This is a genomic window from Nocardia aegles (genome assembly GCF_052545135.1).
The window spans coordinates 1-57671 of sequence record NZ_JBQWRI010000005.1 but is presented as its reverse complement, the minus strand read 5'-3'; the positions used below and the strand labels follow the sequence as shown (position 1 = coordinate 57671).

At 68.3% G+C, this 57671-nt stretch carries 48 protein-coding genes, 1 tRNA gene and 2 pseudogenes (1 of these 51 running past the window's edge); 26 read left to right on the top strand and 25 right to left on the bottom strand.

Annotated features, from left to right (window positions below):
- Positions 1-1500 carry the 5' portion of a molecular chaperone DnaK gene (gene dnaK, locus ACT89H_RS15940; RefSeq protein ID WP_445109400.1) on the bottom strand. Its footprint begins 348 nt before the window's first position, so 1500 of the gene's 1848 nt are visible here — the first part of the coding sequence; the start codon lies at positions 1498-1500; its stop codon lies off the left edge, out of view.
- Positions 1501-1983: 483 nt separating this feature from the next.
- Between dnaK and ACT89H_RS15935 the strand changes: the two genes are divergently transcribed.
- Entirely contained in the window at positions 1984-2376 is a 393-nt protein-coding gene (locus tag ACT89H_RS15935; protein ID WP_445109399.1) for an MDR/zinc-dependent alcohol dehydrogenase-like family protein, read from the top strand.
- A 57-nt stretch (positions 2377-2433) separates the two neighbouring features.
- Here ACT89H_RS15935 and ACT89H_RS15930 read toward each other — a convergent pair whose 3' ends face one another.
- From ACT89H_RS15930 to ACT89H_RS15915, 4 genes are all read right to left on the bottom strand, one after another.
- Positions 2434-3078: an HhH-GDP family DNA glycosylase gene (locus ACT89H_RS15930; protein WP_445109398.1), complete on the bottom strand. Its 645-nt coding sequence runs from the start codon at positions 3076-3078 to the stop codon at positions 2434-2436.
- Between the two features lie 116 nt (positions 3079-3194).
- Positions 3195-4748 (bottom strand): dynamin family protein, encoded by a 1554-nt coding sequence (locus tag ACT89H_RS15925; protein ID WP_445109397.1) that lies wholly within the window; start codon positions 4746-4748, stop codon positions 3195-3197.
- The gene (locus ACT89H_RS15920; RefSeq protein ID WP_445109396.1) at positions 4745-6607 is read right to left on the bottom strand and encodes a dynamin family protein; all 1863 of its coding nucleotides are present in this window, start codon (positions 6605-6607) and stop codon (positions 4745-4747) included. The genes ACT89H_RS15925 and ACT89H_RS15920 overlap by 4 nt, the downstream gene beginning before the upstream one ends.
- Positions 6608-6645: 38 nt before the next feature.
- Positions 6646-10086 (bottom strand): beta strand repeat-containing protein, encoded by a 3441-nt coding sequence (locus ACT89H_RS15915; protein WP_445109395.1) that lies wholly within the window; start codon positions 10084-10086, stop codon positions 6646-6648.
- Between the two features lie 300 nt (positions 10087-10386).
- Between ACT89H_RS15915 and ACT89H_RS15910 the strand changes: the two genes are divergently transcribed.
- From ACT89H_RS15910 to ACT89H_RS15885, 6 genes are all read left to right on the top strand, one after another.
- Positions 10387-12171 carry an Hsp70 family protein gene (locus ACT89H_RS15910; RefSeq protein ID WP_445109394.1) on the top strand — a complete coding sequence of 595 codons (1785 nt, stop codon included), beginning with the start codon at positions 10387-10389 and terminating at the stop codon, positions 12169-12171.
- A complete protein-coding gene (locus ACT89H_RS15905; protein ID WP_445109393.1) occupies positions 12164-14740 on the top strand; it encodes a LuxR C-terminal-related transcriptional regulator in 2577 nt (858 codons plus the stop codon). The genes ACT89H_RS15910 and ACT89H_RS15905 overlap by 8 nt, the downstream gene beginning before the upstream one ends.
- A 47-nt stretch (positions 14741-14787) precedes the next feature.
- Positions 14788-15894, top strand: a complete 1107-nt coding sequence (locus ACT89H_RS15900) for a hypothetical protein (RefSeq protein WP_445109392.1) — start codon at positions 14788-14790, stop codon at positions 15892-15894.
- Positions 15895-16057: 163 nt separating this feature from the next.
- Positions 16058-17416 carry a S1 family peptidase gene (locus ACT89H_RS15895; RefSeq protein WP_445109391.1) on the top strand — a complete coding sequence of 453 codons (1359 nt, stop codon included), beginning with the start codon at positions 16058-16060 and terminating at the stop codon, positions 17414-17416.
- 111 nt (positions 17417-17527) lie between these two features.
- Positions 17528-18853: a S1 family peptidase gene (locus ACT89H_RS15890; RefSeq protein ID WP_445109390.1), complete on the top strand. Its 1326-nt coding sequence runs from the start codon at positions 17528-17530 to the stop codon at positions 18851-18853.
- A 134-nt stretch (positions 18854-18987) separates the two neighbouring features.
- A complete protein-coding gene (locus tag ACT89H_RS15885; RefSeq protein ID WP_445109389.1) occupies positions 18988-19875 on the top strand; it encodes an NRDE family protein in 888 nt (295 codons plus the stop codon).
- A 68-nt stretch (positions 19876-19943) separates the two neighbouring features.
- Here ACT89H_RS15885 and ACT89H_RS15880 read toward each other — a convergent pair whose 3' ends face one another.
- Complete coding sequence (locus tag ACT89H_RS15880) at positions 19944-20657, bottom strand: DUF8020 domain-containing protein (protein WP_445109388.1); 714 nt, start codon at positions 20655-20657, stop codon at positions 19944-19946.
- Between the two features lie 460 nt (positions 20658-21117).
- On the opposite strand from ACT89H_RS15880, the gene ACT89H_RS15875 reads away from it, so the two are divergent.
- Positions 21118-24270, top strand: coding sequence for a (Fe-S)-binding protein (locus ACT89H_RS15875; RefSeq protein WP_445109387.1), 3153 nt, complete (start codon positions 21118-21120; stop codon positions 24268-24270).
- A 758-nt stretch (positions 24271-25028) separates the two neighbouring features.
- Positions 25029-26071 (top strand): annotated as a pseudogene (darG, locus tag ACT89H_RS15870) (type II toxin-antitoxin system antitoxin DNA ADP-ribosyl glycohydrolase DarG); the annotation flags it as partial.
- Between the two features lie 120 nt (positions 26072-26191).
- Here darG and ACT89H_RS15865 read toward each other — a convergent pair.
- Positions 26192-26728, bottom strand: a complete 537-nt coding sequence (locus ACT89H_RS15865) for a YdcF family protein (RefSeq protein WP_445109386.1) — start codon at positions 26726-26728, stop codon at positions 26192-26194.
- A 148-nt stretch (positions 26729-26876) separates the two neighbouring features.
- Here ACT89H_RS15865 and ACT89H_RS15860 point away from each other — a divergent pair, with 148 nt between their 5' ends.
- Both ACT89H_RS15860 and ACT89H_RS15855 read left to right on the top strand, forming a co-directional pair.
- Positions 26877-28199, top strand: a complete 1323-nt coding sequence (locus tag ACT89H_RS15860) for a UDP-glucose dehydrogenase family protein (RefSeq protein ID WP_445109385.1) — start codon at positions 26877-26879, stop codon at positions 28197-28199.
- 150 nt (positions 28200-28349) lie between these two features.
- On the top strand, positions 28350-29660 hold the full coding sequence (locus ACT89H_RS15855; protein ID WP_445109384.1) for a DUF7159 family protein: 1311 nt from the start codon (positions 28350-28352) through the stop codon (positions 29658-29660).
- Positions 29661-29710: 50 nt separating this feature from the next.
- Here ACT89H_RS15855 and ACT89H_RS15850 read toward each other — a convergent pair whose 3' ends face one another.
- The 3 genes from ACT89H_RS15850 to ACT89H_RS15840 all read right to left on the bottom strand — a co-directional run bounded on the left by ACT89H_RS15850 (position 29711) and on the right by ACT89H_RS15840 (position 34127).
- Positions 29711-30988 (bottom strand): YibE/F family protein, encoded by a 1278-nt coding sequence (locus ACT89H_RS15850; RefSeq protein WP_445109383.1) that lies wholly within the window; start codon positions 30986-30988, stop codon positions 29711-29713.
- Positions 30989-31382: 394 nt separating this feature from the next.
- A complete protein-coding gene (locus tag ACT89H_RS15845) occupies positions 31383-32636 on the bottom strand; it encodes a pyridoxal phosphate-dependent aminotransferase (RefSeq protein WP_445109382.1) in 1254 nt (417 codons plus the stop codon).
- A 99-nt stretch (positions 32637-32735) separates the two neighbouring features.
- The gene (locus ACT89H_RS15840; RefSeq protein ID WP_498049534.1) at positions 32736-34127 is read right to left on the bottom strand and encodes a helix-turn-helix domain-containing protein; all 1392 of its coding nucleotides are present in this window, start codon (positions 34125-34127) and stop codon (positions 32736-32738) included.
- Positions 34128-34303: 176 nt separating this feature from the next.
- On the opposite strand from ACT89H_RS15840, the gene ACT89H_RS15835 reads away from it, so the two are divergent.
- Entirely contained in the window at positions 34304-34753 is a 450-nt protein-coding gene (locus tag ACT89H_RS15835) for a hypothetical protein (RefSeq protein ID WP_445109380.1), read from the top strand.
- A gap of 80 nt (positions 34754-34833) precedes the next feature.
- Here the strand turns inward: ACT89H_RS15835 and dcd are convergent, their stop codons facing one another.
- Positions 34834-35433, bottom strand: coding sequence for a dCTP deaminase (gene dcd / locus ACT89H_RS15830; RefSeq protein WP_445109379.1), 600 nt, complete (start codon positions 35431-35433; stop codon positions 34834-34836).
- A gap of 104 nt (positions 35434-35537) precedes the next feature.
- Between dcd and ACT89H_RS15825 the strand changes: the two genes are divergently transcribed.
- Complete coding sequence (locus tag ACT89H_RS15825; protein WP_445109378.1) at positions 35538-36251, top strand: phosphatase PAP2 family protein; 714 nt, start codon at positions 35538-35540, stop codon at positions 36249-36251.
- A gap of 32 nt (positions 36252-36283) precedes the next feature.
- On the opposite strand, the gene ACT89H_RS15820 is transcribed toward ACT89H_RS15825, so the two are convergent.
- Positions 36284-36439 (bottom strand): hypothetical protein, encoded by a 156-nt coding sequence (locus tag ACT89H_RS15820; RefSeq protein WP_445109377.1) that lies wholly within the window; start codon positions 36437-36439, stop codon positions 36284-36286.
- A gap of 83 nt (positions 36440-36522) precedes the next feature.
- Positions 36523-37035, bottom strand: a complete 513-nt coding sequence (locus tag ACT89H_RS15815; protein ID WP_445109376.1) for a DNA-directed RNA polymerase subunit beta — start codon at positions 37033-37035, stop codon at positions 36523-36525.
- 218 nt (positions 37036-37253) lie between these two features.
- On the opposite strand from ACT89H_RS15815, the gene ACT89H_RS15810 reads away from it, so the two are divergent.
- From ACT89H_RS15810 to ACT89H_RS15800, 3 genes are all read left to right on the top strand, one after another.
- Complete coding sequence (locus ACT89H_RS15810; protein ID WP_445109375.1) at positions 37254-38126, top strand: helix-turn-helix domain-containing protein; 873 nt, start codon at positions 37254-37256, stop codon at positions 38124-38126.
- Positions 38123-38332 (top strand): DUF397 domain-containing protein, encoded by a 210-nt coding sequence (locus ACT89H_RS15805; protein ID WP_445109374.1) that lies wholly within the window; start codon positions 38123-38125, stop codon positions 38330-38332. Before ACT89H_RS15810 ends, ACT89H_RS15805 begins: the two co-directional genes overlap by 4 nt.
- A 100-nt stretch (positions 38333-38432) precedes the next feature.
- Positions 38433-38506, top strand: a tRNA-Gly gene (locus ACT89H_RS15800).
- Positions 38507-38649: 143 nt separating this feature from the next.
- On the opposite strand, the gene ACT89H_RS15795 is transcribed toward ACT89H_RS15800, so the two are convergent.
- Positions 38650-38781 (bottom strand): hypothetical protein, encoded by a 132-nt coding sequence (locus ACT89H_RS15795; RefSeq protein WP_396946474.1) that lies wholly within the window; start codon positions 38779-38781, stop codon positions 38650-38652.
- Positions 38782-39132: 351 nt separating this feature from the next.
- Between ACT89H_RS15795 and ACT89H_RS15790 the strand changes: the two genes are divergently transcribed.
- Together ACT89H_RS15790 and ACT89H_RS15785 are read left to right on the top strand one after the other, a co-directional pair.
- On the top strand, positions 39133-39516 hold the full coding sequence (locus tag ACT89H_RS15790; protein ID WP_445109373.1) for a DoxX family protein: 384 nt from the start codon (positions 39133-39135) through the stop codon (positions 39514-39516).
- Positions 39517-39563: 47 nt separating this feature from the next.
- Positions 39564-40448 carry an RNA polymerase sigma-70 factor gene (locus tag ACT89H_RS15785; protein WP_445109372.1) on the top strand — a complete coding sequence of 295 codons (885 nt, stop codon included), beginning with the start codon at positions 39564-39566 and terminating at the stop codon, positions 40446-40448.
- 227 nt (positions 40449-40675) lie between these two features.
- On the opposite strand, the gene ACT89H_RS15780 is transcribed toward ACT89H_RS15785, so the two are convergent.
- From ACT89H_RS15780 to ACT89H_RS15745, 8 genes and pseudogenes are all read right to left on the bottom strand, one after another.
- On the bottom strand, positions 40676-41785 hold the full coding sequence (locus tag ACT89H_RS15780; RefSeq protein WP_445109371.1) for a methyltransferase: 1110 nt from the start codon (positions 41783-41785) through the stop codon (positions 40676-40678).
- A 247-nt stretch (positions 41786-42032) separates the two neighbouring features.
- Positions 42033-42548, bottom strand: a complete 516-nt coding sequence (locus ACT89H_RS15775) for a flavin reductase family protein (RefSeq protein ID WP_445109370.1) — start codon at positions 42546-42548, stop codon at positions 42033-42035.
- Positions 42541-43056 (bottom strand): NADPH-dependent FMN reductase, encoded by a 516-nt coding sequence (locus ACT89H_RS15770; RefSeq protein WP_445109369.1) that lies wholly within the window; start codon positions 43054-43056, stop codon positions 42541-42543. The genes ACT89H_RS15775 and ACT89H_RS15770 overlap by 8 nt, the downstream gene beginning before the upstream one ends.
- A gap of 11 nt (positions 43057-43067) precedes the next feature.
- Entirely contained in the window at positions 43068-44285 is a 1218-nt protein-coding gene (locus ACT89H_RS15765) for an SfnB family sulfur acquisition oxidoreductase (RefSeq protein WP_445109368.1), read from the bottom strand.
- 41 nt (positions 44286-44326) lie between these two features.
- Positions 44327-44503: pseudogene (locus ACT89H_RS15760) on the bottom strand (dimethylsulfone monooxygenase SfnG); the annotation flags it as partial.
- A 305-nt stretch (positions 44504-44808) separates the two neighbouring features.
- Positions 44809-45150 carry a hypothetical protein gene (locus ACT89H_RS15755; RefSeq protein ID WP_445109367.1) on the bottom strand — a complete coding sequence of 114 codons (342 nt, stop codon included), beginning with the start codon at positions 45148-45150 and terminating at the stop codon, positions 44809-44811.
- Positions 45151-45277: 127 nt separating this feature from the next.
- The gene (locus ACT89H_RS15750; RefSeq protein ID WP_445109366.1) at positions 45278-45574 is read right to left on the bottom strand and encodes a hypothetical protein; all 297 of its coding nucleotides are present in this window, start codon (positions 45572-45574) and stop codon (positions 45278-45280) included.
- Positions 45561-45785, bottom strand: a complete 225-nt coding sequence (locus ACT89H_RS15745; RefSeq protein WP_445109365.1) for a hypothetical protein — start codon at positions 45783-45785, stop codon at positions 45561-45563. The genes ACT89H_RS15750 and ACT89H_RS15745 overlap by 14 nt, the downstream gene beginning before the upstream one ends.
- A 109-nt stretch (positions 45786-45894) precedes the next feature.
- Between ACT89H_RS15745 and ACT89H_RS15740 the strand changes: the two genes are divergently transcribed.
- The 3 genes from ACT89H_RS15740 (at position 45895) to ACT89H_RS15730 (ending at position 49043) form a co-directional block, all read left to right on the top strand.
- Positions 45895-46686, top strand: coding sequence for an alpha/beta fold hydrolase (locus tag ACT89H_RS15740; protein ID WP_445109364.1), 792 nt, complete (start codon positions 45895-45897; stop codon positions 46684-46686).
- A gap of 432 nt (positions 46687-47118) precedes the next feature.
- Positions 47119-48225, top strand: a complete 1107-nt coding sequence (locus ACT89H_RS15735) for a glycoside hydrolase family 183 protein (RefSeq protein WP_445109363.1) — start codon at positions 47119-47121, stop codon at positions 48223-48225.
- Positions 48226-48368: 143 nt separating this feature from the next.
- Positions 48369-49043, top strand: a complete 675-nt coding sequence (locus ACT89H_RS15730) for a class I SAM-dependent methyltransferase (protein ID WP_445109362.1) — start codon at positions 48369-48371, stop codon at positions 49041-49043.
- A 4-nt stretch (positions 49044-49047) separates the two neighbouring features.
- On the opposite strand, the gene ACT89H_RS15725 is transcribed toward ACT89H_RS15730, so the two are convergent.
- Complete coding sequence (locus tag ACT89H_RS15725; RefSeq protein WP_445109361.1) at positions 49048-49638, bottom strand: alpha/beta hydrolase family protein; 591 nt, start codon at positions 49636-49638, stop codon at positions 49048-49050.
- A gap of 200 nt (positions 49639-49838) precedes the next feature.
- On the opposite strand from ACT89H_RS15725, the gene ACT89H_RS15720 reads away from it, so the two are divergent.
- From ACT89H_RS15720 to ACT89H_RS15705, 4 genes are all read left to right on the top strand, one after another.
- A complete protein-coding gene (locus ACT89H_RS15720; protein WP_445109360.1) occupies positions 49839-50231 on the top strand; it encodes an Rv0313 family protein in 393 nt (130 codons plus the stop codon).
- Between the two features lie 331 nt (positions 50232-50562).
- On the top strand, positions 50563-52398 hold the full coding sequence (locus ACT89H_RS15715) for an acyl-CoA dehydrogenase (RefSeq protein ID WP_445109359.1): 1836 nt from the start codon (positions 50563-50565) through the stop codon (positions 52396-52398).
- A 201-nt stretch (positions 52399-52599) separates the two neighbouring features.
- Complete coding sequence (locus ACT89H_RS15710) at positions 52600-53334, top strand: helix-turn-helix domain-containing protein (protein WP_445109358.1); 735 nt, start codon at positions 52600-52602, stop codon at positions 53332-53334.
- 86 nt (positions 53335-53420) lie between these two features.
- A complete protein-coding gene (locus ACT89H_RS15705; protein ID WP_445109357.1) occupies positions 53421-54506 on the top strand; it encodes a glycoside hydrolase family 183 protein in 1086 nt (361 codons plus the stop codon).
- Positions 54507-54538: 32 nt separating this feature from the next.
- Here the strand turns inward: ACT89H_RS15705 and ACT89H_RS15700 are convergent, their stop codons facing one another.
- On the bottom strand, positions 54539-54781 hold the full coding sequence (locus ACT89H_RS15700; RefSeq protein ID WP_445109356.1) for a hypothetical protein: 243 nt from the start codon (positions 54779-54781) through the stop codon (positions 54539-54541).
- Between the two features lie 430 nt (positions 54782-55211).
- Between ACT89H_RS15700 and ACT89H_RS15695 the strand changes: the two genes are divergently transcribed.
- Positions 55212-56207 carry a DUF1444 domain-containing protein gene (locus ACT89H_RS15695; protein ID WP_445109355.1) on the top strand — a complete coding sequence of 332 codons (996 nt, stop codon included), beginning with the start codon at positions 55212-55214 and terminating at the stop codon, positions 56205-56207.
- A 317-nt stretch (positions 56208-56524) separates the two neighbouring features.
- On the opposite strand, the gene galE is transcribed toward ACT89H_RS15695, so the two are convergent.
- Positions 56525-57499, bottom strand: a complete 975-nt coding sequence (gene galE, locus ACT89H_RS15690; protein ID WP_445109354.1) for a UDP-glucose 4-epimerase GalE — start codon at positions 57497-57499, stop codon at positions 56525-56527.
- Positions 57500-57671 lie beyond the last annotated feature (172 nt).

Sequence of the window (57671 nt, the reverse complement as noted above, 5' to 3'; positions counted from 1 at the left end):
GTCCTCGGCCGCGTGCGCCTCGGCGTCCTTGACCATCCGATCGATCTCTTCCTTGGACAGGCCCGAGCCGTCCTGGATCTTGATCGTGTTCTCCTTGCCGGTGCCCTTGTCCTTCGCGGTGACGTGCACGATGCCGTTGGCGTCGATGTCGAAGGTGACCTCGATCTGCGGGACTCCGCGCGGGGCGGGCGGGATGCCGGTCAGCTCGAAGGAACCGAGCAGCTTGTTGTGCGAGGCGATCTCGCGCTCACCCTGGAACACCTGGATCTGCACCGACGGCTGGTTGTCATCGGCCGTGGTGAAGGTCTCCGAGCGCTTGGTCGGGATGGTGGTGTTGCGCTCGATGAGCTTGGTCATCACGCCGCCCTTGGTCTCGATGCCCAGCGACAGCGGGGTGACATCGAGCAGCAGGACGTCCTTGACCTCACCCTTGAGCACACCGGCCTGCAGGGCGGCGCCCACGGCGACGACCTCGTCCGGGTTCACGCCCTTGTTGGGCTCCTTGCCACCGGTCAGCTCGCGCACCAGGTCGGTGACGGCGGGCATCCGGGTGGAACCGCCGACCAGCACGACGTGGTCGATGTCGGACACCTTGATGCCCGCGTCCTTGATCACGGACTGGAACGGCGCGCGGGTGCGATCGAGCAGGTCCGAGGTGATCTTCTGGAACTCGGCGCGGGTGAGCTGCTCGTCGAGGAACAGCGGGTTCTTGTCCGCGTCGACGGTGATGTAGGGCAGGTTGATCGAGGTGCTCTGCGAGGAGCTCAGCTCGATCTTGGCCTTCTCGGCGGCCTCACGCAGCCGCTGCATGGCCATCTTGTCCTTGGTCAGGTCGATGCCCGAGCTGGCCTTGAACTTGTCGACCAGCCACTGCACGACCCGCTCGTCCCAGTCGTCACCACCGAGGTGGTTGTCACCGGAGGTCGCGCGGACCTCGACGACGCCCTCGCCGATTTCCAGCAGCGAGACGTCGAAGGTACCGCCACCGAGGTCGAAGACCAGGATGGTCTGTTCCTTGTCGCCCTTGTCCAGGCCGTAGGCGAGCGCCGCCGCGGTGGGCTCGTTGACGATGCGCAGCACGTTCAGGCCCGCGATCTGGCCTGCTTCCTTCGTGGCCTGCCGCTGGGCGTCCTCGAAGTAGGCGGGCACGGTGATGACCGCGTCGGTGATCTCCTCACCGAGGTAGGACTCCGCGTCGCGCTTCAGCTTCATCAGCACGCGCGCGCTGATCTCCTGCGGGGTGTACTTCTTGGCGTCGATGTCCACCGACCAGTCGGTGCCGATGTGCCGCTTGACGGAGCGAATGGTGCGGTCGACGTTGGTGACTGCCTGGTTCTTGGCCGGCTGGCCGACGAGTACCTCGCCGTTCTTCGCGAACGCGACGATCGACGGGGTGGTGCGCGATCCTTCCGAGTTGGCGACGACGACCGGCTCACCGCCTTCGAGAACGGCGACGACCGAGTTCGTGGTCCCGAGGTCGATTCCGACCGCACGAGCCATGGTGGTTCCTCCTAATTGACGTACCAATGTGTGTCGGTGCCGGGCGAATACCGCCCTTGATGCCCGCTGCGGACGCCGACGAGACCTCGCCCCTAGCACCTCACGGAGCACGGCCCCAGCAACACTGAGCGTGGTCGGCTCAATCCTGCCCCGCAGGAGTCTCGGAGTCAACCGAAACTTGAGCCCACCGCACTCAATATTGTCGAAATACTCAACGGGCGACTCGCACGTTTGATTCCCGGACGGCCGCACTCGACTGTGATCTGTGACACGTTAGGAGGCGGCGGGGGAGCCGGGATGTCGACAGTCCGTGTGACCCTGCGGCAGTAGGGTGACGGCGGGGCGTCCACCGCGCGCCATCGATCCGAGGAGTCGCCGCGAGGGCCGCCGTCGTCACCGCCGCCGAATTCGAGGTCGCGGAATTGCCCACGCCCCGGCCCGGCGCGGGTCAACTGCTGATCGGTATCTGCGGCTCGGACCTGCATGCCCGCGCGCACGCCGCCGACCTGGCCGACCTCGCCGTGGCTGCGGGCTACTGGCTACGGGCAACGGGCTACGGGCAACGGGCACTTCATGCGTTCGGAGGGCCCGGACTGCCATCGAAGGTGGAAACCGGGGACGCCGGTGGTCGCCCTGCTGATCGTCCGGCACGGCGGGCAACCCCTCTTCGTCGGGCTGATGACCGCCGCGCCCGGCGCCTACACCGAACAGGTGGTGGTGCGGGAATCGATGACCATGCCGGTGCCCAACGGGTTGTCCGCCGAACACGCCGCGCTGACCGAGCCGATGGCGGTGGCCTGGCACGCCGTGCGCCGGGGCGCGGCAAGAGGCAGACCGCGTTCGTCATCGGCTGCGGGCCGATCGGTTCGGCGGTGATCAGCATGCTGAAGGCCGCGGGCGTGTCGGGCGCGGCCCCGCTGTGAACGCGCTCGATCAGGGCGCGGCGGCCAAGACCTCGTCGGCGATCTTCTCGTCCAGCGTTACCCGCACCAAGGCCGCGGCGAGCTCGGCGGTGTGGTGATCCGGCGCCAGACTCGCCAGCCGGTCGGGATCCTCCGGCAACTGGACGCGCTTCGCGCCGCGCAGGGCACGTTCGTCGAAGTACGGCCGGACCCAGGTCCAGATGTCTTGGATCTCGCGCAGGAAGATATCGGCTCCGGTCGGACCGATGCCGTCGAACTCTTGCAGCAGTTCCGCGGCGCGCTGCGGGTCGTTGTCCGCCTTCTTCGCCAGTTCCCGCAAGTCGCCGTGGTAGCGGTCGAGGACGCGCGAGGCGTTGTGGCCCAGTCGTGTCGCGGTGCTCTCGTCGTAGCGGCGATAGTGTCCCCGTCCCAGCGCGTCGACCAATTCCTGCCAGCTCGCGTCCGCCACGCGGTGCGGCGTCCGATAACCGCTGCCGATCAGCTCGCGGGTGGCCTCGATGGCGATCTCCGCGGCGATGCGGGTGCTGAGCAGTTGGGAAAGCATGAGCAATTGGAAAAGTGCGGCCGGTTTGTCGTCGAGCGTGATACCTGCTTCCTCGGCATATCCTGTGCCCGCACGGACCAGCAATTCGTGTACGACGTCCTTTTGGCTCATCGTTGACTCCTCTCGCTACCTGGGCGCATACCCGGGCGGACGTCGGCTACACCGCCCGTCCGGGCACAGGTGCGACGTCCTCGCAGGTCACCGCGCCGGCCGAGGCGGCGGTGCGATCATTCCGGCAACACGCTCAAGGTGCCCTCCGCACTGCGAGCGGCGGTCAGACAGGCCGTGGCGGTGAACTGGTCGGCGAGCGGGTGACGTGCCCGCGCGCGCCATTTCCGTACCGCGGCCACCGCTTGGGCGCGCTGCGCCGGCAGCGGCGCGTCGAACGGCAGACCCAGGCGCAGATGGGGTGCGATCCCGGAACCGCCGATGAGGCGGTGCAGTTCGGCGAGATCGTCCGCGGGTAGCGCCAGATCGTCGGTGCGCAGGCGGCCGAGCAGGCGCAATTCGGCGAAACCGTGCACGTCCGCGAGCAAGGTGCGCACCCTGGGCAGCAGGCGATCGGCCTGGGTGCCGCGGAAGGCGGTCAGCACCCGGGCCAGCGCGGTCAGCGCGGAATGCGCTTTGAGCTGGTCGGCGCGTTGACCGAACTGCACATCGAGTACCGAGCGCAGTTCGTCCACGCCGCTGCGGCTGGTCAACTCGGCGGCCAGCGTGGCCGAATCCCGCACACCGAGCCGGATCAGCGTCACCGCCATCCGGATGCCGAACAACCCGAACCGCTCGGCGAGCTGCGCGCGCAGTTCCGGCGGCACCGGAAGCGGCACGTCGGCGCGCGCGAAACGATCCGCCGAGAGCAACGCGGCGCTCAGCTCGTCGACCGGAACCCGCGCCAGCGTCTCGAAAGCCGCGAACTCCTGCTGACGCAGCGTCGCCGCGGCGAACGCGAGCAGCCCGGCGACCGGGATCACCGCCTGGCACAGACCCGTTCGTTCCAATTCCCCGGCGAAACGCGTGGCGACCTCACGCGCCGAATGCAGCGCATCGATCCGGCCTGCCCCGATCTCGTCGGCCCGCGAGACCACGCCGACGATGCCGAGCGGACCCGGCGCCCCCGGCCCACCGTTCGCCACGGCGGTCCCGGCGCCCACGCGCTCGAGAAACTGCACGTCCGTCGCATCCAGCCGGCGCAACAGATAGACGACAGCGTCGGCGCCCGGGATGGCGATGCTCTGCTCGGACCGCTCGTCGTCCGCGCCGGGCGTCAGCAGACGCGCGGTGCGCCGCGATACCTCGCGCGACAGCGACGACGTGCCGGGGGTGTCGATGATGGTGGTGTGCGCCAGCGTCGCGGCAGGCCACTCGACCTCGAGATGGTCGACCTCGCGCGGGGCCGGGGCGTTCCAGTTGAGGCGGTCCAGATCGAAGGTCAGCCCGTGCGTCCCGCTGCCGCGGCGGACCACGACGTGCGCGCGGGCACCGTCGGGCGCGTACGCCGTCACGCTGGGGGTGGAACCGTACCGGTACCAGGTGACCACCCTGGTGCACTCGGTCGCGTCGGTCGGGGCGATGTCCTGTCCGACAAGTGAATTCAGTAGCGTGGATTTGCCCGCCTTGATGGAACCGGCGAGCGCGACCCGCAGCGGCTGATCCAATCGGCGGGCGCAGTCGGCCAGCAGGGCACGCGGCCGCGGCTCCCCCGCGAGCGCCGCCTGCGCAGCCCCGACCAGCCGATGCGCCTCGGCGACGATTCCCGGCACCGCGTCACCATCACGTCTCACGGGGTTACCGTACCGGCGGGTCCCATCGGTAGTGCGGTCTGCATGGCATCGGCGTATCGGCGTAGTTCGGCGACCACGCGCAGTTGCTGTTCCAGTTGCGCGCCGCGTTCGGCGCGGCGGGTGGCGACCATCGACGCCGCCTCCTGCGCGGCCCGCAGCGACTCGTCGATCGAGCGCAGGCTGCGTTCGGCGACGCCAGCGTAATGGTCGCGCAACGCGCGGTGGATGCGGTGCAGCCGATCCTTCGACTCCTTGCCCGCCTGGAACGCCACATCGTCGACGAAACGGCGCACCGCCGCCTTCGCCTCGCTGCGTCGCTTGGCCAGCCTGGCCTGCTTGTCGTCCCGGAAGGCCTTGCCGCCCACGATCAATCCCGCGCCGATCGAGATCGGGTTGAGCATGGCGAGCCCGGCGAAGGTGCTGGCCAGCCCGACCATGAGTACGCCGCCGTAGGAGCCGCGCATGCCGACGAGCAGCTTGCTGCCGAAACCGATGTCGGGTTCCAGATCGGCGAGCGTGCCGGTGATGGCGCGGCCGGTGTCGGCGCCGACACCCGGGCGCACATCCGGCAGGTCGACGGCGCCGAGCTCGGCGAAATGTTCGGCGACGCGCTCGGCGAGCTGGATCGCGCGCGCGTGCGTCCACAGCAGATTGTCACCGAGCGCGGTATCGACGGTGCCGGTGAGGTGTTCGGCGATGCGGTCCCAGTGCCGGCCGGGATCGTGCTCGTCGATCCATTCCTCGGTGGTGCGTGCCAGATTGCGCAGGCGGTCGCGCAGGTCGTGGTCCACGTCCCCGGCCAGGTCGGTGATGCCGTCGGCGAGCGTCTGCTGCCAGGCGGCGGTCCTGCGGTGCAGTTCCTCCGCCGCGGATCGGGCGGATTGCAGCTCGCGCACCGCCGCCGCGCCCTGGGCGGGATCGCGGACCGCGACCAGCTCACTGCCCAGCGCCAGCGCGAGATGCTCTGCCGCGGAGCGGATGTCGCCGGCCACGGCGGTGCGGGTGGCCAGCTGATCGCGGGCCACCACCTGATCGCGCAGGAAGGTGTACAGCACACCGAAGCCGGATTCCACACCCAACTGTGGGTCCTGCAACCGCATCGCGTGGCTGCGCAGCAGCGACGACACCGGGATCATCGGCACATCGAGGCCGGCGCGGGCGAGATGGCCCAGATCGGCCTCGTGCACCTGACGCCAGTGCGGGTACAGGTCGGTCTTGGTGAGCAGCACCGCCACCGTCGGGCACAGTTCCCGCACCTGCCGCAGGAACGCCAGCTCGGGTTCGGTGAGTTCGGTCGACGCGTCCGACAGCACCAGCACCGCGTCCGCGGCGGGCACCAGTCCGAGCACGCCCGCCGCATGGGCGTTACCGTGGCCGCCGACGCCGGGGGTGTCGATCAGCGCGATGCCGTCGGCCAGCAGTGCGTTGGGGATCTGAACCTCGAGCCGCACGATCCGCCGTCCCTGCGCGAGCGGGGCGCGCTGGTCGATCGCACCGATCTCCGCGATCGACACCGCCACCCTGGTCTCCGCGCCGCTGGAATCGCCGTGCGCCGCGAGGACCAGCTCCGCGCGCGGCTCGGGACCGTGCGCGAGCAGCATCGGCACCGCGGTGGTGGCATCGTCGCCGACCGGGCAGATGTCCAGGTTCAGCAGCGCGTTGACGAAACGGCTCTTGCCCTGGTCCAGCTGTCCGGCGACGACGATGCGCCGCCGCGGGTCGCGGACCCGGTCGGCCGCCACCTCCAAGCGGCCGACCAGATCGTTGCGTCCCGCGGCACGGGCCGCCGCGATGGTTTCACCGAGTACCGACAGCAGCGGTACCGCCGGTGGAGTGGCGTTCGGCACGGGTGTCCCCATCGCGGTATGGACCTACTTTCGGTATTACCGGGCAACTGTCAGTGCAGGAATGTATCGCCACCCAGCTCGGCACCCGCCGACCCGCTCGAGTCCACGCCCGCGTGGGTCTCGCCGAACAGGCCCGCGTCGGTGTGGGCGCCGGCGGTGCTGTCCAGGCCCGAACCGAAAGCGCTCGACACGTCCAGCGAGGACCAAGTGTGCGCGGTAGTGCCGACACTGCCGCCCAGACCGGCGCCGGTGTCCACCGCACTGTGCGCCGCGCCGCCGGCCGAGCCGGCACCCGCGGCCGCGCCGCCGAGACCCGAAGACAGGCCGGAGGTCGCGTGCGAACCGACGCCGAGACCGCCGTCCACACCCGAACCGACGTGCGCCCCCGCACTCGACGCACCCTCCAAACCACTCGACAAACCCGCACCCACGTTGCCCGCGGCACCCAGACCAGTGGACAAGCCCGTCTCCAGACCCGAACTCGCCGCACCCTCGATTCCGGTGGACAAGCTCGAACCGAGGTGCGCTCCCGCACTGGACGCGCCTTCGAGACCACTCGACAAGCCCGCGCCCACGTTGCCCGCAGCGCCGAGACCGGTGGACAGGCCGGACGCGAGTCCGGAACCCGCCTGAGCTCCCGCATCGAGTCCGGCCGACAAGCTCGATCCCAGCCCGGCTCCCGCCTGAGTTCCGGTACCGATCGCGCCGGTCAGCCCGGTTTCGAGGCCGCTGCCGGCGTGCACCGCGCCGTCCACGCCACTGGACAGGCCGCCGCCGAGGCCGGTGGACAAGCCCGTCTCCAGGCCGCTCGCACCGTGGACCCCGGCGTCGAGAGCCCCACCCAGCCCGGTGTGCAGGCCCGTGCCAACCTGGTCGCCGGTGTGCAGCGAGCTGTCCAGTCCGCCACCGAGCTCCGCCCCGGTGTTCACGACCGCGCCCAGACCCGTCGCGAGCCCGGTCTCCAGACCCGCCGCCGCCTGCGTCCCGAGATTTCCGGCACCGCCGATCGCGGCGGAGAAGTTGCTTCCGAGTCCCGCGGCCAGGTTGCCGGAACCCTGTGCGGCGGTGTCGATTCCGCCGCCGAGCCCGGTCGTCGCCTGCCCGCTGGCGTCGAGTGCGCCACCGAGCCCCGACTCCAGACCGGACCCGATCTGCGCACCCGCGTCGGCCGCTCCGTGCAATCCGGTGGACGCCGCGGCGCCGAAACCAGCGCCCGCCTGCGCACCGTTGCCGAGGGCCGCGCCCAGACCGGTAGTCACGCCACCGGCTCCGTTCAGCGCGCCCTCCACACCCGCACTCGCACCGGCACCGGCACCGGCGCCGGCACCGAGATCAGCCGCCGCACCGGCAGCGCCCGCGAGATCCGCGCCCAGGCCGGTCGTCGCATCGGTCGCACCCGCGAGGCCCGTGCCGAGACCAGCCTGCGCATCGGTGCCGAGGCTTGTCGCCGCACCCGCGGCACCATCCAGACCCGCCCCGATACCGGAGGTCAAGTCCGTCGCGGCGCCGACGGAGCCATTCACAGCGCCACCCAGGTCGGTGCCCAAGCCGGTCGTCGCGTCAACGGCGCCACCGAGGCCCGCACCCAGGCCCGCGCCGACATCGGCCGCACCACCCAAGCCCACACCAAGGCCGGTCGCCGCATCGACGGCCCCTTCGAGGTTCGTACCCACACCGGTACCGAGATTCGCCACCCCACCGATCGCACTATCGACCCCCGCGGTCAGATCGGTCGCCGCACCCGCGGCTCCGCCGAGACCCGCACCCAGGCTCGTACCGACATCGGCCGCACCACCCAAGCCCACACCAAGGCCGGTCGTCGCATCGACGGCGCCCTCCAGACCCGCGCCGACACCGGCGCCCACCTGCGCACCAGCCCCCAGCGCCGAATCCAGACCACCCACCGCACCGACGGCTCCACCAATCCCCGCGCCAAGACCCGCCGCGACATCAGCGGCACCACCCAGGCCCACACCAAGGCCGGTCGTCGCGTCAACAGCGCCCGCCAGACCCGCGCCGACACCGGCGCCCACCTGCGCACCAGCCCCCAGCACCGAATCCAGACCACCCACCGCATCAACGGCTCCACCAATCCCCGCGCCAAGACCCGCCGCGACATCAGCGGCACCACCCAAGCCCGCACCGAGACCGGACGCCGCGTCAACGGCGCCCTCCAGACCCGTACCCACACCCGCACCGATCCCTGTGGTCACATCGCCCGCCGCACCCGCGGCTCCCCCGAGACCCGCACCGACACCGGACGTCGCGTCGACGGCGCCCGCCAGGCCCGCACCGAGCCCTTCGGCGGCATCGACCGCACCGCCGACGCCCGCACCGAGACCGGTCGTCGCATCGACCGCGCCCTCGAGACCAGCACCAAGCCCGGTGGTCACATCGGTCGCCGCGCCCAGACCACCTTCCAGTCCCGCGTTCAACCCCGCGGAGATGTCCGTGGCACCCTGCACAGCTCCCTCCAGACCTGCGCCTACACCCGTCGTGATGTCCGCCGCGCCACCGATGGCGCCTTGCAGGCCTGCGCCGAGCCCGGTCGTCAAACCGGTCGTCGCGTCGACCACACCACCCAGGCCCGCACCGAGATCGGCGCCGGCCTGCGCACCGGCGCCCACAGCAGCGTCCAGGCCCGTGGTCAGACCGGCCGCGGCGTCTACCGCGCCCTGGAGTCCCGCGCCGACCCCGGCGCCCAGACCCGCCGCCGCGTCCACCGCGCCTTCCAGCCCAGCACCCAGACCCGCCGCCCCGTTCACCGCGCCCTCCAGCCCAGCACCCAAACCCGCCGCCCCGTTCACCGCGCCCTCCAGCCCAGCACCCAAACCCGCCGCCGCGTCCGCCGCGCCTTCCAAGCCCGCGCCCGCGCCGACTGCCGCGTCGAGGCCGGTCTCGAGACCCGCGGCGATATTCCCCGCGCCTTGGGCGTCGGTGTCCAGGCCCGCGCCGATGCCGCTGATCACCTGAGCGCCCGCGCCGAGCAGGCCGCCCACGGCTGCGGACAGGCCGGCGCCCGCGTTCACCACGGTGTCGAGGCCCGCGGCCAGTCCCGCGCCCAGACCTGCGCCGAGCTCCAGCCCGGTGTCGATCGCGCTGTTCAGCCCGGCGCCCACGTCGACGCCGGTACCGGCACCGAGGTCGAGGTCGAGCCCCCCACCCGCGCCGGCACCCAGGTCCACGCCGAGATCCGTGCCGAGGTCGACTCCGGCATCCGCTACCGCCGCCGCGCCCACGGTGCTCGCCGCGCCGATCGCGGCGGCCGTGCCGGTCTGCGCGCCCGCGGCCACGATGGACTGCAACTGGGAACCGCCGGTGACCAGCGCCGACTCCGCGACCATCGGGGCGCAGAGGGCGATGTCCTCCGGCGTCACCGCGCTCAGGCCCGCGGCGGCCAGCGCCTGGGTCGGGTTGGCGCAGTACGCGACCGCGGCCTCTTGGTTCCGCAGCAGACCGAGGATGAACTCCAGAATCGCGTTGGGTGTCATGAAGAATCTTCTCCTGAGTCCCGGCGGACCTCGCTGATCCGCAGTCGTTGGAATGCAAATCACGCTAGGAGCGCATCGCGTTACGCCGAAACGGGGCGAACCCCTACTACCGACCGGGGCCGCCCGATAGGGGTAAGAGCGAAATTAGGGGAATTTCCCTAAACGTCCCCCCTGACGAAGTAACGGCGTATGGCCGGCAACCGACAGAACGGTTGCGTCGGCAACTACATCGCTCAGCGCACCATCTCGGACATACAGCAGCGACACCGGAACAGACACCTTCTCGAACGGGGTTCTCGAATGACACAGCGCCTGGCGCTCGGCATCACTGTCGGAGCGTCGAATTCGGTCGCCGTGGCGGCAACGGAGGATGGCGCCGACGGCCTCGGCCCGTCCGGCGGCGGCTACCTACGCTCGCATCCGAGCGTGCTGCGACTGTCGCCGGACGTGGCGCCCACGCTGGGCGCGGGCGTTCGCGCCACCGGCCGCCATTCCGGCGACGTCCTGCTGGAGGGCTTCCTGGCCAGGGTCGGCGACCCGGTCGGCATCCTCGCCGAGGACGGCTCGTCCTATTCCGCACCGGATCTGGTGGCGACCTCGATCGGCTGCCTGGTCGACGAGATCGCCGCTGAGACGGGGCGAACCGGCGTTCAGGCGATGGTCGCCTGCCACCCGGCCTGGTGGTCGCGGCATACCGTCGACATCCAGCGCGACGCTCTCGAACGGGCCGGCCTCGGCGAGGTGACGCTGGTACCCGAGCCGACCGCCGCGATCCGCTGGCTGGACGCCGCGCACGGTGGGATCGACAACGGCGCGGTGGTCGTCTTCGATCTCGGCGCGACCGGCGCGACCGTCTCGGTGGTGCGTACCGGCGAGCACGCCGGCCTGCTGGGCACACCGTTGCGCAGCACCGACGTCGCCGGCGCGGAATTCGATCTGCTGACCATGCGCTATGTACTGGCTAATGCGGTACTCGCCGCGGATTTCGATCCGTTCGATCCGGCGGTGGAACGCGAATTGTCGGCTTTGCGGGAACGTTGCAGGAAAGCGAAAGAAGAGCTTTCCATAAATACCGCGACCGTGGTTCCGGTCCGGGTGAACCCCGCGGATCCGCACGGCAGCACCGTGCGATTGGTGCGTGGTGAACTGGAAGACCTGCTGCGCGGACCGCTGCTGAGTGCGATGGACCTGATCCGCGACGCGGTGCACCGGGCCGGGCTCGATATCGGCGAGGTCGGCCGCGTCCTGCTCACCGGAGGGGGAGGCGCCATCCCCTTGGTCGCCGAACTCGTCTCCTCCGAGTTCGGATTGCCCGTCGTGGCGGCTCCCGACCCCGCGCACACCACCGCACGCGGCGCCGCACTGCTGGCCGCTGATCTGCTCGCCGCCGAGACCGACCAGCTTCCCCTCGTCGCTTCGGTGACCGAGGACGAGACCGTACCCCAGCCCCGAGCGCTCCCCTCGTCGGGACCGGCGCCGCTGCCCGAGGAACCCCCTGCGCGCCGGCGCGCGGTGATCAGCAGACAGCGCATCGCGGTGGTGGCCGGTGTGGCGGCCGTCATCGGCCTGCTGGCCACCGGGACGCTCGCCATCGGCACCGGTATCCAGTCCGGCCCGGACAATCCCGCATCGACCGAGCGATCCACCACCGGCGCCGCCCAAATCGCCGCCACCACGGGAGCGCAGGCGGGCGACCCGTCCGCACCGTCCGGTGTCGCCGCCACGGACTCGGCGGCTCCCACCGGCCGACCGAAGCCCGAGGCGCCGCGAGCCGGTTCGCCCTCGTCCGCGGCTCCGGGCACCACTGTGGCCGTCGTCAAGAGCGAGCAGAATCCCGATCAACCCGCTCCCGCGCCCGCTGACACCCCCGCGCAGCAATCCGCGCCGCAGCCGCAACCCCAACAGCCCGCGCCTGCCCCCGCGCCCGCACCGGCGCCTGCTCCGGCGCCGACCAACCCACCCCCACCGACCCAGCAGCAGCCCCGGCCCACGCCGCCGACCGCCCCTAGCCTGCCGACACTGGGCGACCCCCTCGGCACGGTCCTGCGCGCACCCGGCGAGATCCTAGGAGGCTCCGGTGGCTGATACCGCTTTCGACACCCTCCCTTGCGCTCGCGACATCTTCCGCGATCTGGATTCCGCCGACGACCAGCCGGTGGTCTATCTGATCCGCGGCCGGTCCCAAACCGGTAAGTCGACGCTGCTCGGGGAGATCCGGGCCCGTCTGCGTGCCCGCGGCGTTCCCTTGCAGGACGACATCGCCGCGCTCCAGCACGCGCACGCGCGCAACGGCTCGCGCCCCGGGCCCCGCACGGCGAGCACGGCAGGCGTGACGACCGATACCGCCCGACCAGCCCTGATCATCGACAACGCCCACACGCTTGGCCGACTGGACCTCGAATACCTTTGCGCCGCAGTCGAATCCGGGAACCGCACGATGGTGATCGCCGCTCAGCCGCGCCCGCACGACGCACGGCTGCGGATGCTCGCCGACGCGGTGGCCCGGCGCGGCCGCGTCGTCGACCTGCGCCCGCTCGGCGTCGCGGACCTGGCGCCGTTCGCCAGGGAACTCGGCTTGATGGTGCCGCGCCAGGTCGCGCAACACATCCACGTGCAGACCGCGGGTATTCGCGGCGGCGTGGTGGCCGCGCTCACGGCCGCCTGCTCGGCGCGTCTGGACGCGGGCATCGCCGCCGTCGACACGGCCGTCGCCGCGTGGGCGCGTGGGTTACTGGACAATCTCGAGCCCGACCTGCTGGAGACCCTGGTGGTCGCCACCACCGGCACGGGCCTGGATTCCAGCGAGCTCACCGAGGTGCTCGGCGTGGAGCAGGCCGTCGCGCAGGATCTCATCGACCGAGCCAGGGCCAGCGCCCTGGTGACCGATGCCGACCTGCTGCTGGAACCCGCCGTGGCCCCTTTGCGCACCCTGCTCGGCGACCGCAGGTTCGTCGCGGTCGAGCGCCGGTTGCTCGCTGCCCGGCTGGAGGCGGGCCTGCTGCGCGACCGCACCGCACTGCAACTGGCCGAGTCCGGCGTCCGCGATCCGCGGCTGGCCGCCTTCCTGGTCGACGCCGCGGAGCAGGCCGGCCGCGACGGGGTTCGCTACTACGCCGCCGCGGCGGCCGCGGGGGCGGAACTGGATCTGATCGCGCTGCGCTGGGCCGAGGCGGCCGCCCTGACCGGCGACGGCGACACCGCCCTGCGGCTGGCCGAGCCGATGCTCGCCCGGCCGGGCAGCACCGGCGCGGAACTCGCGGCGGCAGTACGGATCTGCGCGGCGGTGCTCACCCGCCGCGGTCTGACCGGCCGCGCGGCGCAGCTGTACACCTGGCTCGGAGCGAACCGGGTCGGCCCGGACTGGGCGGTCGGGGCCACGGTGCTGTGCCTGGCGGGCGACGTGCAGAGCGCGCGGGAGATGTCCGCCTCGGCGACGAAGTGGCCGCCTACCGAAGCGGGCGCGCACACGCGCCTGATCGCGACCGCGCTCGCGGACACCATCGATCCGGGCAACAACACCGCGGCGGCGGTATCGGCGCTGGTCCAGGCCACTCACGCGGACGCGGGCGTGGACCGCTTCCTGCCGTGCACGGCGGCCTCCATCGCCACGCTGCTCTCGCTGGGCACCGGCGAGCCCCGCCGCGCCCAGGACGCGTTGCGGCGGGCCACCGCGAGCGGGCTGCGCGGCCATCAGCTCGACGTGCTCGCGGCGTGGACGGCGATGCTCGGCGGTGACGAGCGCGCCGCTGCGGCCACCGTGGCCGCCCTCGACCACGACCGGCTCGACGTGCGCGACCGGCTGCTGGCGCACGGCGTCGCGGTCGGTCTCGCCCGGCGCGGCGGCGACCACACCGCCCTGGCGCGCGCATGGCAGGCGGCTTACCCGCTGTTCGACGACGTGCAGACCGACCTGCTGGCGCTGCTGCCGATCGGCGAGCTGTGGCTGGCCGCCATCCGGATGCGCGACGAACGCCGGATCGCGCCCCTGGTGGACGCCGCGCTGGCGTTGCTGCGCCGCTTGAACGATCCGCCCGCGTGGTCCAACGCCTTCCACTGGTACGGCGTGCAGGCCGCGATCGCGCACGAGAGCCCCGAGGAGCTGCTGCCACACGCGCGCGCGTTGAAGGCAGCAGCCGAGGCGGGCGACCGGCACGCCGCCGTACTCGCCGACGCGGGCCGCACCTGGGTGCTGGTGCTGCGCGGCCAGGTCGTCAGCGCACCGGTCCACGCGGCGGTCGCCGCCCTCACCGAAATCGGCATGACCTGGGACGGCGCCAGGCTGGCCAGCGAGGCGGCGCTCGCGGCGCCCGACTCGGCCACGGCTACCGCGCTGCTCAAATTGGCCCGCACGGTCCGCGCCGACGCCCGTCCGCAGGAGCCGCAGACTCGTCCTGCGGCACCGGCCGCCCACAACGGGGACGCTGCTGCGCCGCCCGTGCCGCCGCAGGCCGCGATCCTCAGCGAACGGGAACGCGAAGTGGCCGAGCTGGTTCTGCTCGGGCTCACCTATCGTGAGATCGGTGCGCGCCTGTACATTTCGGCGAAGACAGTCGAGCATCACGTCGCACGCATTCGACGCCGGGTCGGTGCCCGTTCCCGTTCGGAGTTATTGTCGATGCTCCGCGCCATGGGACACGGTTCGCTTCTGGTGTGACCGGGTGCGGTTCCGTCAGCGGGAACGCCGAAGCGAGGTAGGTGAGGATGGCCACTGGGGTTGGCCTGCGCGTCGCCGACGACGAGTGCACGGCGGTCATCGTCACCGACGGTGACGAACAGCCGCAGTACATCGTCCGCGAGTCGGTCCTGCACATGTCCGACGACGGTGACGCCGATTTGGGCGGTCCCCCGCCCACGGGGGAATCCCACTCGATCAGCGGCTTCGTGGCCGCGGTCGGCGACCCCGCGGGCATCCCGGTCGACGACGGTGAGGCCTACCGTGCCGAAGACCTCGTCGCGACCGCCCTGTTCTGCTTGATCAACCTGGCCGCCGAGCATCTCACCGGAGCGGCCGAGTTCTCCGCGACGCATCCGGCGGATTGGCCCGCCGAGCAGGTGCGTTCGCTGCGCGACGCACTGGACTACCTGGGTCTGCGCTCGGTGCTGCTGGTCAGCGAGGGCGATCTGCCCAGCGCCGCGACCGGAGCCGACGGCAGGTCGTTCGCCCACGACGCGGCCCGAGGGGCGCTGGCGGCTGTGCTGGCCACCCCCGCGGGCGCCACCCCGCCGGACCCGTCCACCGCGGAGAACTCGACGGTGGACACCATCGTCATCCCCGCCGTGCCCGCCGCCGACGCGCAGCCGCAGGCGTACTCGGCGGCCATCCCGATCGCCGAGCCGATCGCGGCCGCCGAACCGGAGCAGGCCGAGATGCAGCCAGCGCCAACGGTTCCCGCGCGGCAACCGAAACGCATGCCGCTGCTGATCGCAGGCGCCGCGGCGACCGGCTTGGTGCTCGGCGGCATCGCGGTGGCCCTGCTGTTCCGCGACGGTGCGCAGACGCCGGTTCCGCCGCTGCCCGATGCCAAGTCCGAGCCGACGTCGGCGCTCCCGGCCCCTCCGCCGGTCGTGACCACAACGACGACCACGACCACCGAGCCGCCGGTGGTGATCACCGAGACCACGACACCGGAGCCGACGACCACGACGCCGCCCACCACCACCGAGCCGCCGGCCACCACGACCACGACGCCGAGCATCACCACCGGTACCTCGACCACGCGCACCACAACCCGCACAACCAACCCGTTCGGTCAGCAGCTGCCGCAGATCCCCACCATCCCCGGAATGGGGATACCGGGTAGCCGGTGATCAGTAGCGCCCTTTCCGGGTTTGTGGCCTAGAGTGTTGCGCTGACCGGGTTGTCGGACGAATGTCGACGCGCCGGTCGGCTGCTGGAGGGAAGACTGTGCGCCAATGGATCTGGCCGTGGCCACGGATTTAGCTGGCACGTGCGTGCCGACGAAGGGACTTCATGCGCAAGTTGGTGGCGCGTCGCGCCGCGGTCAAAGCTGTCGCCATCGCATCGACCGTTCTCCTGACTCCCTTGTTCGGCACTACCACCGCCTCGGCGGTTCCCGAAGCCCCCGCGCAGCTCGCCGCGGACACTCTTCCACCGGAACTCGTGCAGGCCATCGCACGGGATCTGAAGATGACCCCCACCGAGTACCTGGACCGCGCCGCGCGGGCCCAGCAACTGCGCGACTACGCGCGTGAGTTCCGTTCGGAGCGGCCGGATTCCTACGCGGGCGCCTGGATCGGCGCCGACGGCAAGCCCGTCCTGGCGGTCACCTCACTGGACGCCGCCAAGATCGCCGCGGCCGACGGCTACCAGACCCGCCTGGCCCCCGTGTCGGCGGACAGCCTGGAGACTTCGCTGGTACAGCTCAATCAGTGGATCTCCGGTCTGCCGCGTGAGATCTCGCAGTCGATCAACGCCGTGGCCATCGACTTCCTGAACAGTCAGCTGGTGCTCAGCGTCGCCAACACTCCCGCCGGTCACATGCTCAACCTGCCGACGTTCCTGGCGAACATCAAGGTCATCCTGGCGCCGAACAGCGGCGGTCCGGTCGAGCGCAGGCCGATGGGCGGTGACACCTACATCAGTGCCCCCGGTTCGCTCCGGGACTCGTCCCTGCGCGCCGTCGACGTGTGCTCGTTCGGGTTCAACAGCATCGACGCGTCCGGCAACGCGCTGAACATCAGTGCGGGCCACTGCAATCCGAACCTGGGCAAAGGCAACGAGGAGGCGGGTGTCTACCTGCCCGACGTCCGGGACATCCCGGCCAGCCCCGAACTGGGCACCTTCGTGCGCGCCTCGCTGGGCGGGCAATCCGCGCTGGACTACTCGGTGATCAAGCTGAACGAGCGCGCGGTGCGGGCAGGCATGGACCAGCCCTCGGTGCGCGGCGCCAACGGCACCACGCTGGCGATCACCGGCACCGCCGACCCGATCACCGGCGCCCCGGTATGCAAGTCCGGCCAGTCGTCCACCTTCACCTGCGGCTTTGTCGTGGCCGATCGGGTGGAGACCCAGCTCTACACCGCCGAGGGGGAGAGCAAGACCGTCCGCGGGTTCGCCAGCTCGGCCTGCACGCTCGGCGGCGACAGCGGCGGCGCGATCGTGTCCGGCACGCTGGCGCTGGGCATCACCAGCGGTTCCAACGCCGCGGACGCACCGAACTGCAACGAGGCCAACACCGCGCTCGCGCAGTACGGCGGCACCCTCTCCCTCGGCATTCCGATCCGGGCGATCCTGGCCCACATCGACGCCTCTTCCGGCGGCGGAATCGGCAGTGGGATCAGCGTGCGCACCCGGCCGAACGCGAGCTGAGCGCACACCCGCGCGGTGTGTCGATCGGCATATCGCCGGTCGAAGGCGACGAGGCGGTCCGCAACAACAAGACGAGTAGGCATACCGCGGCAAACCCCATATAGTCTGCTCATGCTCCTGCCACGTATAGGACCTCCCCGCTCGACTGCGCGACAGACCGTAATCCGAAAGACAGTGATCGCCGCCTCGGCGGCGATACTGCTGTTCGGGCCCACCGCGGCAGTAGCGACGGCGCAACCCGACCGGGCTCCCGGTCTGCCCGCCGAGTTGGTCGCCGCGGTGACCCGCGATCTGAAGATCTCGCCCGACGAGTACCTGCACCGCGCGGAGCTGGCGCAGCAGGTGGCCGCGTTCGCCACCACCGCCCAGCGGCAGTACCCGGCCGTGTTCGGCGGCTCCTGGCTGGATGACGCGGGCAAGGCGGTCGTGGCGCTGGCGCAGGGCCCGGGAGCCGACGAGGCGAAGAAGGCCGCCGAGTCGGCCGGGTTCGAGGTACGCAACGTCGCCAAGAGCGAAGCGGCTCTGCGTGGCGAGAAGAGCGCGTTCGAACGCTGGCTGGAGGGCCAGCCGGAGGCGGTGCGGTCCCTGGTGCGCGGCGCGGTGGTGGACACCGTGAACAACGCGATCGCGGTCCGCGTCGATCAGGCGGGCCTGCCGATGCCGAACTTCATCGACCCGGCCCGCGTCATCGTGATGGCCCCGCCGGTGGCCGGCGAGCAGGGCACCGTGCAGGCCGGTGACATCGCGGGCGATGGGCGCGGCGCACTCGCGGGCGGTGACGGCTACGCTTCGATCGCCGGACGCAGCTCGCTGCGCTGCTCGCTCGGCTTCAACGGCACCGATCGCAACGGCAACACGGTCAACATCACCGCGGGTCACTGCAACCCGGACATCCCGTCCGCGGGCAGCGGCAACGCCGCCGGCGTCTACGAGATGAGCGGCGACCGCCTCGGCCCGCAGGTCGGCGTCTTCCAGAAGTCGGTGCTCGGTGAGCAGGACTACTCGATCATCCGGATCAACGACCAGGCCAAGGACCGCTTCGCCAACAACGGCGTCCGTGCGCCCGGCGCGGCAACGATCCCGGTCGACGGCGTGGCGACCCCGGTGGTCGGCGCTCCGGTGTGCAAGTCCGGCGCGCGCACCGGCTTCAGCTGCGGTGTGGTCAACGCTGTCGACCAGACCGTCCAGGTCGGCGACCGGCAGCTCACCCAGAGCTTCTCGGCCAACATCTGCGCGCTGCCCGGCGACAGCGGCGGCCCGATCGTGACCGGCCGTTTGGCGCTCGGCATCTCCAGCGCGTCGTCGGTGGCCGACTACCCGGTGTGTGAGATCCCGAACTTGATCGGTGCGCTCACCGGCAACGTGCCGCAGCTGTTCGCGCAGCCGGTGCACGTGGTGCTCTCCGACAACCCGGGGCTGCGCATCCGCACCAACTGACCGCAGGAACGCGTGGAGGCCGGCAGCGTCGAGCTGCCGGCCTTTCCCCGTCTCAGGGGCTTTTCACTGCCCTTGCGCGGCCCACCGGGGAAAGGCCGCATGGCACGCGGTGGCGGTCCGGCATTCTGGTTCCCATGTGTTTGGTGCTGATCGGCTGGCGCGTCCACCCGGAATACCGGTTGATCGTGGCCGCCAACCGGGACGAGTTCTACACCCGGCCGACCGAGTCCATGCGCTGGTGGCCGGAAGCGCCCGGTCTGCTCGCCGGACGCGATATCGGGGCACCCGGCCGGGCCGAGGGCGAGCCGCCGGGCACTTGGCTCGGCCTGAGTGCACAGCCGCACGGCGACAATCGTTTCGCGGTTGTCACAAACGTGCGCGATCCCGCCGATGAACGCCTCGATGCCCGGTCCCGCGGCGCGCTGCTGATGGACTTCCTGCGCGGCGCCTCCGACCGCGGTCCGGCCGGCGAGTTCCCCGGGCCGGAGCGGTACGTGCTCGACGTCGCCGCCGCTCCCGACGACTACAACGGCTACAACCTGGTGGTATCCGACCTGCGCACGCTGTGGTGGCACTCCAACCGCAGCGCCGCGCGACCACGCGAACTCGCCGCGGGCTTCCACGGGCTCTCCAACGGCACATTCGTCACGTCGGCTGATCCGACCCTGGCGGAGGCCGATCTCATCGCGTCACAGCCCATCTGGCCCAAGATCCGGGCGGGTGTACGCGAACTGCGGGACGTCGTGCGCACCGAGCCCGGTGCGGTGGACCGCTACTTCGAAGTGCTGGCCGACCGCACCGAAGCCGCTGACGACGAGTTACCGCGCACCGGCGTCCCGTACGAGATGGAGCGGGCGTTGTCGGCCAGGTTCGTCGCGCACGCCGTACACGGCACCAGAGCGAGCACGGTGCTGATCGTCCGCGAGGACGGGACGTTCGACATGGTGGAGCGTTCGTTCGGCAGGCTGGGTGCGGAACTGGGCGAGAACGTCGTTCGCGGCCTGCTGGAACTGACCGGGTGAACGACCGGCGGCCCGCTCTCCGAGGAGAGCGGGCCGCCGAGGATCTGACGAGCGGTCGGTCCGAAGGCCTACTTCGGCTTGTCCGCCCACTTGGTGGTGCCGTCCGGCGCCTGCAGCGTGTTCACCAGGTCGATGCCTGCGACGAGCAGAGCTGGACCACCGACGGCCACCGTGCCCAGGATGCCGCCGATGCCCGCGCCCGCGATCGCGGCCGGGATGCAGCCGACGCCGAGGAACGGCAGGCCGAGGATGCAGCCGATCACCGCACCGCCGATGACACCGATGGCGGTGCCGAGGAAGCCGCCGACGGCGGTCGCGATGCCGAACTGGCTGGCGAACTCGTTCTGCGCGCGCTGGTTCTCGACCGGCGAGGCGATCGGCTGCGCGACGACGTTGACCGCGTTGACCGGCTTGTCCTTCGCCACGTTGACGTTGACGCCCTGCTCAGGCGTCAGCTCGAGCACCGTGCTGTCGTCCTTCACGACCGGCTTCACCGGGACGACGGTGTCGGCGACCTTGAAGGCGATCGGCAGTGTGAGGACTGCGTTGCCCTGCGAGTCCTTGATCCGGTAGACGTCGTCTTCCTTGACGTCTTCGGAAGACTTGGCCAGCTCGAACGTGCCCCCCTTGAGCGTCGTCACGACGGTCTTCTCCACCAGCTTGACCGAGTACCGGATCGGGTCGGGCGTAGCAGCGGCCGGCTCGGCATGGGCGGTCCCCAGTCCGATGGTCATCGCACCGATGACCATCGCGGCCGCCGCAGTGGTTCTGCGGAGTTTCAATTCAGTTTCCAATCCTTCATCAGGTCGTACGTCACCGCTGGTCTTCAGACGCGAGAGCTCTGTACAGCAAATCCGGGTGGTCGGCTCCGGATCCTCCCCGAGCAGTGCGAAGACGATCGCGGCGATCAGAACGTCGTGAGCCTAATAGAACGCCGCGTTTTAAGCGAGATCCCTTATCACGCTTGGTGAGTAAGCCAATCCTCACCGACTGTTCGGAATACTTCGCCGATTACGGTGGTAGTCGACCACTCGCCAGCACGATCTAGGGAATTTACTGTGACATTGATCACAGGTAAATAGACGGTCAAGCCCCAGCATACGGGGCTATAGCCGACAAGCCCGATCGTACGATGGACATGTATGTTACTGGTGGGTAACTTACTGCCAGTTAGGATACGAGCCAACCGAGGCGGTAACGGAACACGCCGCGCTCGTGGTGCCTCTAAAGAAAGGTCGCGACATGAATGCCCTGACAGTGACGCTGGGCACGATTGGGGCGGCGCTCAGCCTCCTGTGTTGGGCGTCGTTCATCGGCGGCGTCCGCAATATCGCGCGCGCCATCATGATCGGACAGCCGGCGCCGGACCGTTGGCGGCCCTTCTTTCCGCGCTTCAAGCAGATGCTCGTGGAGTTCATCGCGCACACGCGCATGAACAAATTCCGCACCGTCGGCTGGGCGCACTGGCTGGTGATGATCGGCTTCATCGGTGGAGCCATGCTGTGGTTCGAGGCGTACGGGCAGACCTTCGACCCGGCGTTCCACTGGCCGATCATCGGCGACCTGGCGATCTACCACCTGTGGGACGAGATCCTGGGCATCGGCACGGTGGTCGGCATCCTGACGCTGATCGCCCTACGACAGCTCAACCACCCGCGGGTACCCGAGCGGCTTTCCCGGTTCAGCGGTTCCAAGTTCGGCCCGGCCTACGTCATCGAGGCGATCGTGCTGCTCGAGGCCCTCGGCATGATCTTCGTGAAGGCGGGAAAGATCGCCGCCTACGGTCACTTCAACCCGGCCACCGACTTCTTCACCATGCAGGTGGCCAAGCTGCTGCCCGCGAACACCACGATGGTGGCGCTGTTCGCTTTCGTGAAGTTGATGTCCGGCATGGCGTTCCTCTACTACGTCGGCCGCAATGTCACCTGGGGCGTGGCGTGGCACCGCTTGTCGGCGTTTCCGAACATCTATTTCAAACGTGAGGACGACGGTGGTGTCGCGCTGGGCGCGGCCAAGCCGATGATGTCGAAGGGCAAGCCGGTCGACATGGAGACCGCCGACCCGGACACCGACACCTTCGGCGCGGGCCGGATCGAGGACTTCTCCTGGAAGGGCTGGCTGGACTTCACCACCTGCACTGAGTGCGGTCGCTGCCAGTCGCAGTGCCCCGCCTGGAACACCGGCAAGCCGCTGTCGCCGAAACTGCTGATCATGTCGCTGCGCGACCACGGCTACGCCAAGGCTCCCTACCTGCTCGCCGGTGGCCGCACGGACCTGGGTGGCGACGAGGTCGGCCTGGTCGACGCCGAGGGCAACCCGGACGAGGCCGCGCTGGCGAAGATCTCGGAGGCCGCCAGGGCCGAGGCGCAGCGTCCGCTGGTCGGCGGCGCGGACGTGCAGGGCATCATCGATCCCGAGGTGCTGTGGAGCTGCACCACCTGCGGCGCGTGCGTCGAGCAGTGCCCGGTGGACATCGAGCACGTCGACCACATCATCGACATGCGCCGCTACCAGGTGCTGATCGAATCGGAATTCCCCTCCGAGCTCGCGGGCCTGTTCAAGAATCTGGAGAACAAGGGCAACCCCTGGGGTCAGAACGCCAAGGACCGGCTCAACTGGATCAACGAGCTCGATTTCCAGGTCCCGGTCTTCGGCCGCGATGCCGACAGCTTCGACGGCTACGAGTACCTGTTCTGGGTCGGCTGCGCGGGCGCCTACGAGGACCGCGCCAAGAAGACCACCAAGGCGGTCGCCGAACTGCTGGCCACCGCGGGCGTGAAGTTCATGGTGCTCGGCGCCGAGGAGACCTGCACCGGCGACTCCGCTCGCCGCGCGGGTAACGAGTTCCTGTTCCAGCAGCTGGCCCAGCAGAACATCGAACTGCTGAACTCGGTGTTCGCCGGCGTCGAGGATCGCAAGAAGAAGATCGTCGTCACCTGTGCGCACTGCTTCAACGCGTTGAACAACGAGTACCCGCAGGTCGGCGGCAATTACGAGGTCGTGCACCACACTCAGCTGCTCAATCGTCTGGTGCGGGGCAAGCAGCTGATCCCGGTGGCGTCGGTGTCACAGAACGTCACCTACCACGACCCCTGCTACCTGGGCCGCCACAACAAGATCTACAACGCGCCGCGCGAGCTGATGGCCGCGTCCGGCTCGAACCTGGTCGAGATGCCCCGGCACGGCGAGCGGTCCATGTGCTGTGGCGCCGGTGGCGCGCGGATGTGGATGGAAGAGCAGCTCGGCAAGCGCGTCAACATCGACCGCGTGGACGAGGCGCTGACCACCTCGCCCGCGAAGATCGCGACCGGCTGCCCGTTCTGCCGGGTGATGCTCACCGACGGCGTGACCGCGCGCCAGGAGAAGGGCGAGGGCGAGGGCGTCGAGGTGGTGGACGTCGCCCAGCTGATGCTGGACGCCATCGACCGCGTCGAGCCCGCGGTGCTGACCGAGAACCTGACCGTCATCCAGGAGCCGAAGGCGCCCGAGGTGGAGCCCGAGCCGGAACCGGAGCCCGAACCCGCCCCGGCTGCCGAAGCTCCCGCCAAGGCGGCCGCGCCGACCGGCAGCGGTCTGGCTATGAAGGGTCCGGCGAAGGCACCCGGTGGCGGCGGTCTCGCGATGAAGGGCCCCGCCAAAGCGCCCGGCGGCGGTCTCGGTATGAAGGGTGCCGCGAAAGCACCAGGCGCCAAGGCTCCGGCCGCCGAACCGGCGCAGACCGAGGCTTCGTCGGCGCCTGCCGCTGCGGCGAAGGGTCTGGCCATGAAGGGCCCGGCGAAGGCGCCCGGTGGTCTGGGGATGAAGGGCGGTGCGAAGGCACCCGGAGCCAAGGCCGCCGCCGCACCCGCCGCCGAAGCCCCCGCCGAGACTTCCGCAACCGAAGCTCCGGCGGCCGAGCCGGTCAAGGGATTGGGCATGAAGGGCGGTGCGAAGGCGCCCGGTGGTGGTCTCGCCATGAAGGGCGCGGCCAAGGCGCCCGGAGCAAAGGCTCCGGCTTCCGCAGCATCCGCTGCCCCGCAAGCCGAGGCAGCGCCCGCCGAGACGGTTACGGAACCGGCCGAAGCCAAGGCGACCGAAACCGGGCCGACCGAGTCCAAGCCGACGGTGCCCGCCAAAGGTCTGGCCATGAAGTCCGGCTTCAAGCGGCCCGGCCCCAAGGCCCCCGGCAAGGCGAGCCCGGCACCGGCCCCGACGGATGCGGCCCCCGCCGAACCGGCTCCGACGGAGCAGGTCCCCGCCGCGGAAACTGCTGCGGCGCAGCTTGAACCTGCCGACGAACCGGAACAGTCCAACGGCATGAGCGGCAACGGCGCACCGGAAGTCGCGCCGCCCACGGCCAAGCCCGGCGGTCTCGGTTTCAAGGCCGGTGCGAAGGCGCCGGGCCGGAAGAGCTGAGCCAGAACAACTCCACACCGACATCGGCCGGGTCCCACAGCGGACCCGGCCGAGTCGTATCCGGGGCCGGTGAACGTCCCTGCCTCGCACCGCATCCCAAACAGGGAGATGCCCGTCTAGGTCATCACTAGCGGCCGGATCTCGATACCGGGCGCGGCCATGTCGATCAGCAGGAACGTGATGTCCGCGCCGTCGTCGACCGCGGCCATGGTCAGCGCGGCCGGGTCCGAGCCTGCACTTCAGCTGCGTCATCGATGCACATCTGCGCTCCCAAATCCGCTACGCCGCAGTTCTTTCCGTACAGAGCTCACGTTCGGCATCGCACCGATCCGCTACGGTGTTCCTGGCGTACGTCGACCAAGCCCGGGGGGAGCTTTGACTTCGCGGTACTTTCCAGACTCGGGCTTCGCCGCGCGGGGCGGACCACCCACCCCGGATAATCCGCATCACTGGCTTGTTTGGCATTTCACTCACGTCTCGAACTTGCCCAGCATGGTCGCCGAAGGGCGGATGCTGCCGGCCTCTCGGGTGGCGGCCGCGAAGTCACCGATGCCCTACCGCGTCTGTCGTGGCCATGACGGGTACCAGGAGGGACGTGGACCGCTCGTCATGCTCGGCGCGGCGCTCGGCGACATCGTCGACAAGTTCGCTGCTTCCGGGAAGATACATTGCGCCGGGTGCGGTCACACCTGGAAGATGTCGGTGGCATACGAGAGTATGGAGTCGACCCGAAGATGTACTACTGAGGAGGTGATTTGATGATAGTCGAAGGCGAGGGCGACCTGCTGGCAGCGGATGCCGAGGCGCTGGTCAACACAGTGAATTGCGTAGGCGTTATGGGCAAGGGAATTGCACTTCAATTCAAACGACGCTATCCGCAAATGTTCGAAGATTATAGAAGAGCATGCGAACGTGGGGATGTTCGGATCGGTCACATGCTCGTTTTCACGACTGGCCAGCTGGACGGCCCGAGATATATTATAAACTTCCCTACGAAGAAGCACTGGCGTGCACCGTCCAAATTATCGTATATCGACGACGGGCTCACCGATCTCCTGCGGATCGTCGACGAACTCGGTATCAAGTCACTCGCCATACCGCCGCTCGGAGCGGGAAACGGCGGATTGAACTGGGCGGACGTCGAACCCAGACTGCGGTCCGCGTTCTCGGCCAAGCCCGACGTCACGGCTGTCCTGTATCAACCCGCACCAGGGCCCCGGAAACTGGACGCACCGTCCACGCTACGGATGACCTGGGAAAAGCGCTGACGCTTAATCTTCTGCGCGCCTACATCTCGAAACGACGCGCACAGGAGCCATGGGAGGACCCTTCCGGCGCTTCGCACCTCCAGATACAGAAACTGATGTATTTCGCGGAATTCTACGAGCCTGCACTCGGTCTGCAGTTCATCCCCGCGCGCTACGGTCCTTACAGTGAGAAAGTCAGGCTCGTCCTGCAAGAGATAGAGGGCGGCTACACCACCGGGCTCGGCAACGGCACAGGAAAAACACTCGACAACGATCCGATCGCGCTCACCGAGAGCGGCGAGAAGGATCTGAACGAGTTCTTGGGCACAAGCGCCGGACTTCAGGTCGCGGACGTCGTCGATACCGTATTGAAAACGGTGGAAGGATTCGAGGGCCCCTATGGAATCGAGTTGCTGGCCAGCACACACTGGGTGATGCGAAGGCAAGCTTCGATTGATCCGGGAAATGCCGCCGAGGCCGTACGCGGTTGGACGGAGCGAAAAGGCCGTATTTATACCGATGCGCATGTGGAGGCGGCGCTACATCACTTGCTGTCGCATTCGCACGGCGCCGGCGCAGAGGAGCGACCATCCATTCGAGGATCTGCAGGGGAAGGCCGTCGGGACGCCCGGGCAAAGCGGTAAGGCCGAGGCTGCGCTACCGGTGCGAGCGGTTCAGCAGTCCTCGAAGAAGGCCTTCAGGTAGCCCACCGATTGGTAGACGTAGTCGTAGGCCCAGCGTGGGAGGGAGAGGTCGGGTTCGGGGTCGGTGAAGAGGAGTTCTCCGTCCCAGCACTTTTCCAGGACGTAGCGGGCTCGGGAGACGTGCGGGGTGAAGGTGACGACGATGACCCGGTGCCAATTGTGGGTGCGGGCGAGGAGGGCGAGTTCGCGGCCTTCGCCGCGGGTGGTGCGGGGGGACGGGTCGAAGCACAGCACCTCGAAGCGGTAGCCGCCGTGACAGATACGGTTCAGCATGGCGCTGTTCTCATAGGGGTTGGAGAACACCACCCGTGGCGCGTACCCCTCGCGCGCCAGGCGCAGGCCGAGTTGTTCGCGGCCGTCGTGCGCCCCGCCGAGTACGAGAACGGCGTCCGCCCGCGCGGGCGGATCGGTCCGCGGACGCACGTAGACCGGCCACAGCGCCACCGTGGCGACAACCACCGCCAGACCTGCGCCGAGCGCGGTCCAGGCCACCCGATGACGTCGCATTGGGCCGATGCTAGCCGGGCGGCGTCCGCGACCGTTCCGCCAGGTCAGAACGCCTGGATCGGCGATGTCGCCGCATGTACATCTACTGTTGCCCGGACCCTTGCCTCACTGACGTGGCGTGGCCACCGGCGGGGCTTACCAATCGATCATGCGATGCACAGTCTTCGGAACCGGGTATCTCGGGGCCACGCACGCGGCGTGCATGGCCGAACTCGGGCACGACGTCATCGGAGTGGACGTGGACCCGGGCAAGGTCGCGAAACTGTCCGACGGAGTGGTGCCGTTCTACGAACCGGGCCTGGAGGGTGTGCTACGTCGCAACCTCGATGCGGGCCGGCTGCGGTTCACCACCTCCTACGCCGAAGCGGCCGCGCACGCCGATGTGCATTTCCTCGGTGTGGGCACGCCGCAGAAAAAGGGCGAGTACGCCGCCGACTTGAAATACGTGCACGCGGTGGTGGATACGCTCGCCCCGCTGCTGGAACGTCCCTCGGTGATCATCGGCAAGTCGACCGTTCCGGTCGGTACGGCCGCCGCACTGGGAACGCGCGCTCGCGCACTGAGTTCCACCGACGTCGAAGTGGCGTGGAACCCGGAATTCCTCCGGGAAGGCTTCGCGGTCAAAGACACCCTGCGGCCGGACCGACTGGTCCTCGGGGTCGATCGGGAGCGCGCCGCCGCCGGGTGGGTCGAGGATCTGGTGCGCGAGATCTACGCCGACCTGATCGCCGCCGAGGTCCCGTTCCTGCTGACCGACCTCGCCACAGCGGAATTGGTGAAGGTCTCCGCGAACGCGTTTCTGGCGACCAAGATCTCGTTCATCAACGCGGTGTCGGAAGTGTGCGAAGCGACCGGCGCCGATGTGACCACGCTGGCCGACGCACTCGGCTACGACGCGCGCATCGGCCGTCGATTCCTCAATGCCGGACTGGGTTTCGGCGGCGGATGTCTACCGAAGGACATCCGCGCGTTCATGGCCCGCTCCGGTGAGCTCGGCGCCGACCACGCCGTCGCCTTCCTGCGTGAGGTGGACAACATCAATATGCGTCGCCGCACCAAGGTGGTCGACATGGCCGCCCGCGCCTGTGGCGGCTCACTGCTCGGGGCCAACGTCGCGGTGCTCGGCGCGGCATTCAAACCGGAATCCGACGATGTCCGCGACTCTCCCGCGTTGAACGTGGCGGGCATGATCCAGCTGCACGGTGCCGTGGTGACCGTCTACGACCCCAAGGCACTGGAGAATTCGCGCCGGGTGTTCCCCACCCTGAACTACGCGACCTCGGTCACCGAGGCGTGCGAGCGCGCCGACGTGGTGCTCGTGCTCACCGAGTGGGACGAATTCACCGCGCTGCGCCCCGAGGACCTGGCCCGGGTGGTGCGCGCCCGCTCGATCATCGACGGCCGGAACTGTCTCGATCGGGCCACTTGGCGAGCGGCCGGATGGGTGTACGCGGGACTCGGTACGCCGTAGAGTTGCGGGCGAGGCGGGCTACTGCCAGACAGATGACCAGTCCTGCCTTCAGCACAGCTGATCGCCGACGGTAGGGTCCGTCCAGCGGGTCTGCGCCGACGGATGGCGGGGGCTCGCATGTCGTGCAGTGTGAAACGAGATGGACAGCTGATGAGTTCGGTACTGGGAGTTTCGGTGGGGGCCGGTGCTGTCCGTATGGCGCGACCGCACGCCGCAAACCCCCACGGGCATATCGCCCCACATTCCTTCGATCTGCAGACCATTCCGGTCGTCGACCAAAGCGTGGAAGAGCTGGCGGCGGAGGCCATCGGAGTCACCCTGGAGGCCACGCCGGGTATCGGCGCCACCGCGATCGCCTACCGCAGTGAGCAGCACGCCCGCGCCATCCGCGCCGCCATGGCCCGCCAGCAGTTGACCAATTACGAACTCGTGCCCGAGATCGCGGCCGTGCTCGAGTTCGCGCAGGCCACCGGCGATGTCCGGGGGATATCCTCGCTGGTGGTCTACGACTTGGGCAGCTCCGGTCTGACGGTGAGCGTGGTCGATACACAGACTCGTGAGGTCCGGCATAGCGAACGCACCAGCGACATCAGCGGCGACTATCTCGACTCGTTGATCCGGGAGCAGCAGATCGCCTCGGGGCGGATCGCGCACCCGCCGGACGCCGCGGGCCTGGCCGCGCTGGACGCACTGTGCCGCGAGGCCAAAGAGCAGCTCACCACCAACACCGCGGTGGCGCTGCCGAGCGAGCAGGGTTTGGTTCTGCTCGCGCAGGAGAACTTCGAATCGCTGATCATGCTGGCCATCGAGTCGTCGGCGCGCATGGCGCGCGACGTGATCGTGCGCTCGGACCGCCCGGTGCACGGCGTGCTCGCCATCGGCGGTTGCTCCCGGATCCCCTTGGTGGCCAGGGTGCTCGAACGCTGGATGGGCGTGCCCGTCATCGTGCCGGACAGCCCGGAGACCGTGATGGCTCGCGGCGCCGCGCTGCTGGCCAGACCGGTTCGCAAGGAGACCGCCACGGCGAGCGCCGCGCTGGACGACGAGCTGTCACCCGCCTGGTTGTCGGCTCCGGCCCAGCGCGGCAAGCGGGAGATCAGCGGCGCGGTGCTGACGGTCAGCGCACTGGCCGTGGTCGCCGCGATCGGGCTCGGCCTCGGGTACGGACCGCAGGTGCTGGAACGGGATGCGCACACCAGCGAGGGATCACCATCGCTGTCGCCGACCACCCCAGCCCACACGACCACCATGGATCCGCAGGTCGCGGTCGCTCCGGGCACCACGGAGTCGCCCGCGCACGAATCGGTCGCCGCACCACCGCCCAACCGGCGGCAGACCACCAGCGAGGCGCCGCCGGCGCCCGGCCCGAACACCATCGTGGTGCCGGGCCTTCCGCCGATCGTGGTGCCCACCATCCCGCCGGAGGTCTTCCCCTTCCCCCCGCCGCCGCCGCAACGCTGAGCCGAGCGACCGGGCCGCACGTCCGGTGGCGAGATGGCGATCAGGCCCGTTCAGACCCTCGCGTGCCGCGCGCGACGCGGGCGCGGCGCAGGTGTGGGTTGCTTCGTCGTGAACGGGCGCGCCAGCAGCACCGCGATACCGGTGGTCAACGGCACCGAAAGCGCCAGTGCGATACCGCCGACCGCCGAGCGCGCGATCTCGATGGCCACGGCGTCACCGGTCAGCACGTCGCGGATGGACCGCCCCGCCACGCTGAACAGCAGCAACAGCGGCAGCGCCCCACCGGCGTAGGCGAGCACCAGGGTGTAGACGGTACTGGCGATGTGATCGCGTCCCACGCGCATGGCGGCGGCGAAAACCTCACGCCGGGAGGCCGACCGGTCGATGGCGGCCAGCTCGAAGGCGGCCGACGCCTGGGTGATCGTGACGTCGTTGAGCACACCGAGCGAACCGATGATGAATCCGGCCAGCAGCAATCCGGTGATGCTGACGTGCTCGAGGTAGGTCGCGACGTTCGTGTTCTGTTCCTCGGAAAGCCCGGTGAGGTGGGTCATCTCGATGGTGAGCCAGGACAGTGCGGCGGCCAGCAGCATCGAGGTCAGTGTGCCGAGCAGCGCCGAACTGGTGCGCAGGTTCACGCCGTGCGCCAGATACAGCACCGCGTAGAGGATCAGGGAGCCCGCGACCAAGGCGACCGGAATCGCCGGTTTGCCGTCCAGCAGGGCGGGCAGCAGGAACAGCACCAGGACCGCGAAGGCGAACACCAGGCCGAGCAGCGCACGCACGCCGCGCCAGCGCGCCACCGCGATGATCACCACGACGAAAGCCAGCACGATCAGCGTGAGCGGCAGGCCGCGGGAGTAGTCCTCGAACGAATACAGCGGCGTGCCGCTGGGATCGGTCTGGCGGACCAGCCGCAGTGCGTCACCAGCGTGCAGGTCGGGTTGTCCTGGGCCCGGGGCGATTTCCAGCAGTGTGTGGTTGCCGTTGTGCGGTCCGGATTCGATCGCGATCAGGCTGCGCTGGCAGGTGTAGGCGTTGTTGCGCGGCGGCTCGGGCTTGTCGACGAACACCTTGCCCAGCGACGGGCTGCCGCACGGCCCCACATCCTGCAACACCACGGTGCCCGCCTCGGTCTGCACCGCGCCGCCGCCCGCGTTCTGCATCGGCAGCGGGATGTCGATGTGCTGCTTGCTCGGCCACAGTGCGATCGCGCCGAGGACGACGACGATTCCGATAGCGGTGAGTAGCCCGACGACCACCCGCGCCGCGGTCGCGCCGATCGCGATCGGTCCCGAATGATCGTGGTGATGGTGGTGGTCGCTCACCGCGCTCCTACCTGTCCGATGTGTTTCCGCCCGGAGCGAGCTTAAAGGATTTCATTTTCAAAGACGGTCGCGGCGGTCGGCAACACAGCGGATACACAGTCGATGCGAACCGATCGGAGAGAAGAAGAACTTAGAAGGGGGGCGGCGGAGAGCAGGGGGATGTCTCCGCCGCCCGCAGGGCAGGCGGCCCAGGGGGGTAGGCGGCCTAACCCGAAGGCCGGATATGCCCAGGGGGGGTAGGCAATCCGACCGGGCACTCTAAGTGCCGAAGACCACTGTACACAAAACTACGTCTTTTGCGCTAGCTGGTCGCCAAATTCGACAGGTATTCGTACGTCAGGTTTGTTTCCGGCCCTGGAAGCGGGGCGATTCCGTTGTCCGTCACCGACCCCCGCTACTGGCGATAGCTGGACAGGAAGTTGCCGAAGCGTTCGATCGCGACCGCGAGATCCCGGGCCCAGGGCAACGTGACGATCCGCAGATGGTCGTGGTACGGCCAGTTGAAGCCGGTGCCCTGCACCATGAGGATCTTCTCCTGGAGCAACAGATCCAGGATCAGCTTCGAGTCGTCGTAGATCTCGTACACGTTCGGATCCAGCTTCGGGAACGCGTAGAGCGCGCCCTTCGGCTTCACACACGACACGCCGGGGATCATGTTCAACCGCTCCCAGGCGACGTCGCGCTGTTCGAGCAGCCTTCCGCCGGGCAGGATCAGGTCCTCGATGCTCTGATGGCCGCCGAGCGCGACCTGAATCGCGTGCTGCGCGGGCACGTTCGGACACAACCGCGAGGTGGCGAGCAGGTCGATGCCCTCCAGGAACCCGGCCGCGTGCTCCTTCGGGCCGGTGATCGCCAGCCAGCCCGAGCGGTAGCCCGCGACTCGGTAGGCCTTGGACAGCCCGTTGAAGGTCAGGCACAGTAGGTCTGGCGCCACGGTGGCCAGCGAGATGTGCTTGGCGTCGTCGTAGAGGATCTTGTCGTAGATCTCATCGGCGAGCAGCAGCAGCTGATGCTTGCGGGCGAGGTCGGCGATCTGCTGGAGCACTTCGGCGGAGTACACCGCGCCGGTGGGGTTGTTCGGGTTGATCACCAGCAGCGCTTTGGTCTTGTCGGTGATCTTCGATTCGATATCGGCGATGTCGGGCTGCCAGCCGTTGGCCTCGTCACACAGGTAGTGCACCGGGGTGCCGCCCGCCAAACTGGCCATGGCGGTCCACAACGGGTAGTCCGGCGCCGGGATCAGCACCTCGTCGCCGTTGTCCAGCAGGGCCTGCATGGTGATGGTGATCAGCTCGGACACGCCGTTGCCGAGGTAGACGCTGTTGACATCCAACTCGGGGAAGCCGGGTACGAGTTCGTAGCGGGTCACGATCGCGCGCCGCGCCGAGAGGATGCCCTTGGAATCGGAGTAGCCCTGGGCGTACGGGAGCGCGGCGATGATGTCGCGCATGATCACATCCGGCGCCTCGAAACCGAACGGAGCGGGATTGCCGATATTGAGCTTGAGGATGCGGTGGCCCTCGGCCTCCAGCCGTGCCGCGTGCGCGTGTACCGGTCCACGGATCTCGTAGACAACGTTCTGCAGCTTCGTGGACTGCTCCAGAACACGCGGGGGGCGGTGCGGATGTTGAGGACTCACCCGTCCCATGGTGCCATCCGTCGCAACTGGATAAATCGCCTGTCCGAGCTACCTCCGGCCGCCGCGCTCGCGACGGCGGCCGCTGCCCCGCCGGATGTGACGCGTCCCTCACTGGGCAGCGCCGCCCGGCGGGATGCCCTTGGCCGCCGTCGAGCCGCAGAATTCCTCGATCCGCTCGTCCAACCGGCGCGCCTCGACCGAGTCGCGGTAGGCCGGAGCCGCGATCCGCCTGCGCACGCCGGTCAACCGTTCCTCGAGCTGGGCGATGCGCTTGTCCTCGTCGAGCCCGAGCACCGGTTGCAGTGCCTCGGCCGCGCCGTCCAGGCTGCCGTTGATCAGGTGGGCGGCCGCGCAGTCGACCCGGGCCAGTGCCTCGGCGCCGTAGGAGCGCTGTTCGGACGGTCCGTTCGAATACAGCTCGATGGCTCGCTGGGTGGCGCTGAGAGCGGGCCCGGCCTGGCCGAGATGGATGTAGGTGGCGCCCGCGTAGTAGTTGGCCTTGGCGTCGTTGAACCCGAAGACGCCGCCCACTTCGTCGTGCAACGAGTCGGTCGCGCCGATCTCGCGGGCGTCGCCGGCCGCCCGGACGCAGCGATCGGTGTCGGCGGCGCTGCCCAGCGCCGACCAGATGCGCGCCTCGATATTGAGCAGGCGCACCTGCGCTGTCGCGGACTCGGCGAACTCCTGCCCGCTCTGGGCGAGCTGAACCGCCCGGCGCGGGCGCTGCGACCAGTACTCGATCAGCGCGTGCATGCCGCGAGTCCAGGCTCGAAGCCCGTTGTGCCCGCACAACTCGGCGTAGGCCCAGGCGGCGCGGACCTGCTCGCCCGCCGCGTCGTAGTAGCCGAGGTCGGTGCTCGCGTTGGCGAGCAGGCCCGAGAGGGTGCCCGCCAGGAGATACAGATGGCCGGTATCGGCGGGCCGCTGATGACCGTCCAGCAACCGATACACCCGCCGCCGCACCCGCACCATCTCCACCATCATCGGCACCGGCGGAATGCGCACATAGTCGTTCGCGATGCGCACGACATCCGCGTCGAGCTGTTCCAAGGTGCTCGCACCGACATTGGTGCGCTCGGCCTCGCCGGCGTGCTCGCTGGCCTCGTGGGCAGCCGCCATGATCAGATCCCTCTCCGAAATCGCCGCCAACGCAGCACCTCTCATCGCACCGGCGTCTATGAGAGCCAAAAGGTCCGCGTCGCTCGAATAATGAACACGCGCCGAGGCGTCGGCAGCATCGAAAACCGGCGATACGGCTCGATCGATCGCGGGCGGATCGATCAGTGCCGCGAACCGTGCCCGCACCACATCGTCGGACCTGGCCAGTGAGGTATCCAGAGCGGCTTGGTTGATCGGCCGTGGATGAACCCGGACGCCCCCGGCTTCCCACTTCGACACCAAGCGTTCGTGCACGCCCAGATGGGCGGCGAATTCCCTGATGCTCATCCGCTTGGCATCGCGAAGGGCACGGGCCTCTTTGCCTGACCAATGCGTGACCACGGTGTCATCCCTTCCGAGCGAACTCCTTCCAGAGTACGAGCGGATTGTGAGCGCGGCCACAGATGAAATGCGGCCCGTATCAAAGGCAGCGGAAGGGCAGCGCAAGGTGGGTGAGCGGGCGATGCCCGATCACCCTGCGGGCCGCGACCATTGAGTCGGGAGGCAAGGAGTTCATCGTGACTGTAGAGAAACTCAGGACCGTGGACGATTGGGTGGCGTTCTATCGGCACGAGTTCGGGCTGCCGGTCACCGAGCGTGGCGGTTTCGCCATGCTGCCGATCACCGGCCGCGTTCGCGTCGTCCACCTGCCGACCGCGCGTGCCGAAAAGTTGCGCGCCGCACTGGAACAGCAGGGAACGAGGGGTCCCATGCTGGCCAGGCAGATCCGATGGAGTTTCCTCGCCGAGCCCGACAGCCGACCGGGACCACAGGTACTCGAGGTGCTCGATCGGCTGGATATCGGCCTGCCCGCCGTCGGCAGCGCCGTGATGTTGCCGACCGGCCTCGGCCGCTGGACCCGGGAAGGGTGCTTCTGGGTCAGCCCGCCGAGCCGCGGTGACACGCTTCCGCCGCTGTCCGCCATCCTCACTACGGCGCTGGCGGTGGGAGCGGGCGGCGGGGACTGATCACCTCCGCGGTCGGATCCCCGCCGCCGTCCGCCGGGCCCGCTTCCGCCGCACAGTCGACGAAGCGGACCCGGCGCCGGTCAGCGTGATTCGGCGGCGTCTATCGCGGCGGCCGGAATCGGGAAGTTGAGGTAGGACCGCGAGGGAGTCGGTCCGCGCTGGCCCTGGTACTTCGAGCCCGCCACGGCACTGCCGTAGGGATGCTCGGCCGGGCTGGTCAGCCGGAGCAGGCACAACTGGCCGATCTTCATGCCGGGCCACAGCGTGATCGGCAGATTGGCCACGTTCGACAGCTCCAGCGTGATGTGCCCGCTGAACCCGGGATCGATGAAGCCCGCGGTCGAGTGGGTCAGCAGGCCCAACCGGCCCAGGCTGGACTTGCCCTCCAAACGTCCGGCCAGGTCGTCCGGCAGCGTGCACACCTCGAGGGTGGAGCCGAGCACGAACTCGCCGGGATGCAGCACGAACGGCTCACCTTCGGCCGGCTCGACCAGACTGGTGAGCTCGTCCTGCCGCTGCGCCGGATCGATGTGGGTGTAGCGGGTGTTGTTGAACACCCGGAACATCCGGTCCAGGCGCACGTCGATGCTCGACGGCTGGATCAGGTTCGCCAGCAGCGGCTCGACGCCGAGACGCCCAGCGGCGATCTCCGCGCGGATGTCACGATCGGAAAGCAGCACGCGACGAGCGTAGCGCCTGCTCGCCGTGGCTCCTGAGTCGCGGCCGCCGCCGCCCTGGGAACGGCCGGGTTACCTCCCAGCGTCCGAGGTGGGAACGTGGAGAAGTGACCTCCCCTCGCTTCCACAACGTCATCGGGCTACTCACCGGGTTGCTGGTGGTGTGCGCCGCGGCTCTCACAGCGAGCGTGGTCGGCAGTCACGGTCCAGGTGGGTTCGATCGCGGCATCACCGACTGGGCCGTCGCGCACCGCACCGACGCGCTGACCCCGGTAGCGGCGACGGTCAGCGTGCTGGGCGGCACGCTCGCCATGACCGCCCTGGCCACCGCGACCTGCCTGGTGCTCTGCTGGCGGCGGCGCTGGACGTCGGCGGCGCTCGTCGCGATCACCGGACTCGGCGGCGGGCTACTCGTCCGCGGCGGCAAGAGACTGACCGACCGGGACCGCCCGCCCGTCCCGGAACACCTGATCAACGTGGCCGGCCAGGCGTATCCGTCCGGGCACAGCCTGGGCTCATTCGTCGTCGTGGGCATCGTCCTGGCAGTTGCCCTCCCCGGCATACCCGGCCCCACCCTGCGCGCCTGCGCCGCAATCACCGCCGCGCTCTTCGTCACCGCGGTCGGCTTGTCCCGTATCTACCTCGGCGTCCACTGGGCCACCGACGTCCTCGGGGGCTGGTGCCTCGGAGCGCTCTGGCTCATCCTCTGCCTGACCGGGTACCGGTACTCGGTGCGCACCGAGCGGGGCGAGGCCGTGTGCCACCGGCCCAGCGGGGAGCCGGACGGGACCACGACTTCTTCGAGCCATCGAGCGGAATAGTTCGGATTCCACACCGTTCAGCCGCCGACGAGTCAGACGAGGCGGACGATCAGCGCACGTAACGTTCCATCGGCCTCGATGACCCGGATGACGGCACGGCCACCGTCGAAAGCTTCGTCAACCGGTGGTCGGTCGGCGGCTGGGCCGTTCAGCACCCAACCGTCGGCTGCGTCGATCACGCGGATCATCGGCGGAGCCAACAGCCTCATCCCGCCGAAGTAACACGCCATGGTCCACACGGCAGCGGCTACGGCCGCGACAGTCGCGGCCATCAGTAGTCCCTGATCGAGCGGTTATCCGGCATGCCCCAAGTCGTCCGCTTACCGTGCGCTCGATCCGCCCATGCGCGCACGCCGGCGATCACTACTTGCCCGGAGGGCCGAAACGGATTGCGCGGAGCGACTATCCAGTGACGGATCGCTTCCGTCGACGCGGCGGGCGATGGAAGCGCGATGCTCGCTCCGGTCCGCGCGACGTTGACGTCCAGGCGGAACATCTCGGCGAACAACTTCACGTCGCTCAGGTCGATGTCCGGCCGAATCAGGAAAGTCCACCTTCCGGAGCGTGGGTGCCCGACGATCGGCCCGACCGCGTGCCCGCCGCTGTGCAGGTAGGCCTTCACCGACTGACCGAGCCGCGTCGGCATCGTGACTCCCCACACGCTGCCCGCGCGAAGAACGATCCGGCCCAGTTCGGGTGGATCGATGACGACGGGTAGACCGCAGGTCCGCCGGTAGTACTGACAACGGGACAGCAGGGTGTCCCCGAACGCTCCTTCGTCCATCAGTAGACCTCTGCTCACATCGAACGGATGAGGGTGTGCTCCGAGCGGCAGCTTCGGCCCCGCTCCGGGTGCGCAGCGATCAGACAGCAGAGCCACGCAACGATGGATCGTCAATGGAAGATCCAATCGATATCCATCGATTCGCCCAGAAGAGCATCCACTCTCTGCGACAATTGCACCCACTATCAGGGGTTATGACATCCACTCGAGGAGTAGCGGTGGCGAAGGCACGGGGGAACATTCCGCGACGGCGACTCGGTCGGTACCTGCGGGACCTTCGTCAGCAATCGAATCTGACACTGGCCGACGCGGCGAAGCGGATCGGCCGCGGCACAGGCACACTTCAGCGGCTGGAGACCGGCGACGGCGGGAAGATCGTTATGGCCGATATCGAGAACCTGTGCGAGTTGTATGGCGCGCACTCGATGCTGGAGGGGTTGAAGGGCCTCGCGCAACAGGCCAATGCTCCTGCCTGGTGGCACGAATACAGCGATCTGTTCACAAAAGGATTCGACGTCTACGTGGATCTGGAAGCGACAGCGGAGACGTTGATGGTCTACCGGCCCGACATCATCTCCGGCTTGTTCCAGACCACCGAATACGCTCGAGCGCTGGACCGTAACTACTTCCCGGACGACTCTCCTGCCGAGATCGAGCGACGTGTCCAGCTCCGAGTGCAGCGGCAACGGCTTATCACACGGAAACTCAGCCCCGCACAGGTCGATCTCATCATTGACGATGGCGTGCTTCGCCGCGTCGTCGGCGGCGCGAAGACGATGTCCGCGCAACTCCTTCATCTTGCGTCCATGCCCTCGAACGTCACAGTCCGCGTGCTGCCTTCAGCCGTCGGGTTCCCGCTCGGGGTCTCTCCGGGACCGTTCACTGTGATGGACTTCGGCCAAGACAATCGTGGAAACTCGATCGAGCCCACAGTGGTGTACGTCGAGGCGTACACCGGGGCGATGTACTACGAAAGGGCCGACATCGTGCGCCGCTATAGAGCGGCACACCGCATACTTCGGCAGGTAGCGTTGGACGAGTCGAAGAGCAAGAACCTGCTGCGTCAGGTTGCAAAGGAGTATGCACCGTGAAGGTCGACCTATCCGGAGCTCGCTGGTTCAAGAGCAGCCACAGCGGCGGGGGGCAAGATTGCGTGGAGATCGCGTTCCTCGGCGACAGCCAAGTCGGGGTTCGAGACAGCAAGAACCCCTCAGGTTCGGCGCTGGTGTTCACCCCCAGCGAGTGGGACGCCTTCACCGCTGGCGTAGCGGCCGGGGAGTTCGACCGGGCCCAGTAGCCCTAACTGGCCTATCGGCCCAGATCACCGGCATCTACCTGGACTTTTCCCACCCCGCGTGCGGCTTCTGCTACAGTCTCGATTGGCACATCCGCCTCCAGCCGATGTAGTTCAATGGTAGAACTTCTGCTTCCCAAGCAGACAGCGCGGGTTCGATTCCCGTCATCGGCTCCACCGAAGGCCCTGCATCGGCACCCCGCCGATCCAGGGCCTTTCTGCTACCCGCCAACCGCCCCGCCGTGCTCGTCGTCGAGTGGCACATGGTTGCGGCGAATCGCGAGTAGACCTCTCAGTCATGTGCCAGTCGATGACCGGGGTTACAGGCAGTAGACGGCGCCGCTGGACAGGGCGTGCACGAGGCAGACCAACGACTTTTCGTCGCTCGAGCCCGGAGCCACGCCGACCGGAGTCGCCTGGGCGCCGACGTGAGCCGATTGGGGGCTCGACATGGGCTGCAAAGGTATTCCGCTGGGTGTAACCGCGGCGTTTGCCGAGCCTGCACCTGCGGCAAGGGAAAATGCAACGGCGGCAATTACTTTCAACGTCATTCGGTTCATCTGACAACTCCCGTGTCGCGAGGGGGATCACCCGTCACGCTAGCCAGCGGACCCGTCGGCGGCATGCCCCTGATGCCGCTGGCCACAGTTTCGGTGGGCCGCCACGTCCTCGCGAAGGTCCCCCCGACGGCACGGGATCGACCTGGCACATTCCGCTGAAGAGTGATCTAGGTCACTGGCTTGTCACAGTGTTCGCTCGCGCGGTGTCTTTTGGCCGACACGCTAGAAACGGAGGAGTTTCCGATGAACATCGCACTGTGGATCGCTACGGGACTGTTGGCCGCGCTCGCCCTCTTCGGCGGCATCACCAAAGCGTTCGTTCCGCGGGAGAAACTCGCCGCGTCGCCGGGTGGGGAATGGACCGCGGCTGCCGCGGACGGCTTCGTCAAGGGTCTGGGGGTCTTGCAGATCTTGGCGGCGGCCGGTCTGATCCTGCCCGCCGTGCTCGATATCGCCCCGGTGCTGGTGCCGGTCACGGCCGTTTGCTGGGTCGGGCTCATGGTCGGCGCGATGATCACGCACGGCCGGCTCGGGGAGTACAAGTTCGTCGTGCTGAACTCGGTGTATCTCGCGGTGGCGGTGTTCATCGCGTGGGGCCGGTTCGCCATCGAGCCTTTCACTAGCTGACCGCCCGGATCGAGCGCAGCCGACCACCGAGGAGAAGGGACGAGAAGATGAGCGACCACGCGACCGACACTTTCGTCGCCCACCGCGACCTGTTGTTCACCGTCGCCTACGAGATGCTCGGCTCGGCTGCCGACGCCGAGGACGTTCTCCAGGAGACCTGGCTGCGCTGGGTGAAAGCCGACCTGGAGCAGGTGAGCGACGAACGCGCCTATCTGGTCCGGATCGTCACCCGGCAGTCGCTCAACAGGCTGCGCACGATGAAGCGCCGCAGGGAGTCATACGTCGGCCCGTGGCTGCCGGAGCCGATGCTCACCACACCCGACGTCGCCGAGCACGTCGAACTCGCCGAGAACATGTCGATGGCGATGATGCTCGTCCTCGAGACGCTCTCGCCCACCGAACGCGCCGTCTTCGTGTTGCGCGAGGTCTTCGACCTCGGCTACGAGGAGATCGCGGCCGCGGTCGGCAAGACCCCGCCGACCGTCCGCCAGATCGCGCACCGCGCCCGCCGCCACGTCGAGGCCCGCCGCCCGCGTTCGGTGGTATCGCCCAGCCAGGCCCGCGCGTCGGTGGAAGCGTTCCAGCGCGCGCTCGAATCCGGCGATCCCCAAGGCCTGCTCGATGTGCTCGCCCCGCACGTCGTGCTCATGAGCGACGGCGGCGGCATCAAGCGCGCCGCGCTCCACCCCGTCATCGGCGCCGAGAAGGTCGCCCGCTACATCACCGGCGGCACCGGCAAGGTCCGAGCCGAGCTCAGTTGCGAAACCATCCTGATCAACGGACACCCCGCACTGGCGCTGAGCCTTGACGGCGTACTCGACGGCATCATGGCCTTCCACGTCGAAGACGACCACATCACCGGCCTCTACTTCGTCCGCAACCCGGAAAAGCTGACCCGCGTCGCCTCCGAGACCCCTTTCACCTTGCGCTGAACACCGGCCGGCGGGAGGAACCTCGGTGCGCTCTCGACGACATCGATCCGTCGACCGGCCGGCGCGGTGCGCGCGGCCGCGCTGCTCGAGCACCACACCGTAGAAAAAGCAGCAAGCCAGCGCGGCCGTTCACGCCGACCGACTCCGGCACAGGCTCGTCGACGCCGCCGCACGTCGACGCGCCGCTTGGTCGGGGCATCGTGAGTGCCCTCACCGTCGTGTGCTGCTCAACGAGGGGTCAGGCGGTAGAGGGAGGTGGTTTCGCGGGAGCGGGCGAGGTGTACCGGTGAGGTGGGGTTGCGGGCTCGGGGGTGGGTGGGGTGGATGGTCAGTTGGGCGGTGATGCGGAGGCCAGCGGCGGTGATGCGGGTGAGGATGTCGCCGTGGGGGCGTATGCCGAGGTGCTCAGGGAGGTCGGAAAGAATCAGCCAGCCTTCGCCGCCGGGGCGCAAGTGGGCGGGGAGGCCGGTGAGAAAGGCGTGCAGCATTGACGAGTTCTCGTCGTAGACACCGCTTTCGAGGGCTGAGGTAGGCGTGCCGGGGAGCCAGGGTGGGTTGCACACCACGAGGTCGGCCTCGCCGTCCGGGAAGAGAGCCGGGCCTCGCACGTCGACGGAGGACATACCCAGCCGGTCGAGGTTGGCGCGGGCGCAGGTCAGCGCACGAAGATTGCTGTCCGTAGCGGTAATTCGACGGAAGCCACGGCGGTCAAGGATCGCGGCCAGCACGCCGGTGCCCGTGCCGAGATCGAAGGCTGTCTCCGCCCGTGCGGGTAGCGGCGCGGACGCGACGAGATCGACGTACTCGCCGCGGACCGGCGAGAACACACCGTAGTGCGGATGGATGCGATCCCCGAGGGCGGGCACGTACACACCCTTCTCCCGCCATTGCGCCGCACCGAGCACGCCGAGCAACTCGGTGAGCGCGACCACCACGCGCCCGCGCGGCGCGCCGTATGCCTCGGCACACGCGCGCCGCACGTCGGGAGGGCGACGCAACGCGAGCGAGTAGTCGTCTTCCAGCGACACGAGCAACTTGCCGAGCACTTGCGCGCGCCTGCGACGCGACGCGCGATACCGCCGGAACGCTTCGGCCGGATCACCACCCGGCGCGACTTTCCGCTCGACCCGCCGTCCCATCGCCCGCAGCAGTTGCCGTGCATTGTGAAAATCCCCGCGCCACAGCAAGCCGGTTCCCGCTCGCGCCAATCGGCAAGCCGCGTCTGCGGTCGTCGAGTCGTCCACCACCACGATGGAATGAGGTGGCGGCGCGCCATTCTCGGAATGCCAACGGGCGGTCGGGCAGTTGTCGTCGTCGGTCCAGGAAACGGTGGACACCGCGTACTCCTCGTGATCGAACGTGCAAAGGGCACGAAGAGCACTTCGACGCGGAGTCGCGGAAGACCTGTGCGACCAGCGCACAGGAGTCAGTAGGTCGTCTGCTTACGCCCGCGCCGAAGTGCGCGGGAAATCACCGAGAACCATCCCGAGCGTCATGGCCGGACCTTTCCGTAGGAGACGTCCGAGTCTCCCATCGCGCTGCCAGGTAAGCCGAACGGGCCGTCAGGAACTCTCTCAGCTCCCGTCAGGCCGCCCCGTTCACCGGTTCGGCGTGCAGCCGGCGGAACTTGCTGCCGTGGAAGACCAGCGGGTCCACGTCGGTGCGGGTGGCGATGCGGTGGATGCGGAGGATGACGACAGCGTGGTCGCCTGCCGGGACGTGGGCCTCTTGGACGCCCTCGATCCAGGCGGACGCGCCGTCGATGAAGACGGCGTCACCCGAACCACGGTGCAGTTGGATGTCGCGGAAGCGGTCGCCGTCGCGGGCGCCGAGCGAGCGGGCGGCGGCCTGCTGGTCGGTACCGAGCAGGCTGAGGCCCAGGTGGCTGGCGGCGGCGAGCTTGGGCCAGGTCGCCGAGGAGTTCTGCACGCAGAACGAGACCAGCGGCGGGTCGAGGGAGACGGGAACGAACGTGCTCACCGCCAGACCGTGCGGAGTTCCGTCGATCTCGGCGCACACCGCGACGACGCCGCTGGGGAAATTGGCGAACGCGCGACGCAGACCGGCTCCGTCGGCGGGGAATTCGAACAGGTCATGCATGATTCGCAGCCTTCGAGCTGTGGGCCAGTGCCTGGGCGACCGAACGCCACCGACCACTGTACCGGTCGATGACGCCGTCCTCGGCGAATGTGCGATCGGACAGGTAGAGCCCGGGCAACGCGGCGGTGGCCCCGATTTCGACGAGCACGGGCTTGAGCAACAGGTCGGGAGCCAGGGCGTGCGCCGGTCCAGCGCCGAGCATCACCGGGACCGCGAGCACGCCTTCCAGGCCCGTCCCGCCCTCGAACTGTTCGAGGAACAGCTTCAGCAGACCGGTATAGGTCGCCTTGAAGGTGGGGCTGGCGAAGACGACGAGTTCCGAGCCCGCCACGGTGCGCACCGCCTCGGCCACGGCCGCGTCACCCCAGCTGAGCAGCGCCGGGCCGAACTCGACCAGGTCGATCACGGTGGGCTCCACCTCCGGCCGCAGTCCCCGTGCGACCAAGGTGGCCGCGGTGAGCGTGCGTGACGCGGGCTTCGGATTTCCGACGACAACAGCGACTGTCATTTCGTCTCCTTTCAGATCACACCGTGTAGCGGCGGCGCGGCATCGTGCAGCAGGGCCCGGCCGATGTGCTGGTACTTCCAGCGCACCGGATCGTGCAGGGTATGCGTGCGCGCGTTGCGCCAGAAATGGTGCAGATTGAGATCCGCCGCCGCGCTGCGCGTTCCGGCGACTTCGAACAACGCGGCGGACACGTCGTTGGCGGCGCGGTCGGCGAGCACTTTGGCGGTCGCGACGGCCAACGACGCTCGGGCGATGTTCGCGGCGCTCGGATCGACCCTGATTGCCGCGTCCAATGCCCATCCGGCCGACGAGAGGGTCGCCTCAGCGGCGGTCACCGCGACGGACAGTTCACCGAAGCGCTGGATCAACAGCGGGTCGTCCACCGCGTTCGCCACTGCCGCCTCGAACCACGGACGACTCGTCGTGCGCACGAATTCCGTGGCCGCGGTGAGCGCGCCACGGGCGATGCCGGTGTCGATGGCGGCGTGCAGCAGCTGTGCGAACGCACCGTAGCCGGTGGGCGCGCGCACTGCGCCGGAGCGGGGAATCACCTGGTCACGGTCGGCGAGCACGCCGTCGAAGGACACCGTTCCACTGCCGGTGGTGCGCTGCCCGATGCCGTTCCAGTCGTCCACGACGCGCACGCCGGGAGTGTTCGCGGGCAGGTAGACGATGTACTCACCGGGTTCGAGACCGCTGCGCCCCTCCGGATCCTCCAGCCGGGTCAGCACCGCGAACAGGTCGGCGAACAGCGAGCCGGTGCAGTAGTACTTCACGCCGTCCACCCGGAACCGATCATCGACCGGCCGCACGGTGGTGGCGACGTCGGCCGCGGTCGCCCCGCCGCGTTCGGACTGCGCGTTGGCGATGCGCCCGCCGTCGAGCACCCGCCCGAAGTACCGCTGCTGCTGCTGTGCCGTGCCCGCGAGCCGGAGCAGGTTCAGGTAGACGAAGTGGCTGTGCGGGATCTGCGCGATATTGGGATCGGCGGTGGCGAGGATGCGCGTCACTTCCGCGACCGCGCTCGGCGGCAGATCCGCGCCGCCGTGTGCGGCGGGCACGGTGATCGCGAGCAGACCGCTGGCCGCCAGCCGATCGACCAGCGCGTACGGCAGCGCGCGCTCCCGGTCGCGTTCGGCGGCTCCCGGCGCGAAATCCGCCGCGAGCCGCTGGGCGACCGCGAAAGCCTGTGCCGCCGACAGGATTCGATCGGCGGCGACGGCGGTCATCAGTGCACCGCCGCGACGGGCCGCTGCGCGGCTTGCAGCTCGCGCACCTGGGACAGCGCGTTGTCGAAGCCGCTGTTCGCCGCGGTCTGCGCGAGCCTCTCGCCGGAGTCGAAATCCCAGCCGGTGGGTGGTTCGATTTCGCTGGTGACCAGTCCCCCGCTGACGTCGGGCACCCAGTAGCCGAACCGGACCCGCTCGGTGATCTGCTCCGTGGTCATAGCTGCTCCATGGTTATCGGGGGTAGCCGTCGGATCGGAGGCCGGACGCCACGCATGCGTCCGGCGCTCCTTCCACTTCAGCACCGGCCCCCGGTCGGAGCGAGGTTTTGAATCTGCGCGATTCGGATCAGGTGTCGGCGAGTTTCCGGACCAGTCGCGAGCGACCTATGTCCTGCCGATGAAGAAAGCGGTGCGGGTCGCCGAAGGTCTCGAAGCCGGATCGGCCGCGCGGATAGAGCTCACCGTCGCGCTGTGATGCGAAGCCCGGGCGGTCCGCATTCGACCGGCCGCCCGGCGTGCGGAATTCAGCGCGTCTGGGCCGCGGACATGCACTCGCTGGCGATGCGACTGCTGGCAGCGCGCGCCTTGTCCCCGTCCTCCTTGCTCATCCCCAGCGTTTCCTGGTTGGGCGACTTGGTGTCGTACTCGTCGCTGATCATGATCCGCAGTCCGGCCTGCGAAATGCCTTGGTCGACGAACACTTTCGCGGCGCATTCGGCCAGTTGCTTGTTCTTGAGGCCCTTGTCCTGCAGCGACTTGGCGAGATCGGCCTGCGTCACCGTGGGCGCCGCCGTGTCCTTGTCGCTGCCGCATGCCGCGAGCACCGGCAGCGCGATCAGCGCCGCGGCGATCATGCAGATCCGCACCTGACTCCTCTTCCTCGACTGACCACTGTCGGTGGCGTGGCCACCATAATGCCGTCCAGCGTTGCGCGGTAGTCGTGCGCGGTAACCACAGCTGGATACGTTGGGGCGCAACTCTTCCGTGGCAGCGTCAGAGGTCCATCGCCGCGCGTAACGCGGTGTCGAGCCGCTCCAGCGTCGCGGTGTCCGCCACGTCCACCCGCTCGGCCAGCCAACCGCGGAAGATACGCCCGATGTTGCCGGCATGCACCCAGCCGTATTTCTCCACCGGGACCGCGAGGATGTCCTGCGGATCGTCCTCGATCACCTCGGCCGCGATCAGCCACGGGCGCGGCGATTCGTTGATGCCGTCACTGCTGATCAGCACGACCGTTCGGCGACGCGGCGAACCATGCGGGTTGTAGATCCACAGTTCACCCCGCCGCACGCATCGCCTCCTCGGCGGCCGCCAGCTCGGCCGCGTCCGCGGCGGCCTCGGCGGTCACCTCCGACACCGGACCCACCCCGGTGCGCACGGCCTCCCGTCGCGCGGCCTTCGAGATCCACGCCGACGGCGACATTCCCGCTCGAGCGGCCGCCTGTTCGGCATACGACCAAGCGGCTTCGTCCAGCGAAAGGGTGACCTTACGCGTTGCCATACCGATTATCGTACCGCCACTTCCTGGTCCAAGCACCACTCCCGGCGCCGACCGGCCGCACGCTGCGCGATGCCAACTGATGACAGGTGACTGCTGTTAGGGTTGGCGCATGACGACGTTGCACCATCACCGCGTCGGCGCGGGCGACCCGCTCGTGCTGGTCCACGGGGTCGGAGGCCGGTGGCAGGTGTGGGAGCCGATCATCGACACCCTGGCCGCGTCGTACGAAGTGATCGCCGTCGATCTGCCCGGTTTCGGCGGTTCGACGCACCCGCTCGAGCACAACACGGTGCCCGATCTCACCGACGCGCTCGCGGAATTCCTCGCCGCGCAGGGGATCGAACAACCGCATCTCGCGGGTAACTCGATGGGCGGTCTGATCACGCTGGAATTGGGCGCTCGCGGGCTGGCCCGCTCGGTGACCGCCTACTCCCCGATCGGGTTCTGGGACACTGCCGGTCGGGTGTGGTGCCAGCAGTCGCTGGGCAGGTTACGAGCGCTGGCGCGCAGGCTGCGCCCCGCCCTGCCGTCCGTGCTCGGCACCGCCGCGGGCCGGACCGTCTTCCTCGCACTGATCTTCGGCAAACCATGGGCGCTGGACGCGACGGTGGCGCTCGACACCGCCATCGGCGCGGCCGACGCGGCCGGATTCGACGAAGCGATCGCCTCGTTCACCGACGTCCAGCTGCCCGAGATGGGGGCGCTCGCCGACATTCCGGTGACCATCGCCTGGGGCAGCCGCGACATCCTGCTCACCTACGCGACCCAGAGCCGCAAGGCGCGCAGCGTGCTGCCGGACGCCGAGCACGTCACGCTGCACGGCAGCGGGCACACGCCGTTCTTCGACGACCCGGCCGGGTGCGCCCAGGTGCTGCTCGAAACGATGGGGCGCACGCGATAGGCGCTCGTTCCCCCGGCCCGTGGGCGGGTCGAGCAAGCACAACGGCCAGACCATGGACATGCTCCACGAGCTGGTTGCCAGTGCGAAGCTGGTGACCGGTCGCAGCGATGTGTGTGCGGTCATCCTGTCCGGCAACGGACCCAGCTTCAGCAGCGGACTGGAGAGCATCAACCCGGCGAAACCCTCGCCGCCGAGCGCGCGACCCCGACTTCCCCTGATCGTCCGCAAGTCACTGAGGCGACCTACCGGTAAATAGCTGTGGATTTGCTATTCTTCCGAGAAGTCTCCGCGCGGCCGATTGGCGCTGCTACCATTTGCACGATTTGCCAGCCAGTCGACTAGTGGTGCGCGGCACACTGCGAAGGGTCTGTGTATCGCGGGACGTCCGTGTTTCGCACCGCTCTCGGGAAGAAACCGGAGGGCTCACAGACAGTGATCAAGACCGCATCCTTCCTGCTCTCGGCGCTGGCGGGCGCCTCGGCCCTGCTCTTCACGGCGACCACTCCCGCCCTCGCGAACCCGAACGCCATCAATCCGATCCCGGTGCTCAACGGCACGACCGGATTGCCGAATCTGCTCGGCCGCACCAAGGCGGTCTTCCAGGTCACCGGTATGGCCAGCCCGAACAACACCCAGACCTACAACGTCCTCGGCACCGATCTCGGCATCATGTGGGACAACGGGCACGGCGAAATGCTCACCGCGTTCGGCGACACCGCCGGCGTCGGTTTCCCGAATCTGCTCGCGGGCAGCATGTGGGCCTGGCGCAGCAATATCCTGCTGCGCAGCCACACCACCGATCCGGCCGAGGGCATCTACTTCGACAGCGTGGTGCGCGATATGTTCGGTCAGGCACGGGACCTGATCGCCAGCCCGAAGATTCCCTTCCTGGAGATCAGCCGGATTCCGACCGCGGGCGTCGCTGTCGACGGCGTGCAGTACATGAGCCTGATGTCGGTGAAGACCTGGGACGATGTGGGCCAGTGGAGCACCAACTTCTCCGGCCTCGCCGTCTCCGGGGACAACGGCGAGACCTGGGCCGAACTGCCGGAAACACGGCGGAACAACGAGGGCGGGAACGCCAACTTCCAGATGAACGCCTTTCTCGCCGACGGCGGATACATCTACGAATACGGCACGCGGTCCGGGCGCAATCACACCGCGCATGTCGCCCGCGTGCGCGCGCACGACATCGGGAACCTCGCCGAATACGAATACTGGGACGGCGCGGCCTGGCGGAAGAACGACGTGGATGCCGCCGCCCCCATCATGTTCGGCGTCGGCGAACTGTCGGTGATGTACAACGAGTATCTGGGGCAATACATTTCGCTGACCACCGACCGATTCAATTCCGTGGTGATGCGGCGCGCACCCGCCCCGGCCGGACCCTGGAGCGATCCCGAGGTGCTGATCGACACCCGCGAATTGCCCACCGCGTACGCACCCTCGATTTTTCCGTACCAGACCGGGCGCGATCTGTACTTCCTCACCACCGTGCACAGCCAGTACAACGTCCTGCTGATGCGCACGACGCTGTAACCGGGGAGCCCGGCGATCCGACGCGGCGTTCGACGTGCCGATCCCCCTGCGCGAGACCACGCCGGCGCACTGGCTCTCGCAGGTATCGGACCGACTCGGGCAACCCCACCGGTCGCGCGCCGCGCGATCAATAGACTCGACGTATGGATGCGGCCGAGTGGGATGAGCGTTACGCGCAAACGGAATTGGTCTGGGGCGCACCGCCGAACAGCACCGTGGTGGAGCACGTCTACGGGTTGGAACGCCGTGCGCCCCTTCGAGCCGCCACGCCCGAGGGCGATGCGCCGGAGCTCCCGCGCGCTCTCGACTTGGCGTGCGGAGAGGGTCGTAACACCCTGTGGCTCGCGACGCACGGGTGGCAGGTGCACGCCGTCGACTATTCCCAAGTCGGTATCGACAAAGGCCGCACCGTCGCGTCGCGGCTGTCGCGTTCGGTCCGCAATCGCATCACCTGGCAGTGCGCCGATGTCACCGATCTGGACGAGGCGGGGATCACCGGCCCGTTCGAGCTGGTCTTGATGGTCTTTCTGCACTTGCCCGCCGAGCAGCGTCGCGCACTGGTCCGCAAGGCGGCCGGGCTGCTGGCTCCGGAAGGCACCTTGCTCGTGCTCGGCCACGACACCACCAACATCACCGATGGCTGCGGCGGCCCGCGAGATCCGGACATCCTGTTCACCCCCGACGACATCGTCGCCGACCTCGGCCCCTTGGCGGCGGCGAGCGAGGTGCGCGTGCGCATCGCCGACCGGGTCTATCGGCCCACCGAAACGGGCGACGCGATCGACGCCCTGGTCATCGCCACCCGACCACCCGAATAGCGGTTCAGGACCAGCGCTCCAGCCACGGGGTCACGGTCTCGGCGATCACGTCGAACCCGGCGCGGAAGGCGTGCGGCTGTCCCGGAATGACGCGGACTTCGGCAGCGTCGGCGGGATCGGGAATGCCGAACGGGTCGTTGGCCCCGTTGACGACCACCACTTCGATGTCACCGGGAGCGAGCAGTTCGTTCCGGCGCGAGTTCTCCGGCTTCCCCGGCGGATGCAGCGGGAATGAGAGCGCGAGAACGCCGCGGACCCGTGCCGCGACGGCGGTACGACAAGCCACTCGCGCCCCGTTGCTGCGCCCGCCCTGGATCAGCGGAATGCGCTTACGCCCGCGCAATCGCGCCACGATCTCCAGCCAAGCCTCGTCCTGCACGACCGCCGACCCCGGCGCCCGCCGCCCAGCGACCCGATACGGCTGGATCACCCGCGCGACTGCGCCCCCCAGCCGCAACGCGGCATCACGCACCGCGAGCAGGTCCTTCGCCTCGACCCCACCACCCGCGCCGTGCGTGAGCAGCAGCAGGAACGCGGGCCTGCGCGGCTGTTCGAGTTCGACCTCGGCGGGGCCGGCACTCGTCTCGATGAGCATCCCGTCCATTGTGCAGCGACTTCATCGCCGCGTATTCGTCGACCCGCTTGCGGCCGGCGAACCTCGCTGCGACTACTCACCGGCGGGATCGCCCGGAAGCGCGCCAGTGGTCGAGGACGGGCCAGATCGGCGTGGCGAAGCCGGCGTTTCGCGAGGACACTGAGGACGTAGCGCCCAACTCGTCCTCAGGAGCACATGCGATGCCAACCAACGGGCCTTTCGGCATCGATCCAGAAGAATTCGAACGCGCACTGCGGGACGCGGGAACCGAACTCCGCGACCTGCTCGGGAAAGCCGGCGTCTACCTGGATCGCCTGGATCACGCGAGCATCGGTTCGCTGGCGGCGCTGCTCGGCCAGTTCGTCCAACCGGAACAGCCACGTCCACCGAAGACCGAGGGCGAGATCACCGGTGAGACCGGCGGCGGGGTATGGGTGATCTACACCATCGACGACAGCGGCGAGGCCAGGGTCGATCAGGTCTTCCCGAGCGAACTCGAGGCTTTACGCGCGCATCGCGACAACACCGATGAGCGCCGTCGAGTGCGGTTCCTGCCCTATGGGGTTCCGGCGAGCGTGTTGGACGCGTCCTGACGGCGCTGACTCCCTCGGCTCCGGCGTCGTCCATGTCATCCGCGCGACATGACGCAGGCCGGACGCGCGCGTACCCACGACCACCGCTGCGCGCAGGTCGCTGTCCGCGCCGACGGCTGCGGTGACGGAGCGCAACCATCAGACACTGTAAAACGCGTCACATCGCCAAATCAGCCCTTTGCGCCGTCATTACCGGCCGGTAATATGTCTTCATAAGTTACCCACCAGTAGCATGCCGAAAACCGGCACGTCTGCCGGTGGAGAGCGGAACAACGGGCGGGAACGGCAACCATACCGACCGCACCAACTCAACGGAGAGTGAGTACCGACAATGGGTCACTACAAGAGCAACGTCCGCGACCTGGAGTTCAACCTCTTCGAGGTGCTCGGCCTCGGGTCGATCCTGGACAGCGGCGCCTACGGCGATCTCGACACCGACACCGTCAAAGAGATGCTCAACGAGGTGCGCCGCCTGGCCGAGGGTCCGCTCGGCGAGTCGTTCGCCGACGCCGACCGCAACCCGCCGGTCTTCGACCCCGAGAACCACACCGTCACTCTGCCGGATTCGTTCAAGAAGAGCTACCGCACCCTGCAGGACGGCGGCTGGGACAAGCTGGGCGTCGCCGAGGAGCTCGGCGGCCTGCCGATCCCGCGCGCTGTGTACTGGGCCGTCGCCGAACTGATCCTGGGCGCGCAGCCCGCCGCCTTCATGTACGCCGCGGGCCCCGGCTTCGCCAACATCTTCTACAACAACGCCACCGACGAGCAGAAGAAGTGGGCGCGGATCGCCGCCGAACAGGGTTGGGGCGCCACCATGGTGCTGACCGAGCCGGATGCCGGCTCTGACGTCGGCGCGGGCCGCACCAAGGCGATCAAGCAGGAAGACGGCTCCTGGCACATCGAGGGCGTCAAGCGGTTCATCACCTCCGCCGACTCCGACGACCTGTTCCCGAACATCATGCACCTGGTGCTGGCCCGCCCCGAGGGCGCAGGACCGGGCACCAAGGGCCTGTCGCTGTTCTTCGTACCGAAGTTCCACTTCGACCCCGAGACCGGTGAGCTGGGCGAGCGCAACGGCGTCTTCGTCACCAACGTCGAGCACAAGATGGGCCTGAAAGTATCGGCCACCTGTGAGGTCACCTTCGGCGGCCACGGCATCCCGGCCAAGGGCTGGCTGGTCGGCGAGGTACACAACGGCATCGCGCAGATGTTCGAGGTCATCGAGCACGCCCGCATGATGGTGGGCACCAAGGCCATCGCGACGCTGTCGACCGGATACCTGAACGCGCGGGACTACGCCAAGGAGCGGGTCCAGGGCGCCGACCTGACCAAGATGACCGACAAGGCCGCGCCGCGGGTGACCATCACCCACCACCCGGACGTGCGTCGTTCGCTGGCCACCCAGAAGGCCTACGCCGAGGGCCTGCGCGCGGTGTACCTGTACACCGCCGCTCACCAGAACGCCGATGTGGCCCAACAGGTTTCCGGCGCGGACGCCGACCTGGCCGCGCGGGTCAACGACCTGCTGCTGCCGATCGTCAAGGGCGTCGGCTCGGAGCGGGCCTACCAATACCTGACCGAGTCGCTGCAAACCCTGGGCGGTTCGGGCTTCCTGCAGGACTACCCGATCGAGCAGTACATCCGCGACGCGAAGATCGACTCGCTGTACGAGGGCACCACCGCCATCCAGGCGCAGGACTTCTTCTTCCGCAAGATCGCCCGTGACCGCGGCGTCGGCCTGGCGCACGTGGCCGGTCAGGTGCGGAAGTTCATCGACGCCGAGGCCGGCAACGGCCGGCTGAAGGCCGAACGCAAGCTGCTGGCCACCGCGCTGGAGGACGTGCAGGCCATGGCCGCCACGCTCACCGGCCACCTGATGGGCGCCCAGGAGCAGCCGAGCGAGCTGTACAAGGTCGGCCTGGGTTCGGTGCGTTTCCTGCTCGCGGTCGGTGACCTGCTCATCGGCTGGCAGCTGCTGCGTCAGGCCGAGGTCGCCATCGCGGCGCTGGACAAGGGCGCGACCGGCGCCGACGAGGCGTTCTACCAGGGCAAGATCGCGGTCGCGCAGTTCTTCGCCCGCAACATCCTGCCGGAGCTGACCGCCACCCGCGCGGTGCTGTCCCACCTGGACAACGACATCATGGAGCTGGACGAAGCCGCGTTCTGACGCCCACACCACCGCAACGGCACAACGGCCCGGAGATCTTCTCCGGGCCGTTGTTCGTCGTTCGTCCACATTTGTCGATTCGTGACGTTCCACCACCCCTCGGCGTCGATCCGCTCCGGTAGATTGCGTGCTCCCGGGGAGCGACAAGAGCCTCCCGCTTCCCACAGTTCGGCACGAGGATTGTCGGCGAAGGGGCCCGAGGTGACGCGCAACGCAACTGGCATCGGCGCTTATCTACGCGAACGACGCCTCGCCGCGGGGCTGACGCCCGCCCATCTCACCGAGCGCGCCGGGCTCACCGAAGCGGTGCTCGACCAGATCGAGACAGGTGCGGTGGCGCCGAATCAGCCACGGCTGGAGCGATTGTTCGACGCGCTCGAAGTGCCGATCTGGTACCGCAGACACATCGTCGTGCTGAGCCTGCCCAGTTTCTTCGCGGCCGCCTACGGTCCCGGCCCCGATACGCCGACTCCGGACGACCGGGCCGACCTGCACAGCCTTCCGGACCCGGCCTGCTACCAGCGGATGCCCACCCAGGACCTGGTGGAGGTCAACTCCGCCTATGAACGCGCGTTCCCCGGTGCGGTAGCCCGAGGGAACGTGCTGGAGTGGATGTTCCTCGACGCGGCGGCCCGGCGGGTAATGGTGGACTGGGCCGTGGAAGCGCACCTGCTCGTCGACGCATTCCGCATCCTGTCTCCGCTCGCGCCGCGCGAGCGCGTCGAGGAGATCGCCGAACGCTGCCGCCGCTCCCCCGACTGGGATCGCATGTGGACCACCGAAGTGCGCCCCGCGGATATCCCTCGCCGCCGGCTGCGGGTGCGCGACCTCGCCACGAGACGGGTCCGATCGATGAGCATGCGGATCTACAGCCCAGAACTCCCGGAACGCCCGTGGTGGCTTTACCGGCTGGTGACGATCGGCCGAACGGGTTGAATCGCCCCAGCTATGAAGGCGACATCGCGGCCGCGAACGGGCAGAATGACCGAGCAGACCGCGTCCAAGACGAAGGGAATTCCCGGATGACTCGATCGCTGTCCGTACTCGCCGGAGCCGGCGCGCTAGCCGCGATCCTCGCGCTGGCCGCCGCCACACCAGCCGCGGGCGACCCGAACAACGTCATTCCGATCCCGGCGCTCAACGGCATTCACGGTCTGCCGGACCTGCCCGGGCCCGCCAAAGCGGTGTTCCAGGTGACCGGCATGGACAGCCCGAATCGCACGCAGAACGTCAACGTGCTCGGCACGGATCTCGGCATCATGTGGGACGACGGCAACGGCCGCATGATCACCGCCTTCGGCGACAGCGCCGGCATCGGCATCCCGAATCTTCTCGCGGGCAGCGTCTGGGCGTGGACCAGCAATGTGTTATTCCGCAGCTCCAGGCACGATCCGGCCGACGGCATCGTCTTCGACGACGTGGTGCCGAATCCGTTGCCCAGCCCCAAGATCCCCGGCATCGAGATCAGCCTGATCCCCACCGCGGGCATCTCGGTGGGCGGCGTGCAGTACATGAGCATGATGTCGGTACGCGAATGGGGCGACCACGGTAGGTGGAACACCAACTTCTCCACCCTCGCCTCGTCCGGCGACGGCGGCACCACCTGGACGCAGCTCACCCACACCCGCCGCGCCAACGTCGACGGCCACGAGAACTTCCAGCAGAACGCCTTCCTGAAGGCGGGCGGCTACATCTACCGCTATGGCACCCCCGCGGGGCGCAACAATCCCGGATTCATTTCCCGCGCCAAGGAATCCGATATAGCGAATATCGACGCCTACGAGTATTGGAACGGCAAGGAGTGGAAAGCCACTGACGCCAAGGCCGCGACACCCATCGTCGGCGGCGTCGCCGAACTCTCGGTGATGTGGAACGAACACCTCGGCCAGTACGTCATGCTGACCACCGACCCCGCCAACAACGTCGTCTTGCGCACGTCCGCCGCCCCCGAGGGCCCGTGGAGCGAACCCCGCGTCCTCATCGACGCCCGCGCCCTCCCCACCGCGTACGCGCCGATGATCTTCCCGTACCAAACCGGCCGCGACCTCTATTTCCTGGTCACCCAGCACACCCAGTACAACGTGCTGCTGATGCGAACGCCGTTGTGAGCCAGACCAGCCAGGCTCGCCCGCCGGAAAGGTCAGTGCGGGAACAAAATCCGGCCCAGGAACTGTCCCAGCGCATGCCCCGAACCACTGGCGCTGCCCGTATTACCGTTGTTGTCACACTCTCGCTGCGCGAACAGACCGTCACCACCCCAGCTGCAGCGGACCGGCGTCGGCTGCGGTGACTCCTCCGCTGCGGCGGTACCTGCCGTCGCCATGGTCGCAACCACTGCGGCCACACCCAATACAACGCGCACGACAGTATTGTTGATTCGCACGGAATCCCTCCTGAACCGCAAGAAGCGGTGAATCTGAACTGACTCGAGCGATTCTGCCTTACCCTCCGGATCTCCTCCAAACCCTGCACAAGATCAGCTGGTCCGTAGTCCGGGCGTCCTAGCCCTTGAAAAGCGGATCGAGCTGTGGGTGGCGCCGCGTGGCGCTCTGAACGGAGTTTCGCGTACATTCCGGCGCATGGGATTCTTTGGTGGGTTCGGCTCCAAGCGCAGTCGGTTCGGGAAGCAGGCATTGGTCATGGTGCGGGCGCAGAATCAGGTGGCGTGGGCGGAATTCGATTCGACGGACTTCGTGATCAATTATGCTACACACGATGGCGATCGGGGGCAGATAAGCCTCAGGACCGTGTTCAAGCGGTGTGCGGGCTTTTCGGATATGGAAGCCCGGCGGATGCTCTTCGAATTCGTGGCTATGAGTCCGGCTGTCGACGGCCCGGAGCGGCGGCCGAAGGGCTGGGATGCGGTCGCTCCGCGGTTGCGGCCGCTGATTCGGCAGGCGGGCCAGCTCGATATGCGCGCGGAGGGAATGCGGATCGCGGACCATACGGTGTGGCGGCCGATTCTGCCGTGTTTGATCGAGACGGTGGTGATAGACGGGCAGACCTCGATGCAGAACGCAAACCCGGGCCTGCTCGAGGAGTGGGGTGTGGATGCCGATACCGTGTTCGCCACCGCACGCGCCAATGTGGCCGAGCTGGCGCTGGATACGGTCGCAGGCTACGACCCGGGTTCCAAGGCTGGGATGTTGCACATTCCGGATGTCAGCGGTGATCTGTACGCGGGCTCGATGCCGTTGGTGGACGGATGGCTGACCGGTATCGGCGCGAAAGCCGGCGCGCGGCCGATCGTTTTCGTGGCGCAGAACGTGGGTGTCTTGGTCGGCGCGGAATTCTCCGAGGAGCACGTGCTGCATTTGGTGCGGATGGCACGGCGGCTGTTCGACGATGCGGTGAGGCAGGTTTCGCCTGTCCCATACACACTGGACGAGGAGGGCCGGCTCGTTCCATATCAGGTGCCGCGAAATCATCCGGCATGGCGTGAGATCCGATCCGCGGAGTCGACACTGGCCGCGCAGGTGTACGGCCAGCAGTACGAGCATCTGCGTGCAGACCTCGATGCGGGACTGACCGACGATCTGGCCGCGAAGCTCATGCACGTCCGCAGGGACGGCGTCGAGACAACCTTATCGGCGTGGACCGATACAGTTCCGACACTGTTGCCGCGGGCGCACAATGTCACCCTCACCAATGTCGATACCGGCGCGACCTTCGCGGTGCCCTGGCAAACACTCGCTGCCGCAATCGATTTACGTCCCGTCGAGGGAATCTACCCACCGCGCTATCGCGTCGAGTCGCACCCGGACGTGGAAGTCATGGCGCGACTACGTGCCGCACAGGAGTTCGACTGAGTCCCGATTCGCTGGTCGAGAAGATCATGGCGGCGACGACCACGAGTTGATTCTGCCGACCCATACTCGAGGAATTTCGACGGCGGGCTATCTCGTCTTTCAGAGAGTCCTTGCCCTACCGCTGGCACGGACGTAGTGCGAATAGACGGTATCGAGGCTCGACGCGGCGATCAGTGCGTGGATTTGTCCACGTACCAGAGTCCTTGCCCTTGGGCAGGGTGACGGTGTTGGGTTCGGTCGGTTTGGTCTTCTCGCCGGTGATGGATTCCACCTTTGCTGGGAGCCGCTCTGCGTCCGCGCGGATTTATCGCCCACTCCTACCGCGGCTCGACGTGAAATCGCCACGCGTCGCGCACGATGTCGGTGATGTCTGGTTTTTGTGGTGTCCAGCCGAGTTCGCGTTGCGCGAGTTCGGAGGAGGCGTAGAGGGTTGCGGGGTCTCCTGGTCGCCGTGCTGCGGTCTCGATGTCGAAGGGTATTCCGGTGACGTCGCGGATTGCTTGGACGACTTGGAGGTTGGAGTAGCCGATGCCGTTGCCGAGGTTGTAGATCTTGTGTTCGCCGGGGTGGATGTTGTCGAGGGCGAGGAGGTGGGCGTGGGCGAGGTCGGTGATGTGGATGTAGTCGCGGATGCAGGTGCCGTCGGCGGTGGGGTAGTCGTCGCCGTAGAGGGTGAATTTGTCGCGGTGGCCGAGGGCGGTGTCGAGTGCGAGCGGGATGAGGTGGGTTTCGGGGTTGTGGCGTTCGCCGATCATGGTGCCGTCGCCGCAGTCGTGGGCGCCTGCGACGTTGAAGTAGCGCAGGGAGATCGCGCCGATCCGGTGGGCGCGGGTGTAGGTGGTGATGGCTTTGTCGATGGCGAGTTTGGTGTCGCCGTATGTGTTGACCGGGTTGGTGGGTGAGGTTTCGACCAGGGGCAGCTGGGCGGGTTCGCCGTAGACGGCGGCGGTGGAGGAGAAGACGAGTCGGCTGACGTGGGCGCTGTGCATGGCGTCGAGCAGCGCGAGGGATGCGCGGGTGTTGTTGTCCCAGTGCCATTCGGGGTGGTGCATGGATTCGCCTGCGGCGATGAGGCCGGCGAAGTGCAGGACGGCGTCATAGCCGGCGGTGGGGGTGAGAATTTGAGCTATGTCGTGGACGCGCAGTTTGACGAATTCGGCGTCGTGTGGGATTTGGCGGTCGTCGTTGCGGGAGAGGTCGTCGATGACGGTGACGTCGTGTCCGGCGTCGAGGAGCAGGCGTGTGACGGTGGCGCCGACGAATCCCGCACCCCCGGTGACCAGGATCTTCATCTGACCTGCACTTTCATGGCGAGTAGATGGTCGTGGATGTTTTGCTTGTGCGTCCGGAAGTGGTCCTCGGGGCTTTCACGACGTGCGCTGCCCGGTCCAGTCTTGCGTAAGGCGATCCGATTCGAGGGTATTCGATGTATCGCAGTGGATCGTTTCGCCCGCGCGGTTGTTT

What these genes read in the sequence shown, in the direction of transcription:
- ACT89H_RS15770 (WP_445109369.1), bottom strand. Translation starts at nt 43,056, where the DNA reads ATGACAGTCGCTGTTGTCGTCGGAAATCCGAAGCCCGCGTCACGCACG.
- ACT89H_RS15740 (WP_445109364.1), top strand. Translation starts at nt 45,895, where the DNA reads ATGACGACGTTGCACCATCACCGCGTCGGCGCGGGCGACCCGCTCGTG.
- ACT89H_RS15865 (WP_445109386.1), bottom strand. Translation starts at nt 26,728, where the DNA reads ATGCGACGTCATCGGGTGGCCTGGACCGCGCTCGGCGCAGGTCTGGCG.
- ACT89H_RS15775 (WP_445109370.1), bottom strand. Translation starts at nt 42,548, where the DNA reads ATGCATGACCTGTTCGAATTCCCCGCCGACGGAGCCGGTCTGCGTCGC.
- ACT89H_RS15930 (WP_445109398.1), bottom strand. Translation starts at nt 3,078, where the DNA reads ATGAGCCAAAAGGACGTCGTACACGAATTGCTGGTCCGTGCGGGCACA.
- ACT89H_RS15860 (WP_445109385.1), top strand. Translation starts at nt 26,877, where the DNA reads ATGCGATGCACAGTCTTCGGAACCGGGTATCTCGGGGCCACGCACGCG.
- ACT89H_RS15855 (WP_445109384.1), top strand. Translation starts at nt 28,350, where the DNA reads ATGAGTTCGGTACTGGGAGTTTCGGTGGGGGCCGGTGCTGTCCGTATG.
- ACT89H_RS15915 (WP_445109395.1), bottom strand. Translation starts at nt 10,086, where the DNA reads ATGACACCCAACGCGATTCTGGAGTTCATCCTCGGTCTGCTGCGGAAC.
- ACT89H_RS15745 (WP_445109365.1), bottom strand. Translation starts at nt 45,785, where the DNA reads ATGGCAACGCGTAAGGTCACCCTTTCGCTGGACGAAGCCGCTTGGTCG.
- ACT89H_RS15875 (WP_445109387.1), top strand. Translation starts at nt 21,118, where the DNA reads ATGAATGCCCTGACAGTGACGCTGGGCACGATTGGGGCGGCGCTCAGC.
- ACT89H_RS15845 (WP_445109382.1), bottom strand. Translation starts at nt 32,636, where the DNA reads ATGGGACGGGTGAGTCCTCAACATCCGCACCGCCCCCCGCGTGTTCTG.
- ACT89H_RS15765 (WP_445109368.1), bottom strand. Translation starts at nt 44,285, where the DNA reads ATGACCGCCGTCGCCGCCGATCGAATCCTGTCGGCGGCACAGGCTTTC.
- ACT89H_RS15785 (WP_445109372.1), top strand. Translation starts at nt 39,564, where the DNA reads ATGAGCGACCACGCGACCGACACTTTCGTCGCCCACCGCGACCTGTTG.
- ACT89H_RS15895 (WP_445109391.1), top strand. Translation starts at nt 16,058, where the DNA reads ATGCGCAAGTTGGTGGCGCGTCGCGCCGCGGTCAAAGCTGTCGCCATC.
- ACT89H_RS15790 (WP_445109373.1), top strand. Translation starts at nt 39,133, where the DNA reads ATGAACATCGCACTGTGGATCGCTACGGGACTGTTGGCCGCGCTCGCC.
- galE (WP_445109354.1), bottom strand. Translation starts at nt 57,499, where the DNA reads ATGAAGATCCTGGTCACCGGGGGTGCGGGATTCGTCGGCGCCACCGTC.
- ACT89H_RS15885 (WP_445109389.1), top strand. Translation starts at nt 18,988, where the DNA reads ATGTGTTTGGTGCTGATCGGCTGGCGCGTCCACCCGGAATACCGGTTG.
- ACT89H_RS15910 (WP_445109394.1), top strand. Translation starts at nt 10,387, where the DNA reads ATGACACAGCGCCTGGCGCTCGGCATCACTGTCGGAGCGTCGAATTCG.
- ACT89H_RS15720 (WP_445109360.1), top strand. Translation starts at nt 49,839, where the DNA reads ATGCCAACCAACGGGCCTTTCGGCATCGATCCAGAAGAATTCGAACGC.
- ACT89H_RS15695 (WP_445109355.1), top strand. Translation starts at nt 55,212, where the DNA reads ATGAGTCCGGCTGTCGACGGCCCGGAGCGGCGGCCGAAGGGCTGGGAT.
- ACT89H_RS15725 (WP_445109361.1), bottom strand. Translation starts at nt 49,638, where the DNA reads ATGCTCATCGAGACGAGTGCCGGCCCCGCCGAGGTCGAACTCGAACAG.
- ACT89H_RS15730 (WP_445109362.1), top strand. Translation starts at nt 48,369, where the DNA reads ATGGATGCGGCCGAGTGGGATGAGCGTTACGCGCAAACGGAATTGGTC.
- ACT89H_RS15815 (WP_445109376.1), bottom strand. Translation starts at nt 37,035, where the DNA reads ATGGACGAAGGAGCGTTCGGGGACACCCTGCTGTCCCGTTGTCAGTAC.
- ACT89H_RS15920 (WP_445109396.1), bottom strand. Translation starts at nt 6,607, where the DNA reads ATGGGGACACCCGTGCCGAACGCCACTCCACCGGCGGTACCGCTGCTG.
- ACT89H_RS15935 (WP_445109399.1), top strand. Translation starts at nt 1,984, where the DNA reads ATGCCCGCGCGCACGCCGCCGACCTGGCCGACCTCGCCGTGGCTGCGG.
- ACT89H_RS15890 (WP_445109390.1), top strand. Translation starts at nt 17,528, where the DNA reads ATGCTCCTGCCACGTATAGGACCTCCCCGCTCGACTGCGCGACAGACC.
- ACT89H_RS15715 (WP_445109359.1), top strand. Translation starts at nt 50,563, where the DNA reads ATGGGTCACTACAAGAGCAACGTCCGCGACCTGGAGTTCAACCTCTTC.
- ACT89H_RS15900 (WP_445109392.1), top strand. Translation starts at nt 14,788, where the DNA reads ATGGCCACTGGGGTTGGCCTGCGCGTCGCCGACGACGAGTGCACGGCG.
- ACT89H_RS15705 (WP_445109357.1), top strand. Translation starts at nt 53,421, where the DNA reads ATGACTCGATCGCTGTCCGTACTCGCCGGAGCCGGCGCGCTAGCCGCG.
- ACT89H_RS15820 (WP_445109377.1), bottom strand. Translation starts at nt 36,439, where the DNA reads ATGATCCGCGTGATCGACGCAGCCGACGGTTGGGTGCTGAACGGCCCA.
- ACT89H_RS15795 (WP_396946474.1), bottom strand. Translation starts at nt 38,781, where the DNA reads ATGTCGAGCCCCCAATCGGCTCACGTCGGCGCCCAGGCGACTCCGGTC.